The following is a 55347-nucleotide window of genomic DNA, read 5'->3' on the forward strand; positions in this document are numbered from 1 at the left end:
GGGGGGGGGCGCGTGGGGGCGGGGCACCACGGGGGGGCGAACGGGCGCGTCGCCGCCCCGACCCCGGCCCTTCTTGTCGGGGGCTCGGGGGAAGGGAAGGGGGTGGGGCGGAGGGTGGAGCAGGTCGGGCGGTGTCGATCAGCTCTTGATCGAGTAGCTGTCGCCGTAGACCTTCCAGTTCAGCGGGGGGTTGAGGTCGAGGTTGCCGGCCTTGAGGAAGACCCGCTGCTCGGTGTCGACCCGGCTGGTGTCGCTGTGCGCGTCCTCGTGCTTCATCGCGACCTTGCGGGCGTCGAGGAAGGCGTTGAGGTAGGTGGTCTCGTTGCCGCCCTGGGCCGGCGACTTGGCCTTCTTGAGCGCGTTCGCCCGGATCGAGCTGAAGCTGTCCCGGTCGCCACCGTCGCCGTGCATGACGATCGCGTCGTAGTAGATGAACTGGCCCAGTGCGCCCAGGCCGTCGGACTTGCCGCGGTTGACCGCCGGGTTGAAGTACACCCGGTCCCGCTCGTCGTTCTGGGCCGTGCGGAAGTCCGCGTCGGCGGCGGCGGTCGCCCACGCCTTTTCGAACGAACTGCCCAGACCCGCGTGCGAGTCGGTGCCGTTGACCTTGCGCAGCGCGGGCAGGTACTTGGCCAGCACGTTGCCCGGTTTGCGTGCGGTGTACAGCTCGACCAGGTCGAGCATGTCGCCGGTGCCGGAACAGAAGCCGATGATGCCGGCCGTGTATCCGCGCCCGTCGTCGATGTCCTCGATGTACTTGTACTGCGCCTTCCAGTCCAGGGAGGAGTTCTCCGCACTGGACACCAGTTGCATGGCGATGTCCTTCTTGTGCGGGTCGTCCAGCCCGATCCGGGCGGCGGCCTGCTGCGTGGCGCTGGTCGAACTCGACTGCGTGGCGCTCGTCGCCGCATGGGCCAGCGGCCCGGGTGCGGCGATCAGCAGTCCGGTGGCCACAAGCAGGGTCAAGCGCTTGCGGGATCGTCCGAGGTGAGATTTCACGTGCGTCTCCGTTCCGGCTCTACGGCCACGTTCGGGGGGCTCCGTGTCCATCCATTGTTAGGAAAGTTTCCTAACTAGGAACGAGACACATTGAAGCACCGCCGAGTTCCGTCGCCAAGGGGGGATTGGGAAACATCTGGGGAAACTGAGGGACCGTCTTCCGGGTTGGTCACAAAGCGGCTCGACGACCGATCAGGTTCGGAAGACGGCGTGCACCATCGGACCTTCCAACACCACGATCCGGCCCGAGCGGTCCCAGACGGTGACCCGACCCGCGTGCTCCCGGAAGCCGATCGTGTCCGAATCCGCGCCGGGGAAGGCGATGTTCGCACCGGGCCCGGGGTCCCGGCCCAGGTACAGGGTCGCCGTCTCGTCGCCCGCCAGGACCAGGTGGGCATCGCCGGAGACGAGCAACGCCTCGAACGTGGTCGGCACGATCCGGCCGCCGGCGGTGACCAGCCGGCGCGGCACTCCGGCAGGTTGTCCGGAGCGCTCGCGCAGGGTCCAACCCGGCATGTCCCGGCGCCACTTGGCCACATCCGTCAGCTGTCCGACGCCTTCGGCGGTCTGCGCGAGCGCCGCGATCGAGGTCGCGGAGCGGTTCACGCCCAGGAACGAGGCCGGTGTGGCCTCCTCGCGCCGGACGACCCGCGGTCGCGGGGTGAGCGTGTCGAACACGGTGATGACGCCCCGGTCCAGGGTCACCAGGTGGGCACCGTCGAAGGAGTCGGCGAACTCCCGTGCGGACAGCGTGGCCCAGTGCCGCAGCCGGCGGGTGACCGGATCCAGCCGGTGGATGTCGCAGGACGCCCCCTGATCCGCGATCAGCAGGGCGGCCGAGGCGTGGTCCGCCAGGACGATGCGATCCGCCGGCACGTCCCAGCGTGCCCGCCCGCGACCGTCGCGGCCGAGCAGCCGGGTGCCGGCGGCGCCGCAGGCGACCAGGACGGTGCCGTCCGGGAGCGCGGCGGCGTTGTGGACCGGCAGTCGACCCGGGAAGTGGCCGGCGTTCACCGCGAGCGGCTCGGTGCGCCGCCGAGTGGGCCGGGGTTCGACGGGCGGTCGCAGATCGGCCGCGACGAGTGGGTCGGCGCGGGCCCGAAGCGCGTCGAAGCGCCGACGGCCGCTTCCGGCCGGGACCGCGACGGACCCGACGGGTCGACCGGCGGCCCGCACCAGGGCACGGGCGGCCAGGGTGGCCGGTTCGCGATCCGCCCGCGCCGCCAGGCCGGCCACGGCCGCTCCCCGAGCCAACACGGCAGCCACCGGCAGCGGCGGCTCACGTGGATGCCAAACGGGCGCGGCCGGGCCGGCCACGATCGACCCGTCCACCGGCCCGACGCCGCCCGTCACGACTGCACGGCCGCGATCAACCGGGCGCGGATCGCGGCCAGTTCGACGTCCAGGTCGGGTGTGGCGAAGCCGGCGTCGATCTCGCGCAGCACCGCCTCCAACCGCGGCCGCCGGTCGCCGTCCCTGGGCTCCGGCCCGAAGCGGGCGAGCAGATCCCGTCCGGTCGCCGCGAGTCGCCGCGCCCGGGCCGCGCTGCCGTGCGAGTACTCCTCGGCCGCGTGGCACAGGCTGCCGCAGCCTGCGCGTCCGCCGTCGGCGCGATCAGTGGCAACGTCCACAGGTCGCCCGGCTCCGCGACCGCCCGCCCGCCCGTCCAGGACGGCTGCGGCGGCGACCAGGCGCTGCGAGCGCGCCCCGCGGCGATCGGTGATCGGCACCCCGGCCGCCCGCAGCCGGCGCACCGCCGTGGCCAACACGAGCCGCACCGACCCCAGTTCGCAGACGCGCGCGGCCTCGGCGAGGCGATCGACACCGGCCAACGCGTCCGGCGACCCCTGGACCGGCCCGGAGGCCGTGGGGGTGTCACCCTCCTCCAGCAGCTCCTCCAAGCGCGCGTCCGCGACCGGGTCGACGAACACCCGGGCCAGGAACCGGTCCGCGAAGGCGGCGAGCGAGGGGTCCTGCGGAACATGGTTGGCCGCGCCGACGCACACCCTCAAGGGCGCCGCCGGCACGGTGGCGCCCCGCCGGAACACCCGCTCGTTGAGCAGGCCGAGCAGGGTGTTCCGGATCGCGGTCGAGCCGAGGAAGACCTCGTCCAGGAAGGCGATCTCCGCCTCCGGCAACATCCCGGCCGTCTCGATCTCGACGACCCCCTCGCGCAGCCGACGCAGGTCGACCGGTCCGAAGATCTCGTTCGGTTCGGTGAATCGGCCCAGCAGGCACTCGAAGTAGCGTCCACCGAGCTGTTCGGCGATCAGGCGCACCGCCAACGACTTGGCCGTGCCCGGTGCCCCGACCACGAGCAGGTGTTCCCCCGCGACCGCGCACAGCGTCACCACCTCGGCGCCCACTTCGCGATCGACCAGGCCGACCCGCGCGGCCGCCAACGCGCCGCGCACCGCGAACGCAGCCTCCCGCACCCCGCCTTGCGCCTGCTCCTGCTCCTGCACCGACTCCGGAACGACACCCGGGAAGTCTATGCATCATGCAATGAACACACATTCGCATTCCGCCCCACGGCCGGATCCACCGCCCGGCCCACGGCCACGCGCGGCTGCCCGCCGGGCTCGACACCGCCGCGCCGACAACCCGTTGGGGTGGATGTCGGCCGGTATGCGAGGCGTTGCCGGCACCGATTCGGAGGGGTTCGAATCAGCCGGGTAACCGGTTGATTACGGACTGATTCGGAAACGATGGCAGCCAACCGGGCCGTCGCGTGGCAGCATCGTGGCATGGACGAGCATCCGCAGCCCGAAGTCGAGCCCGAATGGCTCGACCACGACGACTTCGAACGGCTCATGGCCGAGGTTCTCCCGACCCCGGACCCACAGTTGCCGCCGCTCTCCGACAAGCGGATCTACGAGCGCACCGGTGGGGACACCGGCTCATGAACCGCCCGATTCGTCGGGACCGACCCGATCACCCACGGCTCCCCCGGCACCCGTAGCGCCCATGGTGCCCGCAGCCCCCACCGCATCCACGGTGACCGGGAGTTCCCCGTAGCCCCGCAACACCAGTCGGTCGCGTCGGGTCGCGCCCGGGGCCAGGGTCAGCGCCGGGAAACGGTCGAGCAGACGCGGGAACGCCACCGTCGCCTCCAGTCGGGCCAGCATCGCGCCGACACAGAAGTGCAGCCCGGCCCCGAAGCTCAACGAGCCGCCCTCGGCCCGCCACGGGTCGAACCGCTGCGGATCGCGATATCGCGCGGGGTCCCGATTGGCGGCCCCGATCAGCACCAGTACCTCAGCGAAGCGCGGCACCGGCACGCCGTCGATCGAGAGATCGTCCCGAAGCGCGACCCGCGACGTCAACTGGACCGGCGAGTCGTAGCGCAGCACCTCCTCGACGAAATCGGCCACCGGCAACGTCCGGTCGACCAGCGCGCGGCGCACGTCGGGATGTTCACCCAGCAGCGCGAGGCCGTTGCCGAGCAGGTTCGTCGTGGTCTCGAAACCGGCCACGAGCAGCAGCACCAGGTTGGCCACGAGTTCGGCGTCGCCGATCGCCTGCTCCGGGTCCTCGTCGCGCAGTCGTACCAGCGCGCCGATCAGGTCGTCCTGCGGCCGGGCCCGGCGTTCGGCGACCAAGTCCGCGAAGTAGCCGCCGAGTTCCAGCGCGGCCCGATCCGCCGGGCCGGTATCGGTCGCCACCGACATGAACTCCAGGACACCCATCAGGTCGTGGGCCGGATCCCGAAAACGATACCGGTCCTCCTCCGGGACGCCGAGCAGTTCGCAGATCACCCCGACCGGCAGCGGGAAGGCGAACCGATCCATGAAGTCGACGGGGGCGCCCGCCCGGCCCGACTCGGCCATCTCGGCCAGGAGTCGGTCCACCGCCCGCGCGATGGCCGGTTCCAGCGCGGCGATTCGACGTGGGGTGAACACGGCCGCGATCGGCCCGCGCAGCCGGGTGTGCACCGGTGGATTGCTCTGCAGGATCGAGCGGCCGAACAGTTCCTGCGACGGGGCTTCCGACTCGCCGCCGAACATCGCCGCGCTCGCCTGGCGGTCCAGCACGCCGAAGCCTCGCTCGCGCAGCACCCGATCGGCCGCCGCATGGCCGGTGACCAGCACGAACGTGTCGTCCACCCGCACCACGGGGCCGAGCGCGTGGGCCTGTTCGTACAGCGGGTAGGGATCGACCCGGGTCTGTGGGGTGGTGAGCCGGTCGACGATCGCCGATGCATCCATGCGTTGCCCTCTCGTTCCCGGGCGGCGACCGACGCCGGCTGCCTGCCACCGGGTCAACCGCTCACGGGGGCAGCGGAGTTCCCGCCCCCGGTCGAGGACGTAGCCACCGGGGCACGGTCGTCGGGGACTCGGTCGTCGGGAGTTCGCTCGTCAGGGGCTCGCTCGTCGGGACCCCACCGGTGGATGGCGACCGCCGCCGTCACGGTCGCTGCGGTCAACGAGGCCCACAACACGCCCGGGCCCCAGGCCAGGAGCCCCATCAGCACCGCCGGGGACGCCGCCACGCCGATGCCGTGGCCGAGCTGGAATCGGGCCAGGGCCCGGCCCAGGCGGTGGGCGGGCGTGGTCGCCACGACGAGGGCGGTGGCGCTGCCGGTGTAGATGATCTCGCCGGCCGTGTAGAGCACCGACCGGGACGTCCCGGAGCCGGTCCCGATGGACCTGGTGCGCCGGCGTCTGGAGGCGCTGTCGCATCCGGTCCGGCTGCGCCTGGTGCGCACCCTCGCGCGTGGCCCGCACACCACCGGCGAACTGGCCTCGGCCTGGGAACCGACCGCGCCCGAGGTCTCCCGGCACCTGGTCGTACTGCGCCGGGCCGGGCTGTTGAAGACGCGGCGGCGCGGCCGGTACGTGCTCTACGACCTGGACGCCTCGGCGACCGCGGCGCTGGGCACGGATCTGATGGCGGCGATGTTGCGCCGAGGGCCGGCGAAGCGCGGATCGGGAGCGATCCGGGCTCGTCGCCTCGGCGGGGTGGGGACACGTTCCGTTCGAGGTCGTATCCCGACTCGATCCGAGTTCACCCGTCCGGAGCGGGGAGGTCGCCGGGCGGTGGGGACGGGTGGTCGGGTGACGGGACGCCGGCGGCGTCGGCGAGGGTGGCCTCGCGGCTGCTGCGCAGGGCTCCGTGCAGGGTGGCGTCCGGGCCCAGGAGGCCCTGCACGATGGTCGGTTCGAGGTGGGGGGCGAGCGCGCGGCGGCCCGCGAGGGTGGCTTCGATGCCGGGCCTGAGCCACTCGGCCCAGGTCGCCAGGTAGCCGCCGAGAATCACCTCGCCCGGGTCCACCAGCCCCGAGATGGCCAGTACGGCGGCGCCCACCGAGCGGCCCGCGACCGCGAGCGCCTCGGTCGCCCGCGGCTCGCCGGCGCGCAGTCGGCGGTCGAGTTCGGTCAGGGCGGCGTCGACGCCGGCCCGTGCGACGACGTCGACGAGGCCGGCGGCGGCGGTCAGCGGCTCGGGCCCGACGTACATGGCCAGGCATCCGCGCGCGCCGCACGGGCACCGGGGGCCGTCGAACGCGAGCGGGATGTGGCCGACTTCGCCGGCCATGCCATGCGTACCGGTGTGGATCCGGCCGTCGACCACCAGGCCGCCGCCGACGCCGGTGTCGGCCTTGATGTACGCGACCGCGTCGGGGAGTTCGCCGTTCGGCTCGGCACGGGCGTGGTATTCGGCCAGGGCCGCGACGTTCGCGTCGTTGACCACGTCCAGCGGGCAGGCGAGATCGGGCAGATGTGCCCGTACCAGCGCGCGCAGGTCGGTCCGCGACCAGCCGAAGTCGATCGCGGCGACGACGGTATGCCCGGGCCCGGTCACCGGCCCCGCCATCGCGATCACCACCCGGGCCAGATGCGCATCGCGCCGCGCCCGCAGCACGGCCTCGGCCCGCGCGATCTCGCCCGCCAGCACCGCGGCCAACGGCTCGGGGTCGCCGAACGGCGCGTGATGCGGCACGGACGCGCGATGCGCCACCGTGCCGGCCAGATCCGCGGCCATCACCTCGACCCGCTCCAGCGTCACCTGGAGCGCGATCGCCAGCACCCGCCCCGGCACCAGGCGCAACAACCGCCGCGGCCGACCCCGCCCGCCGGAGGAGGCCGAGCCGACCTCGGCCACCAGGCCGCGCCCGATCAGGTCGGCGGCCAACGCGGTGACCGACGCGGGCACCAGACCGGTCGCCGCCGCGACCTCGGTGCGCGCGCACGGGCCGTGCGCGGCGATCTCGCGCAGCACGAGGGCCAGGTTGTGGCGGCGTACCGCGGCGGTGTCGGTGGGGGTGTTCACGGCTCGATTCTCCCCCAGGGGTGCGAGGGCGGCGGCATAATTTTTTCAACTCTTGTAATATTTATCGGACGAGGTCGATACCCACCCCCTGGAACCTCCCCGGTCCAGTCGGCTCCGTTTCCGGTTCGCACAAAGGATTACCCCGTGTCCCAGCAGCCGCTCGTCACCACCACCCTGGGCCCCGTACAGGGCTTCTGGCAGGGTGCGTCCGCCCGCTTCCTCGGCATTCCCTATGCCAAGCCCCCCGTCGGCGACCTGCGCTTCGCCGCGCCCGAGGCGCCCGAGGCGTGGATAGAGCCGCTGGCCGCCACCGCGTACGGCCCCACCGCACAGCGCCGCGCGTTCGGCGACGGGCCGACGATCATCCCGGAGCCGTCCATCCCCGGCGACGACGTACTCGGGGTAAACGTGTTCACCCCGAATCCGAGCGCGGACGCCGCGCTGCCGGTGCTGGTCTGGATCCACGGCGGCGGCTTCGTGGCCGGCTCCGCCGCCAGCCCGTGGTACGACGGGGCCGCGTTCAACCGGGACGGCGTGGTCCTGGTCTCGCTCGGCTACCGCCTGGGCATCGAGGGCTTCCTGCACCTGGAGGGCGCCCCCGACAACCGGGGCGTGCTGGACTGGATCGCCGCGCTGCGCTGGGTCCGGGACAACATCGCGGCCTTCGGCGGCGATCCGGCCAAGGTCACCATCGCCGGCCAGTCGGCGGGCGGCGGCGCGGTGCAGACGCTGATGGCCACGCCGTCCGCGTACGAACTCTTCCGGGCCGGCATTTCGGTCTCCGGCGCGGTGATGGAACCGCAGAGCCGCGCGGCCGGCCTCGCCGTCGCCGAACTCTTCACCGCCCGCACCGGCCTGCCCGCGACGGCCGCCGCGCTGCGCGACCTCTCGCACGACGACCTACAGGACCTCCAGGACCTGCTCACCGCGCCCGAGGAGGGCTCCGCCGCACTGCCCGGCCTGCTGCTGGCGCCGTTCACCGACGGCGAGTTGATCCCCGAGGACGTGCACGTCGCGTTCCGGGACGGCTCGGCCACACCCGCGCCGATGATGCTCGGCGCCACCCATCACGAGTTCAACGCCGCCGCCGAATTCGGCATGTCGGACGCCCCGGTCGAGGCCGCCGTCGCCATGCTCGACTCGCTCGGCCTGCCCCCCGAGGGCATCACGGCCTACCTCGCCCTGCACGAGGGCGCGACCCCCGCCCAGGTGATCGGCCAGGCGCTCACCGACACCCTGTTCCGCGCCACCGCCGTCGCCATCGCCGAGGCCCGCGCGAGCCAGGACCGGCCGACCTGGTTGTACGCCTTCGAATGGCTCTCCTCCGCACCGATGTTCGGCGGCCACGCCTTCCACTGCCTCGACCTGCCCTTCGCCTTCGACCTGCTGGCCGCCGAGGGCGCGGAGAACGCAACCGGCCCCGACGCACCCCAAGCCCTGGCCGACGCGATGCACGGCGCCTGGGTCGCCTTCGTCCGCGACCTCGACCCGGGCCCCCGGTGGCCCCGCTACACCCGGGACAACCGCAACACGATGACCTGGGACACCACCCCCCGAGTCAGCCCCGACCCCCTGTCCCCCGAACGCCACATCTGGACCACCCGCCGGACCCCGACCACCTGAGCCGAACCACGCACCGCCGAGCCTCGCCCGCCGCGCCGAGATCCGCCCACGCCCTGGTCGCGAGCCGGTCGCGGTAGGCGAGGTGGTGCATGTCGCGAGTCGGGAGAGGCCGGGGGATGCCGTTTGCGAAAGCGTCGCGGGCGGCGGGTTCGCTCACCTCTCGGACGCGGACCCGGTGGCCGCCTCGGGCTCGACTCGACTCGACTCGACCCGGCGCGGCTCGGCGAGGTCCTGCTCGCGGTCACAACACCGACACCGACGGCACCACCCGACCCACGCCGGCCTCGCAGTCCCATGCCCACGGTCCGCGTTCGGGCGGGCTGCGAGGCGGGTCAGGCTGCCGCGACCCGTCGTTCGAAGAGTTCGTCGGTCTCGGTCAGGGTCAGCAGGCGGGCCACCGCCGGCGGGACGTCGTGCAGGAGCAGCGTCGAGCCCAGGCCGTACGCCCGCAGCCGGGCCCGCAACAGCGCGCTCAGGCCGGCGCAGTCGCAGAATCGCACCGCACCCAGGTCCAGGCGGATCACGCCGGACCGTTGGTCGAGGCAGCGGTCCAGGGCGAATTCGAGTTCGGGTACCGCGTCCACGTCGATTTCCCCGGACACGGTGATCACGGCTGACGAGGCGGCCAGGACGGTGGTGACGGTGAAGCTCGGGCACGAGTACATCGGAGCCCTTCCTGACGCTGCGAAGGCGTGCGGATCCCCGGACGTCGGAACCCGGGGAGCGCCCCGTGCGCGGACGGCCCGGCGCGCACGAGGGCAACCGGAACCAGCGGAACACCGTTCGCAGGCACGAAGGTTCCACCCCCATTCACCTCCGTTGCGAGCCCCCTGTCAACGCCCGGGACGACGGATCGCCCCGACGACCGCAGGCATCGGGCGGCACGGGCCGCACGACATCGGTTGACGTCCACTCGCGTTTGGTTGTACAAACATAATGATTGTACAACAGTAACGATTGAGGTGGTACGTGGCGCTCACCGAGACCAGCCGACGCGAAAAGCTCGTCGTCCTGTCGACCTGTTGCCTGAGCCTGTTCATCGTCGGACTCGACAACACCATCCTGAACGTGGCCCTGCCCGCCATCCGCAGCGATCTGGACGCCTCGGTGTCGCAGCTCCAATGGACCATCGACGCCTACACGTTGGTGCTGGCCGCACTGCTCATGGCGGCCGGGTCCACGGCCGATCGCATCGGTCGGCGTCGGGTCTTCCAGACCGGACTCGTGTTGTTCGCCGCAGGCTCGCTGTTGTGCGGCCTGGCGCCGGGGCTGGAGTGGTTGATCGCGTTCCGGGTGGTCCAGGCCGTCGGCGGATCGATGCTCAACCCGGTCGCGATGTCGATCATCACCAACACCTTCACCGAACCCCGCGAACGCGCCCGGGCGATCGGCGCGTGGAGCGCGGTGATCGGCGTCGCGATGGCGCTCGGGCCGATCGTGGGCGGCGCGTTGGTCGACGCGGCCGGTTGGCGGTCGGTGTTCTGGATCAATCTGCCGGTCGCACTGGTCGCCATCGTGCTCACCGCGTTGTACGTGCCCGAGTCCAAGGCCGCGCGGCCCAGGCGGGCGGATCCGGTCTCCCAGGTACTCGTCTTCGTGTTCCTGTTGTCGCTGACCTACACGATCATCGAGGGCCGCGCGGCCGGGTGGTCCTCGCCGCTGATCGTCACGCTGTTCATCGTCGCCGCGGGGAGCCTGGCGGGGCTGTTGTACTGGTCGCCGCGGCGCGCGGAACCCTTGCTCGATCTGCGCTTCTTCCGCAGCGTGCCGTTCACGGGCGCGACCGTGATCGCGGTGTGCACGTTCGCGTCGATGTCCGGATTCCTCTTCCTGAACACGCTCTATCTCCAGGACGCGCGCGGCTACTCGCCGACCGAGGCGGGCCTGCTCACGCTGCCGATGGCGCTCCTGACCATCGTGTTCGCGCCGATCTCCGGTCGGTTGGTGGCCCGGGTGGGTCCACGTGTACCGCTGGTGGTGGCCGGCCTCGCCATGGCGGCGAGCGCGGCGTTGCTCGTCGGGCTTACCGAGCACACCTCCACAGTGCGGTTGGTCGCCGCGTACTGCGTGTTCGGCGTCGGCTTCGGGCTGGTCAACGCGCCGATCACGAACACCGCCGTGTCCGGCATGCCACGTGCCCAGGCGGGCGTGGCCGCGGCGATCGCGTCGACGAGTCGCCAGGTCGGCCAGTCCTTCGGGGTCGCGGTGGTCGGCACCACGGTGACCTCCGTCGCCTCCGCGCCCGGCGGCGCCGGTCTCGCCGCCGCGACGCACACCGGATGGTGGATCGTGCTGGGCTGCGCCGGCGCCGTCGCGCTCCTCGGTATGCTCACCACGGGTCGCCGAGCCCTGCGCACGGCCGAGCGCACAGGGGCGGAACTGATGCCCGCGGCGGTGCCCGTCGGGGCGCCCGAGACGACGGACGTGAGGCCATGACCGGTTCCCCCGCACACGACGCGGCGAGCGACGCCCCCTCGGATGCCGCGGGACGGGTCTGGAAGGGCATGCACACCCTGGTCCTGGAACGCCACGACCGCCGCCGCGCGGTCACCGAGGCGACCGGGCTGAGCTTCGTCCGGGTCAAGGCGCTGCGCCGGATCGCCGCCGGCCCGATGTCCATGCGCGAACTGGCCACCCGGCTGGCCACCGACAAGCCGTACACGACGTTGGTCGTCGACGACCTCGAACGCCGCGGCCTGATCGAACGCACCGTGCACCCCACCGACCGCAGACAGCGCATGGTGGCGGTGACCCCGCAGGGCGAACGCATCGCGCAGATCGCCCGCGGCATCCTGGACGACCCCCCGGATTTCCTCCGCGACCTGCCCCCGGCGGACCTGGCCGTGCTGGACCGGCTGATCACCGCTCTCGTCGACGCGGACCACCTGACGAAGAAGACGGCCGACCCGGCGACGTAGGGCCCTCGGCCGGTACGTGAGCCCGCACACCCTGCAGGTCGAACAGGATGAGCAACTCCACCGCGCCGCCGTCCGCGCTGCCCAGCCAATGCGGCAACGAGGTGTCGAATTCGGCGACTTCGTCGGCCTGCACCGTCGTGTCACGCTCTCCGACCACCAGTCGCAGAGTGCCGTTGAGAACGTACAGCCACTCGAAGCCCTCGTGGGTCTGCGGTGTCGGTTCGAGGGGCTTCGGCACCGCGGGAATGATCATCTTGAAGGCTTGTGTTCCACCCGGCCGCCGGGACAGGGGTACGAACGTCATCCCGAACCGCCGGATCGGCTTCAGGTGGACCCGGGAATCGCCGGCGCGCGGCGCCCCCACGAGATCGTCCAGCGGGACGTCGTAGGCGTGGGACAGATGCAGCAACAACTCCAGGGTCGCCCGTCGCCGACCGCTCTCCAGGCGGGACAGGGTGCTTTCGGACACTCCGGTGGTCGCGGACAGTTCGGCGAGGGTGATGCCGCGCGCCCGCCGCACGGCACGCAACCTCGGGCCGACCGCGTCGAGCACGTTCTCCATTGCCTGATCCATGGGACCAGCTTGCCGAAACGGCAAGGATCCTCGCCACTCGGTGACCCGTCGGCCGACAGTGGCGGCATGGAGAATCCCGTACCCACCGCCGCCCGCCGCAAGGACACCCCGCCGCCGCGCACGGCGAACAACGAAGCCGACGTCCTGCGCGGATTCCTCGACTACCTGCGTACCTCGATCGTCACGAAGATCGACGGAGCCCCCGAGCCGGCGGTCCGCACGGCGGCGGTGCCCTCGGGCACGAGCCTGCTCGGCCTGCTCGACCATCTGGTCGCGGTGGAGAGCGTGACGTTCCTCGGGGCACGGGTCACCGACTGGCAGGCGACGTTCCGGCCGGCCCCGCAGGACGGTGTCGCCGACGTCGTCGCCCGCTACCGGGCAACCGTGGAGCGCGCGAACGAGGTTCTCGACGCCTGCACCGATCTCGGCGCGCCACTGCCCCGGCCGGGTCGTTCGGGCCGGTCGCCGAGCGTGCGCTGGGCACTCACCCACCTGATCGAGGAGACCGGTCGGCACGCGGGTCACGCGGACATCATCCGCGAACTGGTCGACGGGACGACCGGGCGCTGAGCACGCGGGAGGGCTCGGCAGGCAGGATGGGATGCCATGACAACAAAGATCGAACCCGTTTCCGCCCTGCTCGTCGTCGACGTACAGGTGGCCTTCGTCACCGGCGCCGGTGCGGTACCGGCGGCCGAACGCGTGGTGGAACGGGTCGCCGCGTTGATCGGCCGGGCCCGGGCGGGCGGGGCGCTCGTGGTGCACCTCCAGAACGACGGGCCGGTCGGCGCGGACGACGAAATCGGCACGCCCGGCTGGGAGTTGCGGTTGCCGGTGGAGGCCGGTCCGAATGAGGTGGTGATCCGCAAGACCGAGGACGACGGCTTCGACGGTACGCCGCTGGGCGACCTGCTGACCCGGGCCGGCGTGACGGGGGTGGCCGTCTGCGGGGTGATGTCCGAGATGTGTGTGGGCGCGACCGCGCGGGCGGCGCTGGAGCGTGGTTATCGGGTGGTGCTGCCGCACGACGCGCACGCGACGTACGACATCCCGGCCGCGCCCGGCATCAGCGAGGCGGTACCGGCGCCGATGGTCTCCCGGGTGGCCGAATGGGCGCTGGGCGACGAGGTCGAGATCGTCGCGCACGCCGAGGAGGTGACCTTCACCGACGCGAAACCCGTCGCCGGGTCGGTCGAGGACGCCCGAGACTCGGCATAGCGCACCCCGCACGGCGCTGCGCTGCGCGAGCGGCGGAGGCGACGGCGGTGCCTGCACCGCCTCCGCTCCGGGCTATTCGGCTTGGGCGATCACCGCGTCCGCCCCGGAAGGGCGATCGTGTGCGTGGCGGCGACCCGTCGCGCCGACTCCCCGTCGAACGCGGTCGCCAGGAGGTCGAGCCGGATCCGGTCGCGGGCCTGCTCGAACGGCGGCACCCGGGCCGACGGACCGGCGGCACGGGCCGGTTCGGCACCACGATCGCGCAGCCGCGACTCGGCCGGTTCCGCCTGCCCGACCGACGGCGACTCGCGTAGTGCACGGGAGAGTTCGGCCGTCTCGTTGCGCGCGAACCCGTCCTCGTCGTAGCCCGGCACGCCCGGCACCGGTTGCCCGGCCGACCGGGCCGCCGCCCGGCGCGCGTTCTCGGCGTCGAAGCGGGCCCGGAAGCCCGCCTCGGTCGGGTCGGCCGACACGCCGGCCTGCTGCGCCCAGTGCCGCAGTACCGAATCCGTGCTCGCCGCGCGCAACGCCCGTTCGGTCGGCACCTCGTGCGGCGTCCGGCCCGCGATCGGCGTCCGCCAGTAGTCGACGCGCGTCCCGGTGATCGGCGACTCGGCGAGCACCTCGGCCCGCAGCCGCACCGCAGCCCGGCGCAACTCGCTTGCTGTGAGCGGTACTTCATCCACCATCGCAACCACGGCGGTCGGATCGACGGCCACCGATCGCGCAGCCGGACCGTCGCCGGGGGCGGCATCCCGCTTCCGGATGGTAGCTGCGTCCGGACAGCCCGAAGCCGCCGGTGCTCGGGTTGGCGTCGTCGCCGACTCCGACCTTGTTGTACGCGGCGGCGATCGAGGGATATCGCGGCACCGGTACCGCCGGGCCGTTGTACGCATGTTGTGGGCCGCAGTGGCCTCGAGCGCCGGCCGGGCTGGTTGGATCCGGCCGAACTCGTGCGTCCGGTCGCCGTGCGTTGGCCTCAAGCGCCGGCCGGGCTGGAGGGATTCGGCCGACCCCGAGCGTGGCGCGCTCCGAGATGGCCTCGGGCGCCGGCCGAGCTGAAGAGATTCGGCCGACCCCGAGCGTGGCGCGCCCCGAGATGGCCTCGGGCGCCGGCCGAGCGGGGGTGGCTCGGCCGGCGGCGGGGAGTCAGGCGGAGTGGGTGAGGGTGGCGGCCTCGACGGCGTGGGTGAAGGGGAGGCCCCGGGTGTAGCGGTCGAGTTCGTCGAGGGCGTGGGCGACCATGCGACGCAGTTCGCCGCCCAGGGAGCCGGCGATGTGCGGGGTCAGGAGGACGTTGGGCAGGTCGTACAGGGGTGAGGCGGGCGGGAGGACATCGGGTTCGGTGACGTCGATGACCGCGTCGAGGCGGCCGGTGACCAGTTCCTCGGTGAGTGCGTCCTGGTCCACGAGGGAGCCTCGGGCGGTGTTGATCAGCGTCGCACCGTCGCGCATCAGCGCCAGCCGGCGGCGGTCCAGCAGGTGTCGGGTGGACTCCAGTTCGGGGGCGTGCACGCTGACCACGTCCGAGCGCCGGACCAGTTCGTCCAGGTCCACCCCACGCGCGCCCAGTGCCTCGGCCTGATCGGGAGTCACATACGGGTCGTGCAGCAGCAGTTCGAAGTCGAACGGGCGCAACAGTTCGAGCACGCGCCGGCCGATCCGGGAGGCGCCGACGATGCCGATGGTGCGCCGGTAGTTGCCGAACCCCGGGAAGCGCGCGTCCCAGTCCACCAGGCGCCGTTCCGCGCGGTAGGCGTCCCGGATCCGCAACACCCGCTTGTTGGCGAACAGCACGGCGGCGACGGTGTACTCGGCCACCGGCAGCGCGTTGGCCGCCGCGCCGGAGGAGACGATCAGACCGCGCTCCCACGCGGCGTCGGTCAGGTGGTGCTTGACCGAACCCGCCGCGTGCACGACCGCGCGCAATCGTGGTGCCCGAGCCAGCACCGCGGCGTCCAGCGGGGCGCTGCCCCAGCAGGTGAACAGCACTTCCGCCTCGGCGAGCGCGGCGGCGGCCGCGGGGTTGTCGAAGTCGCCCGCGATCAGGTCGAGATCGACCTCGGCCAGCGCGCTCAGCCGCTCGCGCGCCTCGGCGTCGAGGATGCGACCGGCCACCGAGGGGTCCATCGCGAGCAGGAGTCGGGGCCGGTGTCGTACCGGCACGGACGCGCCGGCGGCGGGCTCGAATCGGGTGGTGCCGTTGCTCACTTGACGCTCCCCGCGGACAGGCCCGCACGCCAGTGGCGCTGGAGCGAGACGAAGGCGACGACCAGCGGTACCACGGCCATCAACGATCCGGTGATGACCAGCGGATAGAACTCGGGGTAGGCGTGCGCGTTGGTGTTCCACGAGTACAGACCCAGGCTGACCGGGTACAACTTCTGGTCGGAGAGCATCACCAGGGGCAGGAAGAAGTTGTTCCAGATCGCGGTGAACTGGAACAGGAAGATGGTCACGAAGCCCGGCATCATCATCGGCATGGCGACCGAGAAGAAGGTGCGAATCTCGCCGGCGCCGTCCATCCGGGCGGCTTCGAGCACCTCGCCGGGGATGTAGCCGGCGCTGAACACCCGGGCCAGGTAGACCCCGAACGGGTTGACGATGACCGGGATGAACACCGCCCAGAAGGTGTTGACCAGACCCACCTTGGACGCCAGCAGGTACAGCGGCAGCGCGACGGCGGTGGTGGGCACGAGCACGCCCAGCAGCACGCCGCCGAACAACTTCTCCTTCCCGGGGAAGTCGAACTTGTCGAAGGCGTATCCGGCCAGCACGCTGATGAACGAGCCGAGTGCCGCACCGACGCCGGCGTAGAGCAGGCTGTTGAGGTACCAGCGCCAGTAGACGCCGTCGCCCTCGGTGCTGACGGCCTTGACGTTCTCGGTGAAGTGGAAGCCCTCGAACGCGAAGCCGTCGCCGCCGAACAGGCCGCCCATGTCCTTGGTCGCGGCGATCAGCAACCAGGCCAGCGGCAACATCATGTAGAGCGTGACCAACACCAGGGCGCCGTTGACGGCGACCTTGCCCATCAGCGCCTCGGTGGCGCGGCCCTTGGGGCGCGGCCGACGGGCGGGCTTGGCCGCGGGGGTACGGCTCGGTGCGGGCGCGGGGGCCGCGGCCCCGTCCGGCTGCTGCACGGTGGTGCTCATGCGGTCCTCCGTCCGGACGACAGGCGGGTGACGCCGAACGACAGCGCCGCGGCGAATACCGCGAGCAGCACCGAGGCGGCCGCCGCGAGGCCGAAGTCGTTGGCGCGGAAGGCGGCCGAGTAGGCGTACATGTTGGGTGTCCAGGAGCTGCCGACGGCCGGGTTGGCGTCGCTGAGGATGGACGGCTCGGTGAACAGTTGCAGCGAGCCGATGATGGTGAACAACATCGTCATCGCGACGGCGGCGCGGATCATCGGGATCTTCACCGAGACCGCGATGCGCACCGGCCCGGCGCCGTCGACGGTGGCCGCCTCGACCACCTCGCGCGGGATCGCCTGGAGCGCGGCGTAGAAGATGATCATGTTGTAGCCGATCCACTCCCACGTGGCGATGTTGACGATCGAGAACAGCGCGGTGTCCGAGGCCAGGAAGTCCCAGTGCAGTCCGCCGGATTCGAGCAGTTCCACGACCGGGCTCAGGCCCGGGGTGTAGAGGTAGACCCAGATCAACGCGGCGATGATGCCCGGGACCGCGTGCGGCAGGAACAGCGCGAGCTGGAAGAACCGGCGGGCCCGGGCCAGCGCCGAGTCCAACAGCAGGGCCAGGGCCAGGGCGGTGCCGACCATCACCGGGATGTAAAGGAGGCAGTAGAGCCCGATCGCGACGAAACCGTCGCGGAACTTCTCGTCGCCGAGCGCGTCGGCGTAGTTGCCGAAGCCGCTGAACACCCGTCTGGTGCCGCCGAAACCCAGGCCCGAGGTCTTCTCGGTGAACAGGCTGAGCCAGATCGCGTAACCGATCGGCACGACCATGGTGGCGATGAACAGGACGTAGAACGGGGTCAGGAACAGCGCGGCGGTGGTCTTCCGGCGCCGGCGTCCGGCGCGCAGGGATGTGTTCATGGAACTGCTTCCTCGTGGCGGTCCCCCGGTGCGGGACGGCGCGCGGCGCACCGGGGGCCTGCGGATCACGGGTCGGGCCGACGGGCCGGCCGCGCAGGGGCGAGCGGTCAGCTCTTGACCGAGATGCCGCGCTTCTTCAGGTCCTCGACGGTGGTGCGCTGGGCCTCCTCCAGGGCGCCGACGATGCTGCCGCCGCTGGAGAGCTTGCCGAACTGGTCCTTGAGGATGGTGTTGGTCTGGGTCATCGACGGTCCCCAGGTCCAGTTGGCGCCGATCTTCCCGGTCGCCTCGGTGAACAGCGGGTAGATGTCCTGCTTGCCGAAGTAGCCGGTGTCGAAGTACTGCGCCGCGGTGGGCACCAGTTCGGTGGCGGCCGGGTACGCGCTGGAGGTGCCGCTGGCGATCCGCGCGGAGATGCCCTCCTTGGTGGTGGTCATCCACTCGATGAAGGTGAGCGCGGCCTTGCCCTTCTTGCTGTCCTTGCTCACCGCGAAGGTCGAGCCGCCGAGCATGCCGTTGGACGGGGTGCCCCAGTCCGGCAGCGGCGCGACCGCCCACTTGCCGGCCAGGTCGGGCTGGCTGCTCTTGAGCACGCCCGCGCTCCACGAGGCGCCGACGATGCCGACGGTGCCGCCGCTCTTGAGGTCGGCGTTCCACTGCTGGCTGAACGAGGGCTGCACGCGCACCAGGTCGTCGGAGACCAGCTTGTTCCAGTACTCGCCGACCTTGCGCGAGTTCGGGTCGGTCAGCGAGACCTTCCACGCGTCGCCCTCGGTGCCGAACCAGGCGCCGCCGGCCTGCCAGGTCAGCCCGGCCATGGTGCTGGGGTCGTCCGGGTAGAAGGTGCCGATCCGGGCGTTCGGGTCGGCCTTCTTGACCTGCTCGGCGGCGGCCCGGTACTCGTCCCAGGTCTTGGGGACCGGGATGTTGTGGTCGGTGAAGAAGTCCTTGCGGTAGTACAGCGCCATCGGCGCGGCGTCCAGCGGCACCGCCCAGGTCTTGCCGCCGAGCTCGGTCAGCTTGTTGACCGACGCGGGGAACTTCGACTTGAGACCGGACACCTTCGACGTGAGGTCCTGCACGGCCCCCTGGCTGACGAAGTCCGGCAGTTGCGGGTACTCGATGGTCAGCACGTCGGGCGCGTTGCCGGCCTTGACCGCGTTGGCCATCTTCGCGTAGCCGCCGGCGTTGCCGGACGGGATCTGCTCGTACTTGACCTGGATGTCGGGGTGCGACTTGTTGAACGCGTCCACGACTTCCTGGGTGCCCTTGGTCCAGGACCAGAAGGTGAGTTCCTGCTTCTGGCCAGGGCCGCCGCCGGACGCGGCGGGGGCGGCCCCGGCGTCCTTCTTCTTGTCGCCGCCGCCGCCACAACCGGTGACGAGGCTCAGGGCGGTGACTATGCCGACGAGAGCCGTGCCGAGTCTGATGGATGTGCGCTGCATGGACGCTCCTGGGTCGAACGTGTATCGAAGGCGATAGCGAGCATCATTCGGTCAGGAGCGAACAGCGTCAAGAGCAAATGAACAATCGATGAAAAACGAAACTCGCTATGATCGTTCGATCACAGAGTGGCTTGGTTGCTTTCGTTTGTTCGAGTCGACCCGATCGGGTGGTTCGACTCGGTCGGATCCTCCATCGCCGCCGGCTCGGTGGTGGCCCGCAGCCGCAGCCTGGGCACCAGCGAGATGTGCCGCGGCGCGCGCCCGTCGTCCCCGTCGGCCAGCCGCGCGGCGAGCAACTCGACCGCGATCCGGCCGACCTCGTGCTTGGCCGGCGCGATCGCGCTCAGCGGCGGATCGGCCAGTGCGGCCACCTCGTCGTCGTAGGCGATCAGCGCCAGGTCACCGGGCACCTCCAGGCCCGCCGCGCGCAGCCGGGACACCAGGAGCAGGGCGTCCTGGTCGTTGTGCACGAGCGCGGCGGTGGCCGCCCCCGAACGGGCCGCCTCGATCACCCGGGTGACCGCCCGGTCGAAGCCGTCCGCGTCCTCGCCCGGATGCGGCGTCTCCACCCCGGCCGGATCCGGCGGGGTCAGCCCCAGCGCGGCCATCGCGGCGGTGTAGCCGGCGTGTACGGCCGGCGTGGTCGGACTGCCCAGCCGGGCCACGAGCAGGATGCGCTCGTGGCCCAGTGCGCCCAGTCGGCGGACCGCCTGCGCCGCGCCGAGCGCGTGGTCGGAGGCCACCCGGTCCAGGTGTTCGAGCCCCGAGCCGATCTCGGCCCGGCGCTCCACCAGGACGACGGGCACCGGGAGTTCGCCCATCCACGCGTCCTCGCCGCCCGGTCCCGGCGCGCGCGAGGGGGTCAGCAGCAACCCGTCCACGCCGCCGCGCAGGAGTTGGTCCACCTGGTCCCGGTCCTCGCTGGGCAGATAGCGCGAGATACCGAGCACCAGCCGGCCGCCGATCGCCTCGACCGCGTCCCGGGCGCCGCGCACCACCTCCGGGAAGTAGTAGGTGGCGGACGGGACGAGCATGCCCACGGTCGGGCCGTCGTGGCCGTTCGCGACCGGCCGGCCGGGCTCGGCCGCGGCCGGGCGCGCGTGCGGCAGGGTGGCCCCGCCGTGCACCCGGGCCAGCAGGCCGCTCGCCACCAGGGCGGTCACGTCGCGCCGCACGGTGACCAGGGACACGCCCAGTTCCTCGGCGATCTCGACCACCTTGACGCTGCCCTGCTCGCGGGCCGTCCTGAGAATGAGTTCCTGCCGCTGTTCCGCCAACACCGTGGACGTCGTCCTTCCGATCAGCGCACGCCCGGACCGGGCCGTGCCCCCCTGCGCCCGGCTGCTGTCCGGCCACCGGCTCAGCCTAGGGCATCGCCATTCGATTTTGATTGAAAAGGATCGTTCGATCAAACCGACTCTTGACCTGATCGATCGACCCCGCCTAGCGTGTCGACGCCCGGGCGCGTCCAGTCGAGGAGATCCGTGAACACACCGCACCCCTTCGTGCTGCCGCCGGAGGACCGCGTGCTGAGCCCGTACACCGGCTGGACCCGCGCGCACTGGGAGGCGGTGGCCGACGGTCTGCTCGCCGCGGTGCGCCCGTACCGCTCGCCGGGCGGCGCGCTGATCACCCTGCCCGGGCGCACCAGTTGGTCCGGCGAGCGCTCGGACGGCCTGGAGGGCTACGCCCGGACGTTCCTGCTCGCGGCGCTGCGCGCGGCCGGCACCGCCGCCTCCGGCCGGCCCGTCCCGGCGGACCTGCTGGAGCCGTCCGCGGACGGGCTGCGCACCGGAACGGCCGCGCCGGGTACGGCGGATCCGCAGTCCTGGCCGGCCGTGGTCGATCGTGGCCAGGCGATGGTCGAGGCCGCGTCGGTGGCCCTGGCGCTGCACCTGACGAAGGATCAGTTGTGGGACCGGCTCGACGAGGGCACCCGGGAGCGGGCGGCCGACTGGCTGGCCGGGGCGCTGCGGCACGAACCGGTGGACAACAACTGGTGGCTCTTCCCGGTCGCGGTGGGCACCTTCCTGGAGGCGGCCGACCGGCACACCGAGCAGGCCCGGGCCGCGATCGATCGGGGTCTGGCCCGGATCGAGCAGTGGTACGTCGGCGACGGGTGGTACACCGACGGCGCCGGGCGCTACTTCGACCACTACAACGGCTGGGCCATGCACCTGTATCCGCTGTTGTGCGCGGCGGTCGCGGGCGCGCCGGCCGATCCGGTCCGGCGCGAGCGGCTGCGCGAGTTCCTGATCGGCTACGGCCGGCTCTTCGACCGCACCGGCGCGCCGCTGCACCAGGGGCGATCGCTCACCTACCGGTTCGCGGCGGCGGCCCCGCTGTGGCTGGGCGCGCTCGTCGACGCCACGCCGTACCCGCCGGGCACCACCCGCCGCCTGGCCAGTGGCGTGTTGCGACACTTCCTGGACCGGGGCGCGGCCCGCGACGGCCTGCTCTCGCTGGGCTGGTACGGCCCGGACGCCGCGACCGTGCAGCCCTACTCGGGTTCGGCGTCGCCGTACTGGGCGGCCAAGGGCTTCGTCGGCCTGCTGTTGCCCGAGCGGCACGAGGTGTGGACCGCGTACGAGAGCGCCGGGCCGGCCGAGCACGCGGACCCGGAGCCGGTACTCGGCCTGCCGGGGCCGGGGCTGCTCGTACACTCCGGGCACGGGGTGGCCCGGTTGGTCAACCACGGCGCCGACCACCAGCCGGTCGGGCCGACCGCCGCGCTCGACGCCGACGATCCGCTGTACGCGCGGCTCGCCTATTCGACGATGACCGGCCCCACCCGCGGCGGCGATCCGGCGGACAACCACATCGGGCTGGTACTGGCCGGCCGGGTCACCGAGCGTGGCCGGATCGAGCCGCTGGGCGCGGGTCCCGGGTGGGCGGCCTCGGCGCACTCGCCCACGCTCGACGGGCAGCCGGTCCCGGGCACCCGGATCGTGTCGGTCAGCGTGGTGCGCGGCCCGTACGAGGTGCGCGTGCACCTCGTACGGGCGCCGGCGGGCACCGCGGTGCGGGAGAGCGGATGGGCGCCGGCGCCGGCGGCGGGCGAGGAACTGCGCTCCTCGGCCGCGGGTCTCGACGCGTGGGTCCGCACCACGTCGGTGCACGGCACACTCACCGGCGCACACGGGTGGGAGCGGGCGGCCGTCGGCTCGGCACCGCACGGGACCGCGTTCGGCGAGCGGGCCGAACTGGCCGTGCTGGAGGGCACGGTGGCGGCCGAGCCGCTGGTGTCCGTGCTGGCGCTGACCTGGGCGGATGCGACGCCCACCCCGGCGCCGCAGGTGAGCGCGACGGCGTCGGGGGTGGACGTGCGGTGGGCCGACGGCGGCCTGAGCCGGATCCGGTACGAGGCGACGGAGCGCTGCTCGGTCACCCACGAGGCCGGCCGACCGCACGCGCCGACCGGGGTCTAGTCGGCCAGTCGGCGCACCATCAGCGTGTTGTCCGTGCGGGTGGTCGGGCGGCCCTCGGGGTCGTTCTGGATCCGCTCGTGCTCCTCGTTGCGCAGCACCGCCCACTGCGCCACCGGGAGTTCGAGCGCGGCGAGGACCTCGGCGGGGGTCGGCAGGACCACGCCGGGGTGCTTGTCCTTCTCCCACGGCGCGACCCCCGAATGGCCGACGATCAGGAGCACGCCGCCGGGCGCGACCCGGGTGGCCGCGGTGCGCAGGATCGCGTCGCGGTCCAATTCGCCGTGCGAGTGCAGGAAGTGCGCCGAGACCAGGTCGAAGCTGCCGGCCGGGAAGGTCGCGCCCAAGTCGTGCCACTGCCAGTCGATCAGGTCGGCGACCTGCTCCTCCTTCGCGTGCTCGGCGGCCCGCTCCAGCGCGATCCGGGAGACGTCGATGGCCGTCACCCGCCAGCCGCGCTTGGCGAGCCAGATCGCGTCGCCGCCCTCGCCGCAGCCCACGTCCAAAGCGCGGCCGGGCGGCAGGTCCGAGGTCTCCCGGACCAGGGTGACGTTGGGCTTGCCGCTCCAGATCCGGGTGCTCTCCGCGTAGCGGGCGTCCCAGATCTCCGCCGCCGAGGGCTGTTCGGTGTGCTCGGCGTGCCGGTCGTCGGTCATCGTGGGGTCCTCCGTGGCGATGGCGGGTGCGCGCCGGCCGGGCCGGCCGGGCCGGGCGACGTGTGGTTCGGCGCCCGATCGACATGGTCCGCCCGGCCCGCTCCGGTTGACAAACCTTGTTGCCGAGTCGGCAAATAGTGCCCATGAACGATGGCGAACTCACCTCCGTCCTGACCGCCGTCGGCCCGCGACTGCGAGCCCTGCGCCAGGAGCGGGGCACCACGCTGACCGAGTTGAGCGCGACGACCGGGATCTCCGCGAGCACGTTGTCCCGGCTGGAGTCCGGGCAGCGCAAGCCCACCCTGGAACTGCTGCTGCCGCTGGCGAAGGCGTTCGGCGTGCAACTGGACGAGTTGGTGGACGCGCCGGAGACCGGCGATCCGCGGGTGCACGCGCGCCCGATCCAGCGCTACGGAATGACCATCATTCCGTTGACCCGGTACAGCGGCGGACTGCACGCGTTCAAACAGATCCTGCCGCCCGGACTCGGCGGGACCGAGCCGGAGTTGCAGACGCACGAGGGCTACGAGTGGATGTACATCCTGTCCGGTCGGCTGCGGTTGTTCCTGGGCGCGCACGACCTCGTGCTCGGCGCGGGCGAGGCCGCCGAGTTCGACACCCGTACCCCGCACGCCTTCATCTGCGCGGGGCCGGAGCCGGTGGAGTTCCTCAGCCTGTACGGCAAGCAGGGCGAGCGCATGCACGTACGGGCCCGGCCCGGCGGCGGGTGACGTGCGGTCCGCGCGTGCCGGTGGGCCGCCGCGGCACGGCGGCCCACCGGCCCTTCCCGTCCTGCCCGGCGTGGGATGGGCGGGACGGGTCGATCGGAAGGGACGCCGATCGACGGGAGAGATCGATCGGCGGCCGGGGTCGATCAGCGGGAGCGGCCGATCAGAAGGTGACGTCGGTGCACTGGTAGAAGGCGTTGCCGGTGTCCGCGATGTCCCACACCGCGAAGATCACCGCCTTGCCGCTACGACCGGCCGGGAGCGTGCCGGTGTGCGAGACGGTCGAGCCCGGCTGCACTCCGCCGTAGGGGACGGACAGGAACGGGGTGCTCTCCAACTGCCCCCGGGTGATCGCCTGACCGGGACTCCAGCTCGCCTTGGTGATGAAGTAGCGGAACGTCGTGGTGGCGTGCCGCGCGGTGAGCTTCCAGGTGAACGTCTTGCTCGACCCCGAGGTCACCGGGGTGCTCGGCCACGCGCCGCCACGCGGGTCGTCGAGTTCGGCGAATCGACTGTTGCCGCCCGCGCAGAGCGCGCCGTCGGCCGGTCCGCGCGCCGGGAAGCCCTTGGGGCCCTCGACGCTCTGCGGCTCCCACTGGATCTCACCACAGTTGGCGACAGTGCCCTGAGCGCAGTAGGCGGCCCGGCTGGGCGGGCTGGTGACCCAGCCGTGCGCGCCCGCCGTACCGGCCATCATCAGGGGAAACGAGACGGCGGGGATGGTCAGCGCCGTCAGGATGGTCCTTTTACGCATGGAACTCTCCTAGGGGACGAGTGAATGCGAAGGACGTTCGAACGGTCCGGGTCCGCGTCGTACGTCTTGTTTCACCGGTTGTTCACATCCGTAGTGCGTTCTTCAAGTTAAGTGGTCCAGACCACTCGGTCAATGGTCGGAACCACGTCTACGGAGGTGAAGTCCCTTTCCGGACAGGGATGTTGTTGATCTTGCCGGTTTTTGCCGACGGCTCCGAGAACGAGCCGCAGCTCAGGCGTGCTCGGCTTCGGAGTCGAACTCCGGTGCCAGTACTTCCAGTTCGGCCATCGCACCGACGGTGATCTCGCGGGTCAGCCGCTCCGCGCCGGCCGCGTCGCCCTCGCGGACCGCCTCGGCGACGCGTACGTGCAGGGTGACCGCGCTCGGATCCGGGTCCGGAAACATCACGTGGTGGCGGGTGCGGCCGGTCAGCACCTCGGCCACCACGTCGCCCAGGCGGGCGAACATCTCGTTGCCCGACGCGGCCAGGATCACCCGGTGGAAGGCGATGTCGTGCACGAGGTATGCCGTCAACTGCCGCCCGCGCGAGGTGGAGACCATGCCCAGCGCGTGCTCGGTCAGCGCGGCGCACTGGGCCGGGGTCGCGGACTCGGCGGCCAGCGCCGCCGCCGCGGGTTCGATCGCCGAGCGCAGCGCGGTCAACGAGCGGAGCTGGCGCGGACGATCGGCGCCGGCCAGGCGCCAGCGGATCACGTACGGGTCGAAGACGTTCCACTGCTCGGGTGGGCGCACGGTGACCCCGACCCGGCGGCGCGACTCGACGAGTTGCATCGACTCCAGCACCCGTACCGCCTCGCGGACCACGGTGCGCGAGACCTCGAACCGATGTTCCAGCTCGTCGGTGCGCAAAACCGTGCCGGCGGGGTAGGCGCCGGCCGCGATGGCCGGCCCGAGGGACTCCAGCACCTTCATATGCAAGCCCCGGCCCTCGTTCTCCATGGCGTCAGCCTACTGGGCGGGGTGCGACGGACGCCCTGGATTATGTATGACTTAATTGCTTCAAGAGCTTGATTAAGTAGTACCTATGCGTTTGGGTATGGGACGGCGCCCGAACACGAGCCGGGCAAGGACAGCGAGGTATCGATGAACGCCCCCCAGGTCGTGGTGGTCATGGGTGTGTCCGGCACGGGCAAGTCCACGGTCGGCCGACTGCTGGCCGCCGAACTGCGGGTGCCCTACGCGGACGCGGACGACTTCCACCCGCCCGCCAACATCGCCAAGATGTCGGCCGGGATCCCGTTGGACGACGTGGACCGCGCGCCGTGGCTGGACTCCATCGGCGAGTGGCTCGCCGCACACGCGCGCTCCGGCGGCGTGGTCGGCTGCTCCGCGCTCAAACGCGCCTACCGCGACCGACTGCGCCGGGTGGCGCCCGAGGTGGTCACCCTCCACCTGGTCGGCGACCGCGCGCTGATCGCCGCGCGGCTGCACGAGCGGACCGGCCACTTCATGCCGGAGACGCTGCTCGACTCGCAGTTCGCCGATCTGCAGGCGCTGGAGCCGGACGAGCGGGGCCTCGCGCTCGACGTCGCGCCCGGCCCCGACGCCATCACCGAGCAGGCCGTCGCCGCGTTGCGCGGCCTCGAAACGAACCAGGGAATTTCGTGAGCACCATCGACCTGCGGGCGTTGGCGGCGGGGGCGCCGGCCGAACCGATCACCTCCGCCGGACACGCCCAACTGGGCCTCGCGGTCCTGGTCGGCATCGGCGTGATCGTGCTGCTCATCGGCCGGTTCAAGCTGCACGCCTTCCTCGCGCTGACCATCGGGTCGCTGGTGCTCGGCGCGGTCGCGGCGGCACCGCTGGACAAGGCGATCGCCAGTTTCACCTCCGGTCTGGGCTCCACCGTCGCGGGTGTGGGTGTACTGATCGCGCTCGGCGCGATCCTGGGCAAGTTGCTGGCCGACTCCGGCGGCGCCGACCAGATCGTGGACACCATCCTGGCCAAGGCGAGCGATCGCACCATGCCCTGGGCGATGGCGCTGATCGCGGGCATCATCGGCCTGCCGCTGTTCTTCGAGGTCGGCGTGGTGCTGCTGATCCCGGTCGTGCTCCTGGTGGCCAAGCGCGGCAACCACTCGCTGATGCGGGTGGGCATCCCGGCGCTGGCCGGCCTGTCCGTGATGCACGGCCTGGTCCCGCCGCATCCCGGACCGCTCGCGGCCATCGACGCGATCGACGCCGACCTGGGCGTGGTGCTCGCGCTGGGCGTGCTCGTGGCGATCCCGACGCTGGCCATCGCCGGTCCGCTGTTCGGCCGGTACGCGGCGCGCTGGGTGGATATCGAGCCGCCGCAGGACCTGGTCCCGGAACGCCCCTCGGTGGACCCGGGGCGGCGGCCGAGCTTCGCCGTCACGGTGGGCACGGTGCTGCTCCCGGTGGTGCTGATGCTCGGCAAGGCGCTGGTCGACATCGTCGTCGACGACCCCGCGAACCGGGTCCAGCGGGTCGCCGACGTGGCCGGCTCGCCGCTGATCGCGCTGCTCTCGGCGGTGATCGTGGCGATGTTCACGCTCGGCCGGGCCGCCGGATTCACCAAGGACCGGTTGTCCGGCACGGTGGAGAAGGCGCTGCTGCCGATCGCCGGCATCCTGCTGATCGTCGGCGCGGGCGGCGGCTTCAAGCAAACCCTGGTCGACGTGGGCGTCGGCCGGATGATCCTGGACATATCCCAGGACTGGGCCGTCTCGCCGCTGCTGCTGGCGTGGTTGATCGCGGTGGCGATCCGGCTGGCCACCGGCTCGGCGACGGTGGCCACCATTTCGGCCGCGGGCCTGGTGGCGCCCCTGGCCGCGGACATGAGCAGCACCCACACCGCCCTGCTCGTGCTGGCCGTGGGCGCGGGCTCGCTGTTCTTCAGCCACCTCAACGACGCGGGATTCTGGCTGGTCAAGGAATACTTCGGGATGAGCGTGGGCCAGACCGTGAAGACCTGGTCGCTGATGGAAACCATCATCTCGGTGGTCGGGGGCGGCTTCGTGCTCCTGCTGTCCCTGGTGTTGTAGGCCCCCTTCCCCGGGACCGCGGTGGTGGCGGGCACGCGGGGCGCGGGGGGTGTCGGGTCCGTCGATATCGGTGGGGCAGGCTCTAAGCTGCCGGCATGCCGGGTCCCAAGGATGCTGCCCATGACCAGGACCGAGTGCGCGCCGCCGCGTTCCGACTCGTGTCGGCCAAGGGTGGTGGTGCGGTCGAACCCGAGGAGGTGGCCGCGGCCCTGGAGTGCCCGCCGGCGGAGCTCGACCTCGCCGATGCCGACGACGTGTTGCTCGCCGCCGTGCACTGGTCCCATCGCCGGATCGCCCGCCGCTTCTTCGACCTCACCGCCGGCCGCTTCGGCCTGGACGCGCTGCGCGCCGGCCTGGCCGACCTGCTGCCCCTGGACGAGGAACGCCACCGGGAGACCGTGCTCGAAGCGGCCGTGTGGCATCGCAGCCTGGTCGCCCCGAAGGTCGCCGAAAGCAATCGCCGCGAACGCGAGGACCTGAGCGTGATCGTCCGCGGTGTCCTGCGCGACGCCCGGGACAACGGCGAACTGATCGACGACGTCGACGTGGACCGGACCACGGCCGAGTTGCTGGCCATGATCGACGGCCTGAGCCTGCACGTCCTGCTCTACCCCGAGCGGCTGAACGCCACCGCCGCGACCCGCACGCTCGACGCGGAACTCGACCGGATCACCCGCTCCGACCGGACACCCGGGACCCGTTGACCCACCCCGCTCCCCCGCCGACTCGGGAAAATGACATGAATCCGGCGGGCCCGGTGGGCTAGCTTCCCCGCATGGTCACTCCGGAGAAGCTGCTCATCGAGCGGCTGGCCCCGGCGTTCGCACGGGTCGCGGGCATGCCCGCCGATCCCGTGCTGCGTCGCGGCCGGCACGCGGACTTCCAGTGCGACGGGGCCCTGGCCCTGGGCCGACGCCTGGGCCGCGACGCGCGTGAGATCGCGGCCGAGGTGCTCCGGTACGCCGAGCTGGACGACCTGTGTTCGGCGGTGCGGATCAACGGACCCGGCTTCGTCGAGCTCACCCTCGCGCCGACCGCCCTCGGCCGGCTGCTCGCCGCGATCGCGGCCGACCAACGCTTGGGCGTGCCGCGTACCGCCCGGCCCGAGACGATCGTCGTCGACTACTCGGGCCCGAACACCGCCAAGGAGATGCACGTCGGCCACCTGCGCTCGACGATCATCGGCGACGCGGCCGTGCGGGTGCTGGAATGGCAGGGCCACACCGTGCTGCGCCGCAACCATCTCGGCGACTGGGGCACGCCGTTCGGCATGCTGATCGAACACCTCCTGGACGTCGGTGAGTCCGAGGCCGCGCACGAACTCTCGGTCGGCGATCTGACCGGATTCTACCAGGCCGCGCGGCGGGCGTTCGACGCGGACGAGGCGTTCCGGGTCCGGTCCCGCGAGCGGGTGGTCGCGTTGCAGGCGGGCGATCCGACCACGCTGCGGTTGTGGCGGATCCTGGTGACCGAATCGAAGAAGTACTTCATGGCCGTCTATGCCCGCCTCGGTGTGCGGCTCACCGCGGACGACTTCTGCGGGGAGAGCAGCTACAACGACCGACTGCCGCCGCTGGTCGAGGAGTTGGCCGAGCTGGGGTTGCTCCGGGAGAGCGCCGGCGCGCAGTGCGTCTTCCCGGCGGGGTTCGTCAATCGCGACGGCGAACCGCTGCCGCTGATCGTGCGCAAGGGCGACGGCGGCTTCGGGTACGCCGCCACCGATCTGGCCACCCTGCGGCATCGGTTGCGGGACCTGGCGGCGGACCGGCTGTTGTATGTGGTGGGCACACCGCAGAGCGGGCATCTGGAGATGGTCTTCGCGACGGCGCGGGACGCGGGCTGGCATGGTGCGCGGGCGCGGGATGCGGACCGGGACGATGCGACCCCCGCGCGGGCCGTGGGCCGGGGCGCCGCAGGCCCGCGGGTCGAGCACGTCGACTTCGGCTACGTCCTGGGCTCCGACGGGAAGATCCTGCGCACCCGGGCCGGGGCCTCGATCAAGCTGATGGACCTGCTCGACGAGGCGGTGACCCGGGCCGCCGCCACGATCGCCGAGAAGAACCCGGACCTGGACCCGGACGAACGGGCGGCGGTGGCCCGGGCGGTCGGCATCGGTGCGGTGAAGTACGCGGATCTGTCCGGGGATCGGCGCAAGGACTATCGCTTCGACTACGACCGGATGTTGTCCTTCGACGGCAACACCGCGCCGTATCTTCAATACGCGCATGCCCGGACCCGTTCGATCCTGCGGAAGGCCGGTGGCGAGGCACCTTCGGCGGCCGGGCCCCTGGTGATCCGGGAGCCGGCCGAACGGGCGCTGGCCCTAAGGCTCCTGGCCTTCCCGGACGTGGTCGAGGAGGTCGGCGAGTCGTCGGACTTCCACCGCCTCGCCCACCACCTGTTCGCCTTGGCCACCACGTTCACCGGGTTCTTCGAGGAGTGTCCGGTGTTGCGCTCGGAGGGCGAGGTCCGACGCTCGCGGTTGATCCTGTGCGACCTGACCGCCCGCACCCTGGCGCGCGGCCTGGACCTGCTGGGCATCGCGACGCCCGAGCGCATGTAGGCCCGTCCGGCGGAACGACCGCGCCCACGCCCGCATGCTCGGCGGACGCGGGTGCGGTCGTGGCGGGGCCGGCCGAACGGGGTCGACGTGGGGAGCGTCGACCCCGCCCGGCCGGAAGGCACCGAGCGGCGGATCAGCCGCGGCGCCGCCGAACCGTGACCAGCACGCCGCCCACGCCGGCGACGCCCAGCAGGCCCACCCCGGCGAGCGCGGTCGGTCCGACGCCGAACGGGTCGTCGGCCGGGCGTGCGGTGCCCGAACCGGTGTCGTTCGGCCCGAAGCCGCCGGCCAGGCCCTTGGCGTCGTAGCCGGAGCCGGGCAACTTGTCCGCGTAGGCCCGGTGTACCCGGTCGTGGTAGGCCGAGACACTCGTCCCGCCGGCGCCGACCACACGCTTCGCGTCGGCGTTCAGCGGCAACACCCGGTCGCCGCTCTGCACGAACCAGGCGTTGATCTGCGGCTCGCGAAAGACGATGCCACCGGACGACAGGCTCGCGCCCGCCGCGGCGTATCGGGCCTCGTCGTCACCATCCGCGATGTTGACCACCTGCCGGCCGGCCGGGGTGTCGGCCGTCCACACCGACGCCCGGCGACCGTCCGCGGCCACCACCGTGGCGGCCAGGAACTCCTGCCGGGCGATCGGCACCGGCCGAGCCCCCGGCCGGGCCGCGACGAACTCCGGGGCCAGCGTGTACACGGCGACCACGTCGCCCTCGATCCGGGGCGCCGCGTCCGCCGCGGCGAGCGCGCCGTCGCGGGCGAAGAACCTGGACAACGTGTCGAGCGTGCCGGGCGCCGCGATCACGTCGCGCGCGCTGCCCATGCTGATCGCGTCCGGCGCCGGCGGCGCGGGTACGGGCGCGGCGTGCGCGGCCTGCGGGGTGAGCGTCAGGGTGAGCGCCGCCGCGAGGGTGCCCGCCGCGAACAGGCGCTTGATGCCGCCTCCGGTCATGGCGTCACGCTCCGATCCGGTAGAGCGAGTGGGTCCAGGAGAACTCGTTGTTGTTCACGTACCAGTTGTGCGAGGCCCAGTTGTAGCGGGTGCTGCTCGGCCACGGGTCGCCCCAGTAGACCCAGCTCTGCGCGGTGTCGTAGCCGTAGATCACGTGCATGTGCCCGCCGCCGGAGGACCACTGGATCCGGGTCTCGATCGGCCGGTCCGCGTTGATCTCGGTCTGCACCGTGCTGTATTGCAGCCAACCGGTCACGTAGGAACCGGAGTTGATCCCGGCCCAGCGCAACCCGCTCTGCACGTTGCCCAGCGTGGCCTGGGAATTGGGACACTCGGTGCTCTGCGAACGGCCGAATGCCGCGTTGCAGAACTGGTTCTGGCTGTAGTTGCGCCCGTACCAGGTCGCGATGGTGTTGCCCGAGCCCGCCCAGCACCAGTTGCTCTTCTGCTGGGCCTGCATGGTGATGTTCAGCCTCTTGGCGGCGAGCGCGAGCGGTTGCGCCTGCTCCGTCGAGGTCGGTGCCGAGGCGAGCGGCGCGGAGTTGCCCGCGGTCGAGGCGGAAGCGGCGGAGGGCACCGCGAGCAGCGCCGAGAGCAGGGCGACCACCGCGAGGGTCAGGGCCGAGGTTCGACGGCCGGATATGCGGCCCGTGCGTGGGGACGTTCGAGTCATGGCGTTCCTTCCGTGCTGGAGGGACGGGGTGGGGCGTGGTGCGCGTCCGGACGCTGCAAGGTGGAGCATCGGGTGTTGTCGCGGTGTGTTCAAGACGCTTCAATGCGGGGTGAAGCGGTGGTGTGAACGCCTGGACCGGCGTGTGAACGAGGCGTGACCGGTCCGCTGGAACACCTCGGTCGCGAGCGCCGATCCCGACCGGTCCGCGGTGAACGTTCACAAGGGAGGCGAGCGATGTCGCGGACCGATACCCGGGGCGAGCCGGTCGAGGCGGAGTTGGCGCGGGCCCTGCGCGCGGGTCCGTTCCATCTGGCCTTGCGCGCGGCGCTGGCCGCCCGCGGCCTGGCCCTGCACCGGGTGCAGCACCGGCTGGCCCAGCGGGGCGTGCAGGTCGGGGTGACCAGCCTCAGCTACTGGCAACAGGGGGCGCGCCGGCCGCAGCGCGCCGAATCGTTGCGCGCGGTACGGGCGTTGGAGGAGGTGCTCGACCTGCCGCCGCACGCACTGACCAGGTTGTTGGAACCGGAGGTCACCCCGCGCCCCGCGTCGCGCTCCTACCGGGTGGTGATGGAACAGCCCGGCACGCTGGGCCGGTTGTTGACCGACCTGGAGTCACCGGCGGACGGCGGCCTGCACACGGTGTGTCAGCTCGAACAGGTCCGGGTCGGGGCCCGCCGCGAACTCCTGGACCGCGCTTCGCAACACGTGGTCCGCGCGCATCGCGACGGGGTGGACCGCTACCTCGCCATCCACATCGGCGACCGAGGCTGCACACCCGAGCAGGTCCGGGTTCGGGCGACGGAGAACTGCCGGGTGGGGCGGGTGCGTTGGAATCGTGACGCGGCGGTGCTGGTGGCCGAATTGTTGTTCGACGCACGGTTGCGGTCCGGCGACACCTACGTCTTCGGCTACGGCTTCGAGGACGGCACCGGCGGGCCCAGTGACGAGTATGTCCGCGGCTTCACCTTCCCGTGCGGGCAATACGTGCTCCAGGTGCGCTTCGATCCCGCCGCCCTGCCGGTCCACTGCCGACGCTTCACCCGAAGCACGGCGGGCGCCCCCCGCACCGACCGGCGCGACCTGACCCTCAACGGCAGCCACTGCGTGGTCCACCTGGCCGAACAGGACGTCGGCCCCGGGCTCGTGGGCATCGGCTGGGACTGGGCCTGACCGCCGGGGAGTTCGGCCGCACGGGTGCCCGGTCGGCCGAATCGCGGGTCACCCGTTGGGCGCAGCACCGGGAGCGCCGGGGGGCTCGATGGCGTTGGATGGGCCGGGGATTCGGCACGAACGCCGGGCCCCCCGCCCATCGAGCAGCGGACGGCCACCGGGTCCACCCGGCGGGTCCGACGAGGAGCCGGCCGTGTCACACGCCCGCAGCACCCGAGGCCGGACGTTCCCCGACGTCGGGCACTTCACCTCGGTGCTGCCGGGCCTGGCCTGCTATCCACTGGTACGCGACCGCATGGGCCGCTGGGACCCGATGGTCACGGTGCGCGAGCTGCGTACTCGAGGGAAGGAGCGGCACGCGTGAGCGACGCCGTCGAGCGACCCGTCCTGCGGGCCGCAGGTTCACACCTGTATCCGGGCAGCCTGGTGCGGGTGCACGCGCCGGGGACCACCGATCCGCACCGGGTCGGGACGACGCCGGGCGACCTGCTGTTCGCGGACGGCTCGCGGACGACGGCCCAGGTGCTGGTCGACACGGACGAGCACGTGACGTTGTGGGTGGCCGAATACGGCACCGAACGCGGCACCACCATCTCCGAACGAGTGTGGTCGGTCCACCGGTCGCCCGACGGCTCGGGCGACGTACTGCTGCGGATCGGCGCCCGACTGCCGTAGGGCGGGTCGTCGATCCCCGGCCGAGCAGCCCGCCGGCCGGATCCGTTCGCGCGGATCGCGCGGCACGAACGCGAAGCGGACCCGGCCGGCGGCCGAGCGGCCTCAGGCCGCGGTGACGATCCCGGTCGTCCGAGCCCCGTCGTCGCGCGTGAGTGCTCCCGCGAGCAGCAGCAGACACAGTGGCAACCACAACACCCACGCTGCCCACCCGGAGCCGTCCACCACCGACAGCACGCTCACCACGATGTGCGCGACGATCGCGCACCCGATGCCCCACGGCGCGCTGCCGCGCACCTCCAACCGGCGACCGAGCGACCTCCACACCCACGCGGCCTGCACCAGGGCACCCGCGACCACGGTCCACATCAGGACGCGCGTCGGCAGGACCTCGCGCTCGCTCGGCGGCGCGGTACCGTCCTCCGGGCCCAGGCCGAAAATCATCGCGTCGCCCAGGAACAGCACGAACCCGAAGGCCCAGACGGCTTCGATGACGACGACGATCATCGCCGTACCCACGACCACCGTTCGTAATGTCTTCACGCGGCGCATTATCGTGCAGCGCCGTTGAGAGGTGTGGGCCGTGGCGTCCGGGGTTTCGGGGGCTCGGGGGTCGGCCCGTAGCATGTGGCGCGGGCCGGTGCCGCGATGGTGATCGTTCTTGGCGGCGGGCCGACGACTGCGACTCGATGGCGACAGCGATTCGACCGGAACAAGGAGCGTTCGTGCGAGAGATCGCCGTGTTCAGCGGAAGCGCACATCCTCAACTGGCCGCCCAGGTTTGTGCGCACCTGGGTGTCCCGCTCAGTCCGACCCGGGTGAACAGATTCGCGAACGACTGCCTGGAGGTGCAACTTCAGGCCAACTGCCGCGAACACGACGTCTTCCTGATCCAGCCACTGGTCGCGCCGGTCCAGGAGAACCTGGTCGAGTTGTTGCTGATGTGCGACGCCGCGCGCGGCGCCTCGGCGGGCCGGATCACCGTGGTGATGCCGCACTACGCCTACGCCCGCTCGGACAAGAAGGACGCGCCGCGCATCTCGATCGGCGGCCGGTTGGTCGCCGACCTGATGGTCGCCTCGGGTGCGAGCCGGGTGCTGGCGATGACGCTGCACTCGCCGCAGGTGCACGGGTTCTTCTCGGTTCCGGTCGACCACCTGCACGCGCTGCGCGAGCTGGCCGACCACTTCCGGCGCTACGACCTGTCCAACACCACCGTGGTCTCGCCCGACCTGGGCAACGCCAAGGAGGCCGCCGCCTTCGCCCGGATGCTCGGCGCCCAGGTCGCCGCCGGCGCCAAGCAGCGCTTCGCCGACGACCGGGTGGCGATCAGCGCGGTGATCGGCGAGGTCGCCGGGCGGGACGTGATCGTCCTGGACGACGAGATCGCCAAGGGCAGCACCGTACTGGAACTGCTGGATCGGCTGCGCGAGTTGGGTGCCCGCTCGATCCGCGTCGCGTGTACGCACGGCCTGTTCGCGGCCGGTGCGCTCAAGCGCCTGTCCGACCAGCCCGATGTGCTGGAGATCGTCTGCACCAACACGGTCCCGATCCCCGCCGGTGAACACACCGACAAGCTCCGGGTCCTGTCCATCGCACCGGCCCTCGCCGAGGCCGTCCGCCGCATCCACAACGGCGAAAGCGTCAGCGCCCTGTTCGACATGTGAGCGATGCGCACCCGCCCCGGTCCGTTCTTCCGCGTCGAAGTCGAGCGCCGCGCCGTCCGGGCCGTCCGGCCGTCGCTTGCGCCCGGAGCCGGCGCGGACGGTCGACGCTCGGCGCGTCGGCCGTCCGCGGCGTCGCCGGACCGGATGGCGAAGTTCCACCGGGTGCGCGCGGTCACCGGACTCGGGCCGGTCAGCGGGTGGCGAGTGCCTCGCCGTCCGCGGGTGTCCCGACGGCCGTCGTCGAGTCGCCCGCGCCGTCGCGTTGCCGGCGCAGGGCCAATGTGACGAGCAGGCCGCCGATCATGCCCGCGGCGGTGAGCAGGACCACCAGGAGCTCGCCGTCGGCGGTGGCGGTGCGCAGGGCGTCACCGGTCCTGCCGCCGGTGCCGACGTCGGCAATCGCGGTGAACACGGCGAGGCCGATCGCGTTGCCGAGATTGAGCGCGGTGGAGGCGATCCCGTTGGCGACGCCCTGCTCCTGCGCCGAGGTGCCGGTGGCGGCGGCGATCCACATCGCGGTCCACACGATGCCCTGACCGATGCCGGAGACCACCAGCCCGGGTACGAGCAGGCCGTAGCCGGCGTCGGCATCGAACCCCGCAGCGAGCCCGGCCGTGCCCACCGCGCCGATCACGAAGCCGATCAGCAACGTGCGGCGGGTGCCGATCCCGGTGGCCGACCGCTCGCCGAGTTGGGTGCCGGCGGCGATCGCGACCGAGGGAATCAGGAACGCGAGTCCGGTCTCCAACGCGCTGTAGCCGTGCACGCTTTGCATCAACACGGTGAGGAAGTACGGCAACACGCCGAAGGTGGCCATGTAGATGAACGTGATGCTCATCCCGACGGTGAGACTGCGGTTGCGGAACAGCCGGAAGGGCATCAACGGGTCGGCCGTGCGCGCCTCGACGACGGCGAACAGCCCGAGCAGCAGGGCGGCGAGCACGAACGCGCCGACCACCGGCGGGCTGCCCCAACCCAGTTCCGGCCCCTCGACCAGCGCGGCCACCAGCAGGGTGGAGCCCGCCGTCACACTGCACGCACCGGGGAGGTCGAACCGACGCCGCGCCCCTCGGGCCGGATCGCGCGGGATCACGAACAGCGCGGCCGACGCGGCCAGTCCGGCAAGCGGGACGTTGACGAAGAACACGGCCGGCCAGCCGAAGTTCTCGGTCAGTACGCCGCCGAGCAGTGCACCGATGGTCAGCCCACTGGCTCCGGCGCCGCCCCAGACCGCGAGCGCCCGATTGCGCTTGGGTCCCTCCTCGAAGAGCGTGTTGATCAGCGACAGGGTGGCCGGCAGCAACAGCGCGCCGCCGATGCCCTGCACGGCGCGCGCGGCGATGATCGTGCCCGAGTCGGCGGCCAGGCCGCCCGCCAGCGAGGACAGCGCGTAGACGAGCAGGGCGACGACGAAGGTCCGCCGGCGCCCGAGCAGGTCCGCCGCCCGGCCGCCGACGAGCAGAAAGCCGCCCGCGAAGACGACGTATGCGCTGACCACCAGTTGCTGGGTCTGACCGGGGAAGCCCAGGTCCGCGCCGATCTCGGGAAGTGCGACGAAGACGATGTTCAGGTCGAGGGCGTAGATCAGTTGTGCCAGAGCCAACAGCGCCAGCGTCCAGCCGAGGTGTCGTCCGGCGGTGCCGGAGGTCGCCCCCGGCGACGCCGGTGCGGATGAAGTGGACATGCGAGTACGCCCCTTCGCGGGTCACGTGATCGGGTCTCGGTCGTGGTTCCGGCGACCGACGGGCAGGGACGCCCGGCCGATCGCGACCGTACGAATGATTGCGTACAGTCGGACAGTCCGGCAAGACCGATCCCCTCGACCGGGACCGTTTCAGGGCGCGTCAAGACGGTATTCGCGCAGGTGAAGTGGCCCGCGCCAAGCGATTGTTCGAATGTCGCTGTACAGTGGGAGAATGAGCTTTCGCCACCCGGACCGTGATCGGATCCGGATCGAGAACGTGCTTTCGGCGCTCGGCAATCCGCTCCGCCTGGGCGCCGTACGGGTGCTCGACGCCGGCGGCGAGCACAACTGCGGCAGCGTGCTGGCCGTGCTGGGCGTGACCTCGAAGTCGACCATGACGCACCACTGGCGCGTACTCCGGGACAGCGGCGTCATCTGGCAACACCCGTCCGGCCGGGAGAACCTGCTCTCGCTGCGCCGCGACGACCTGGACGCGCGCTATCCCGGCCTGCTCGACGCCATCCTGTCCGGCGCCCGAACCGACGGCCCGGAACCGATCGCGGGACAAGCGATCGCGCCGTAACCGCCGTCGGGCGGGCCGCCCACCGGAACGGGTGGCCGACCCGGCCCGACACCGGAGCGGGCTTCGGCACGGATCGCCCACCCGAACCGACGTCGGACCGGGTCGGCCACCGGAACCGACCGGGAGGCCGGCGGCGGGTATGCCACCTCCGATTCCGCGCAGCCGAGCCGGATCGGCTCCGCGGTCTCGGGGCCGGAGGGGGACTTGCGGGTGGCGGCGCGTTCCCGGCGGCCACCCGCAGTCCCCTGCCCATCGCCCGGCGGCGCCGGCAACAACGACACCCGGGCCTCCGCGCGTGCCCTCGCGGAGCTCGCGCGGTGGCCCGCGGCCGTCGCCGCGCTGGTGCCGGTCCCGTACAACTGGCCACCGACCGGTTCGTGGCGCTGGCCGACGCCTGGCGCGGCGGCGACGTCGCGCGGGCCCGGGAGCTGGGCCACGCGCCCGCCCGCGCTCACGGCCGCACCGGGTTCGGCGGCGGGGGTCAGCCGATGGTTGCCCCACTGTTCGCGAAGTCGGTCCGGTCCAGGGGGAGTTGGTCCAGGGCAAGGAGGGCGGCGCCGACGATGCCCGCCTCGGTGCCGAGACTGGCGGGCACGATCGGGGGCACCTTTCGGTGTTCCCGGGCGACGACGAAACGTTCGAAGCCGGCCCGGGTGGGACGGAACAGGTGCTCCCCCGTGGCTCCCAGGCTTCCCCCGATGACGACGATCTCGGGGTCGAAGATGTTGACGAGCGAGGCGATGCCGGTGCCGAGCCAGAAGCCGAGCCGGTCGAACAGGGCCCGCGCCGTGGGGTCGCCCTGTTCGGCGGCGGCGAAGACCGTCTCGCCGGTCACCCGGTCGGGGCCGGTGGCGTAGCCCGCCAGCGCACCCTCGGGGTCGGCGGCGACGGCTTCGCGGGCCATCCGTCCGAGTGCCGTTCCCGAAGCCTGGGCCTCCAGGCAACCGGTCGCCCCACAGCCGCAGACGTCGCCGCCTGCCGGGTTGACGATGATGTGACCGACCTCGGAGCCGATGCCGGTGTGTCCGCGATAGAGGGCCCCGTCGAGAATCAGCCCGCCACCGATGCCGGTGCCCACGGTGAGGACGACCACGTTGTCGTGCCCGGCACCGCGGCCGAGGCGCGCTTCGGCCCACGCCGCGGCGTTGGCGTCGTTCTCCACGACGACCGGAAGGCCGGTGCGTTCGATCAGCAGGGCCCGCAACGGGAGTTCCTGGTAGTCGTTGTTCGGCGCCCAGCGCAGCAGTCCGGCGGGCCACTCGACCATTCCCGCGGCGCCCACCCCGACCGCTTCGATCGCCGGGTACTCGGCCCGAAGTCGGGTGATGAGGTCCAGCAGGGCCAGGGGCGTCCCGTCCCGCCCGGGGGGTGTGGGGATGCGCAGGTGCCGCAGGATCTCCCCCGACCGGGTCACGACACCGCCGGCGATCTTGGTGCCGCCGATGTCGAGGCCGATCGCGAGACCGGGAGTGGGCGGTACCGCGCTCTGCACGGGAACCGAAAGGGTGTGTTCAGACATGGGCGCAGGCTCCGACCGGTGATGTTGGGGTGGTGCGGGAAGGGGTGGACGCGCCGGGCCGGACCCGCGTGTCGACGCGGCGCCCGACGCCGTGCGCGTTCTACGGTTCGAGTCGGGACGCATTCGCGCCCGGACCCGGACCGCTCCGGGGGATCCGGCCGCGCTTGGGCCCGATCCGGGGAATCCCGAGCCGGGCTTGGGCCCGATCCGGTGGATCCCGGCAGGTCTAGGCCCGGTTCGGCCCGACGTTCACGGCGCCCACGATGACGTCGCGGATGATCATGGTTGCCGCGCCGCGGGGGCCGTTCCAGTGTTCCCGGTCCTGAATGACCAGGAAGGCATCCGGCGGTGGGCCGGAGAACACGGTGTACTCGTCGACGGCGCGGAGCATCGCCTCGTGATAATCGTCGCTGTACAGCACGAGCCGGTGTGCGTCCGACTCCGACGCGGTGACGGCGTCGCCGGTGAAGATGATCTTCGCCGGGTCGGAACAGGTGATCATCGAGGCCAGTCCACGCCCGAGGGCGGTGCCGGCCTCGGCGAAGGCCCTGCGGGCGCGGGAGTCGTTGTCGGCGGCGCGTGCTCTGGCCTCGGCCAGGTCCGCGGCCTCCGCGGCCTGCACGATCGCCGACGCCGTGGCCATGGCCTCCACGCACCCCCGATTTCCGCACCGACACGGCTCACCACCCGGGACGGCGACTATGTGGCCGAGTTCGCCGGCCTTGCCGGTCGCCCCCCGATGGGGCTCGCCGTCGCGGAATTCGGATGCGCCGACCCCGTCCCTGGTGACGAGCACCGTGAGGAACGAGTCGTCGTTGCGGGCGGCACCGAACCATCTCTGGGCCGTGCCGAGGGCGTTCGCGTCGTTGTCGACGACGGTGTGCAGCCGGGTCGCCGCCCGCAGCAGTCGGCGCAGGGGCACCCGCGGGATGGCCCAGTGCTCCCCCCACTGGAGGTCGGGGGAACGGACCACCTCGCCGCTGCGACCGTCGATGTGGCCGCCCAGTTCGACACCCAGGCCCAGCAGTGGTGCCTGCGCGTCGTCCCGCAGTTCGCGCAGGTTCGCGGTCAGTTCGTCGACGAGGTCGCGCACGCCGTCGACCAGGACGTCGACGTCCATCGGCCCGCGAACCGGCGCCAGCGCGAGTTCCCGCGGTTCGCCGACCGGCTCGCCGCGCAGGTCGACGATCAGACCGGTCAGGCCGTCCCGGCGGATCTCCACCCCGGCGAGGTAGTGCCTGCCCGCGACGACGCGGACCGGGGCGGACCGCCCGACCCGCCTGGACCCGTCGGAGACGAGGGGCGTGCGGGTGATCAGGTTCTTCTCCTCCATCCGCTGCAACACCCCGGTCACCGTGCTGCCACCCAGACCCGTGATCTCGGCGATGTCCTTCGCCAACGGCCCGTCGACACGGACGATGGTGTCGAAGATGCGTTCCCAGTTGCGTTGTTGCGCCTGGAGTTGAAGGGATACCAGTTCACCGCGTCGCTTGCGCAGACTCGCTTGGCGGAGCATGACTTCGACGGGAATTCCCTGATCGCTGACGGGCACGGCCGACACATCCGTTCTCTCTCAGGCGGCAGTTGCCGCCGACACGTGGAACGCGCGCTGCATGGGAGTGGCGCCGAGCCGGTGACCGTGTTGTCCGGGCGGGGTGAGCAGGACCGCGACCGGCGACCTTCGCCGGTCGTCCCAGGCCAGGCTGAACTCGACGTGATCGCCCACCTCGAGCCCGTCGCGATCGCGGGGCAACAATCCGTTGTGGTGCTGCTTTCCACCGCCGGAGTACCAGACCTCGCCCCGCTTCTCCTTGTGCGGTAGCAGGTTGACGCGTCCGGTGTACCGGCGTGGCTGCAGGCTCCACGGCTCCAGGCGGTGGTGCAGGTGTTGCGCGTATTGCTCGTGGTGCCCATTGAGGTAGAGCACGACGTGGAAGGTGCAGGAAGGGAGGCCGAGCACCAGGGTGGAGGGTCTGGGCATCGGGACGAAGACATTGCTCCCGCTCGGGTTGGCCGCCGCGATCCAGAGCGCTTCGGGCTTTTCCCCGACGACGGCGTACAGCGCGGTGTAGTGGAGATCGTTGAATCCGGCCAGGAGTTCGAGATCCTTGCCGAAATCCGATCCCAACCGCAGGTCCGAGTCGTATTCGTCCGCGATCCCGCGAAACCTCTCGATGGCCTCGCGAGCCCTCGCCGCCGTACGTTCTCGGTCGCGTTCGTTCTTCCCCTTGCGCATCGGGGTCCCCTATTCCTGCGTCAATCCGGAGTTCGTGCCCGCGAACGGGCGGAGCCGATCGGATCGGGTGGGGTGGGGGGGGCGCCCCCCGCCCCCCCCCCCCCCGGCTACCGGGCCGGCCGCGGCCCCCCCCGGGCCCGCCCGCCCCCCCCCCCGGGGGTGCGGGCCCGGGCCGTGGGCGCACGACCCGCCCACCAGGAACCGCCCTCGGGAGGCACCGACATGCGCACCACGACCAACACCCGCATCCGCATCCGCATCCGCAGGATCGCCACGGCCCTCGGCACGGCCGCCGTCCTCGCGCTCACCCCCACCACCGCGTTCGCGGCGGCCACCGAAGCCCCCGCGAAGGCGGGCGCGGGCGGCACCGCCGTCAGCATCGGGAGCGGCGTCATCCTCGCGCTCGTCGTCGGCGCGTGGGCCCACCGCCGCCGCACCGTCGGCATCGCCCTGGTGGCGTTCGTCGCCGGGGTGATGCTCGCCGGATCCTCCATCGCGCTCACCGCGGCCCAGGCCGGAGACCAGGCCGTCACCGCCGGAGTCCAGGCCGTCAGCGGCGTCTTCGCCTGACCCCGACCGCTCCCCATGACCCCGGACCACGCACGCCCGGGGCCGTGGAGGACGGCCGAACGGCCGATCCGCACCCACCACCTCGGGAGACCCGCCGTGAGCAACGCGACCCCCATCACCGTCGTCGGGAACATCACCCGCGACCCCGAAATCCGGTTTACCCAGACCGGCGTGCCGGTGGCCCGCCTGTCCATCGCCGCCACCCCGCGCAGGTTCGACAAGGCCACGAACAAGTGGATCGACGGCGAGACCACGTTCTGGGCGTGCACCGCGTGGCGATCCCTGGCCGAGCACGCCGCCGAATCCCTGCGCAAGGGCGACCGCGTCATCGCGTCCGGCACCGTCACCACCCAGCGCTGGACCGACAAGGACACCAAGGAAGCCCGCGAGCGCATGGTCCTGGACCTGGACGACGTCGGTCCGTCGCTGCTGTGGGCCGACGCCACCGTCACCCGCACCGGCGCCCGCCGCGCCGCCCCGGCGAACCCCGACACCTGGGGCGACTTCGACGCCGCCAACCCGCAGACCCCGACGGACGACAGCCCGCCGTTCTGACCCACCAATCCCCGCGGCCACAAGCCCGACTCGCGCGGTACGGCCCAGCGATCGGACACCCACCACCCGCTTCCCGACGCGACAACGGGCCGGTCGCAGGCACGCGACCGGCCCGATCGAACCTCTCCGTGGAGGAACCCATGCGCCCGTCCCAGACCGCCTACATCCTGTTCGTCCGTCACTACGGCGGCGGACAGGCCGACCTGTTCCTGCTCGCGGACACCGACGCCGAGGCCCGCAAGGCGTGCGTTCGCTGGATGCGCGACAACCACTACACCGGCGAGGACTACACCGGCACCCTCCACCTGCGCGAGGACACCTGGGTCGGTCGCACACTCTCGGTCCCCGGAAAGGTCGTCGCCACCGGCATCAGGGCCTGACCCGGCCGCTCCCCATGACCCCGGACCGCGCGCCCGGGGTGGTGGAGGACGGCCGAAGGTCGCCCGCCCGCGCACCACCACACCCGCTCGGGAGGAACCCGTGACCGAGATCCCCGACTTCCGCGACCTGATCCAGGACGTCACCCCGCACATGGGCAAGGACGAAACCCTGCCCATGCTGTGTGGGATCAGGGTGGAGGCCGACGACCACCACCTCTACCTGGTCGCCACCGACCGCTACACCCTCGCCGTCACCCGCCGCGTCGCGCCCGGCATCGGCACCTGGACCACGTTCCTCGACCTCGACGACGTCAAGGCGATCACCGCGTTGGGACGCATCGCCCGCTTGCGCCGCATCGACCTCGAACACGACGGACGCCACCTGACGGCCCGCGTCGGCACCCATGCCCTGACCCTGGACACCAAGGACGTCGAAGGCGTCCCCTCGTGGCGCCCGCTCGTGCGCGAGGCACTCGCGGCCAAGCCGCAGGACGCACCGCAGATCGTTCTCAACGCGCGGATGCTCGCCCGCTGGGGCCACCACCTGCGCTGGGGCGCGGAACCGCTCCTGATGTGGGCCACCGGCCCGCGCACGCCCCTCGTCATCGTCCGAGGCGAGGACTTCGTGGGCCTGCACATGCCCGTCCGCGTATCCCTGCCCGACGAGGACGAACGGCCCCGCCGGGACGCGGCCCGTACCGCCTGGACCCAGGCACTGACCGCCGAACGACCGGCGCTCGCGGCCTGATCCCCGGCGCCGCTTCACCCATCGAATGCCCCGGGGCGACCGCCCGACTTGGCGGAAAGACGGTCGCCCCGGACCCCACCCGACCCCAAGAAGACCCGGAAGGGACCACCAGCATGACAAACCACCGGCGCGAGCGGGCCATCCGCATCGTGTCCTTCGGCTACGGCCACGGCACCGCCCCCGAGGCCGAGATCACGCTCGACCTGCGCCGCCGCTTCCGCAACCCGCACAGCAACCCGACAATGCGGCACCGGACCGGCCTTGACGAGGACGTGTACGCGCACGTCCTGAACACCCCCGGCGTGCGCAACCTGGCCGCCGTGACCGCGCTCGCGGCGCACGACCTGTCCCACGCCGTGCCCGACCCGATCACGATCGCCTGCGGGTGCGTGGGCGGCCGGCACCGCAGCGTCGGCATCGCCCGCCACATCGCGGACATTCTCGCCGACGGCTGCGCGCGGATCGAGATCGAACACCGCGACGTCCGCCGCCCACTCCTGGACCCCACCACCCACGACCGCGGCGACGCGCGGCCCGGGTGCCCCGACTGCAAGGGCACCGGGTGGGTCGAGTACCGAGCCCGGGACGGCGAGTTCGTGAGCCTCCGGTGCCGCGCCTGCGCCCCGGCGTCCCGCACGCTCACCCCGGCGGAGAACGCGGGCGGTGAGTGGTCGTGACGTTGACCATGACGGACCTGTTCTGCGGCGCCGGGGGCAGCTCGACCGGTGCCCTTCAGGTGCCCGGGGTGTCGGTGCGGATGGCCGCGAACCACTGGACGTTGGCGGTGGAGACGCACAACACCAACCACCCGACCACGGACCACGACTGCGCGGACATCTCGCAGGTGGACCCGCGCCGCTACCCCGCCACCGACATCCTGTGGGCGTCGCCCGAGTGCACGAACCACTCCATCGCCAAGGGCAACCGCCGCAAGCCAGCCCAGGTCTCACTGTTCGACGACGAAGCCCCGTTGCCCGACGAGGCGGCCACGCGGTCGCGGGCGACGATGTGGGACGTCGTCCGCTTCGCCGAACACCACCGCTACCGCGCGATCGTGGTCGAGAACGTGGTCGACGTGCGGGACTGGGAGCTGTTCGGCGCGTGGCGCACCGCACTCCAAGCCCTCGGGTACTGCGTGCACCAGGTGTTCATGAACTCGATGTTCGCCGCCGCGCTGGGGCCGGCCGCCCCGCAGTCCCGCGACCGCTGGTACGCCGTCGCCCACCACAAGCCGAGCCCATGCCCGGACCTGGACCGGTGGACCCGGCCGAGCGCGCGGTGCAACTCGTGCGACCGCGACGTGCGGGCGGTGCAGGCGTGGAAACGTCACGACCGCCCCGGCGGCCGGTACCGGGCACAGTACGTGTGGCGCTGCCCGACCGCGCGCTGCCACGTCGAGGTCCATCCGGAGGTGCGGCCCGCCGCCGACGCGATCGACTGGTCACTGCCCGCCCAGCGACTCGCCGACCGGGCACGGCCGTTGGCGGACAAGACGATGCGCCGAATCCGGGACGGCTTCGCCGCGTACGCCCGGCCGCTGCTCGTGCCCGCCGGAGGCACCTGGAACGACAGCGCGTACCCGGTGAGCGAGCCGGCCCGCACCCGCACCACCCGCGAGACCGAAGGACTCGCGGTGCCGCCGTACATGGTCGAACTCCGGGGCGGCGGCTCGAACCACCGGGCCGTGTCGGCGCCGTTGGCGACGGTGTGCGCGAACGGCAACCACCACGGCGTTGTCACCGCCCCCGACCTGCTCATGACCTACTACGGCAACGGCACCGCGCACCCCACCACGCAGCCCGTGCCGACGGTGACCACGCGGGATCGGGCGGCGCTGATTGAGGGCGGAGCCGTCACCGCGGTCGAGGACTGCCGGTTCCGCATGCTCTCCCCGGGCGAATACGCCGCCGCCATGGCCTTCCCCCACACCTACGTGTTGCTCGGCACCAAACGCGAACGCGTCCGCATGGCCGGCAACGCCGTCACCCCACCGTCGGCGCGGGACCTCGTCGCCGCCGTCGCCCACGCCCTGACCGGAGAGGAGAAGGCGGCGTGAGCGTGGAACGGCCGTTGCGGGTGCTGGTGACCGGGTCCCGATCGTGGGACGACCCGGCGCCCGTGCGCACCACCCTCGCTGCCCTCCTCGAACAAGCCCGCGCCGGGCTGGTCGTGGTGCACGGCGCGTGCCCGCGCGGTGCCGACGCGCATGCCGCCGCCTGGGCCCGCGACCACCGCGGGCGGGGCGTCACCGAAGAGCCCCACCCGGCGGATTGGCCTGCGCTGGGGCGTCGGGCCGGGATCGTTCGCAATCTCGCGATGGTCGCGCTGGGCGCCGATCGCTGTCTCGCGTTCGTCCGCGACGCCTCACCCGGCGCCACCCACTGCGCCAACGCCGCCGAGCAGGCCGGCATCCCCACCACCCGACACATCTTCGAACCCGCGTCCTCGCCCACCCGGAGGGACACCACGATGACCCGACCCAACCCCCTCAAGACCGCCGCCCTCGCAGCGGCCGAACGCGGTTGGCACGTCTTCCCGTTGGCCCGGGGCGCCAAGCGGCCGGCCATCGCGCGTTGGGAGGAGCGCGCCACCACCGACCCCGACCGCATCGCCCGCTTCTGGGACCACGCCCCCTACAACATCGGACTGGCCACCGGCCCGTCCGGACTGGTCGTCATCGACCTCGACATGCCCAAACACGCCCACGACGACCCGCCCCCGGCGTGGAACGAGCGCGGTGTGACCGACGGTGCGGACGTGCTCGCGCTCCTGGCGGCCGACGCCGAACAGCCCTACCCGGACGACACGTTCACCGTGGCCACCCCCACCGGCGGACGGCACCTCTACCACCGGGCGCCGGACGGCGCTCGGCTGCGTAACACCGCGGGAAGGCTCGGCTGGAAGGTCGACACCCGCGCCCACGGCGGCTACGTCGTCGCCCCCGGAAGCGTCGTGGACGACCGGCTCTACCGCGTCCTCACCGACCGCGAGCCCGCCGAATTCCCCGCGTGGCTGCTCGGCATGCTGCGACCCGAGCCCGCTCGGCGCCGGATCCCGGTGATGCCCCACACGCCGGTCGGCGCGAGCGCCTACGCGAGCGCGGCCCTGCGCAACGAGGTGGCCCTGGTGGCTGGCACTCAAGAGGGCACACGCAACGCGGCATTGGTTCGGGCGGCGCGTGCCCTGGGGCGCTTCGTCGCCTCCGGCGACCTCGACCGCCGCAGGGTGGAGAACGACCTCACGGCCGCGGCGTCGTGCGCCGGGCTCACCGAGAACGAAAGCCGCCCCGCGATCACCAGCGCACTGAACTGGTCGATCGCCCACAACAGCGGGGAGGCCGCATGACCAGCTCCTTCAACACCGACCCCACCCCCGCCGACGCGCCCGAGGACGGCGCGCTTCTCCTGGACGAAGTCGAGGCGTTCCACCGCCGGTTCAACGTGTTCCCCTCCGAGGCGGCGTACGTCGCCGTGGCCCTGTGGGACGCGCACGCGCACCTGCTCGACTGCTTCGACTCCACCCCGCGCATGGCGTTCCTGTCGCCCGAACCGGGCAGCGGCAAGAGCCGGGCTCTGGAGATCGTGGAGACCCTGGTGCCCAATCCGATGGTCGCGGTCAACGCGTCCGCGCCCGCGCTCTTCCGCGCCGTCTCGGCCGGGGAGAGTTCGCCCACCATCCTGTTCGACGAGATCGACACCATCTTCGGCGCCAAAGCCGGGGACAACGAGGAACTTCGCGGCTGGATCAACGCCGGACACCGCCGCTCTGGCGTCACCTACCGGTGCGTCGGGGACGGATCGAACCAGACCGTGGTGGCATTCCCCTCGTACTGCGGGGTCGCCGTCGCCGGGCTCGGCTCCCTGCCGGACACGATCCTGACCCGCTCGATCATCATCCGCATGCGCCGCCGCGCACCGAACGAACGAGTGGAAGCCTTCCGCGCCCGCCTGCACACCCCCCAGGGCAACGCCCTGCGAGACCGCCTCGCGAAGTGGGCGAACGGCGCCCGCGAACGCATCGCGGGCGCCTGGCCCGAGTTGCCCAAAGGGGTGACCGACCGCCCGGCGGACGTGTGGGAGCCGCTGCTTGCCATCGCCGACGCCGTCGGCGGCCACTGGCCCCTGCGCGCCCGCGACGCCTGCGCGGAACTCGTGGAGGCGTCCCGGGCCACCGACAAGGGCTCCCTCGGGATTCGGCTGCTGACCGACCTGCGTGACGTGGTGTTCAACGGCGCCGACCGCGTCCCCACCGTCGCGATCATCGCCGAACTCGTCGCCGTTGACGACGCCCCCTGGGGCGACGTCAACGGCCGCCCCCTCGAATCCCGTTCGCTCGCCAAATGGCTGCGCGAGTACGTCACCGCCGACAACACGCCCATCGTCGCCCGCAACATCCGCACCGCGTCCGGCACGGTCGTCAAGGGCTACTACGCCACCGACCTCCACGACGCGTGGACCCGGTACTGCCCCCCACCCCCCGAAAAGTCCGCTACATCCGCTACATGATCTTCAAAACACCGTCTGACCTGCGGAAACGATGTAGCGGATAACCCGAAATCATCCGCTACATCTCCGCTACACATCCGCTACACCCACATCCAACCGGGCGGGTGTAGCGGATGTTGCCGCTACATCACGCGCGTCCGCTACAGAAAGCAGGGCTCTGACCTGCGCTGTAGCGGATGTAGCGGATGTAGCGGACTTCCAGGGGTGGGGGCGGACGGCCTTGCGGCCTCCCGCTCCCGCCCCTCTCGTTCTCTCGTCTCGGAGGAACCGTGTCTTCCGTTCGAACCGTGATCGAACCCAAGTGGTACAGCGTTGACGAAGTCGCCCTCATGCTCGGCTTCGGCAAGTCCAAGACCAAGAACCTCATCGCCACCGGTCGCCTGAAGTCCGTGAAGGACGGGCGCAACCGGAAGATCATCGCGCGCTGGGTGGACGAGTACGTGCAGTCCCGCATCGCGGAAGTCGAGGGTGCCGACAAGTGACCGCAAAGCGCCACAACGGCGAAGGCTCCATCTACCCCTACCGGAACGGCTACGCCGCCTACGTCTGGGTCACCAAGCCCGACGGCACTCGCGACCGCAAGTACGCCTACGGCAAGACCCGCGAGGCAACGCACGAGAAGTGGCTCGCGCTGCACGCCGCTGCCAAGGCCGGCCCCGTCGCCACGACATCCCCCACCCTGGGCCAGTACCTCGCGTACTGGCTCAAGGAGGTCGTGGAGCCGCACCTGCGGCCCACGGCCGCCGCCACCTACGAATCCCATGTCCGCATCCACATCGCCCCTCACCTGGGCGCCAAGGCCCGCCACAAGCTCACGGTTCGGGACGTCCAGACCTGGGTGAATCGCCTCGCGGAGTTGTGCCAGTGCTGCGAGCAGGGCAAGGACGCCGCCCGGCCGCCGGAAAAGCAACGGTGCTGTGCACTCGGCAAGGCCCGCTGCTGCGAACAAACCCTCTCCGCTCGCTCGATCCGAGACATCAGGGACGTGTTGCGGTCGGCACTCGGCAACGCGGTTCGCGAGGAGGTCTTGTCCAAGAACGTGGCCGCGCTCACCCGGGTGAGCGGCGCCAAGCGCAGCAAGCGCAAGGCCAAGCCGTGGACGGCCGAGGAGGCGAAGCGGTTCCTGGAGTCTGCGCGTGACGACAAGGACCCGCTGTTCGCCGCCTACGTGCTCATCCTCGTATTGGGCATGCGTAAGGGCGAGGTGTTGGGCCTGACGTGGGACGTGGTCGACCTGGACGTCGGGGAACTGGACGTTCAACGGCAGCTTCAGCGTGTCGGGCGACAGCTTCTCCACACCGATACGGCCAAGACCGAGGCGTCCGAAGTGCCGCTCCCGCTCCCGGACATCTGCGCGACGGCTCTACGTATCCGGCGGAAGCAACAGGACGAAGACCAGGCCGCCGCAGGCGAGGTGTGGGAGGACCGGAACTTCGTCTTCTCCACGCGCCACGGCACGCCGTACGAGCCGAGGAACTTCAACCGAAGCTTCGACGCACGGTGCGAGAAGGCGAAGGTCCGACGCATCACGGTGCACAACACGCGGGACACGTGCGGCACCCTGCTCGTGGCGCTCGACGTCCACCCGCGCGTGGTGATGCGGATCCTCCGCCACACGAAGATCGCGGTCACGATGGAGATCTACGCCCAGGCCCCGGACAAGCAGACCCGCGAGGCTCTACGGAGCCTGGGCGAGTGGCTCGACTGACCTTCTCGAAGGGTCTTCCGAACCACCCGTTGCGGTACTTCGCTGCTGGCAGCACGACAAAGCCCCGGATCATTTTCATGATCCGGGGCTGTGACCTGGGTGGGCGATACTGGGATCGAACCAGTGACCTCTTCGGTGTGAACGAAGCGCTCTCCCGCTGAGCTAATCGCCCGGGCGCAGGGAGAACATTACCGCATGTGTGGGGGCGGTTGTGCGCACCCCCGGGTGTGGGCGGTGGGGTGGTCAGAAGGGGAGGGCCAGGCCGTATTTCCACAGGTACAGGGCCACCGCGGCGCCGATCAGGATGAGGCCGATCGCGAGCATGATCATGTTGCGCCGGCGGGTCTTGGGGTCGAGGGCGCGGTTGGCGGCCTTGGTGACCTTGTCCTTGGTCCACAGGAGGGTGCGCTGGGCCCAGACGAATTCGGTGCCCAGGACGGCCAGGCCGAGGAAGATGACCGCCCAGCCGGGACCGGGCAGCGGAAGCATGATGATGCCGCCGACGATGATCGCGAAGCCGATCACGGCGACGCCGATCTGCCAGGTCATGTGCAACGGCTTGGAGCGCTTGATGAAGGCGGGTGCGCGGGAGCCGAATGGTTTCGCCTGCTTGCCGGCCGGGCCGCTCGGGGCGCCCTGGTCGAGGGTGGGCTCTCTTGTGGCGTGCGCGCTGTTGTCCGCGGCCCCCGTGTCCATCCCTGGTCTTCCTCTCTCGTCGTACCGGCCGTCGTTCACCGGGCACCTCCGTGTGGCCTGTGGTCGGAGCCGACCATGCCTCGGCCTTGCTTGACAACGCTACAAGGGGGCACAGGGTTCCATGCGGGCCCGGCGGTGCCGTGTGGTCCCGGCCCGGGCATGACGGTATGAACTGAACGCCTGTTCCCTTCCGGAAATCATGCGGGCGAACGTTACACCTCCGCATCGCTCTTAAGGAGTACCCAGACGCCCGTATATCGGGCAGAGACGTTTACAAGAGGTCCGCAGGTGGGATGTTGCGAACGCCGACGTGCGAATCCCCGAGCGCACACTGAGCGAAAGGCCATGGCGCTTATGAACACCACGGTCAGCTGTGAGCTGCACCTGCGCCTCGTCGTCTCGAGCGAGTCCTCATTGCCAGTCCCTGCGGGGCTGCGATACGACTCGTCGGACCCGTACGCCGTGCATGCGACCTTCCACACGGGTGCCGATGAGACGGTCGACTGGGTCTTCGCCCGCGACCTTCTCGCCGACGGGCTGCGTCAGCCCTCCGGCACCGGCGACGTTCGTGTGTGGCCCTCCCGGAGCCACGGACAGAGCATCGTCTGCATCGCCCTCAGTTCGCCCGAGGGTGAAGCCCTGCTCGAAGCGCCCGCGCGGGCGCTGGAGTCGTTCCTGAAGCGTACGAACGCTGCCGTCACCCCCGGCAACGAGCATCGCTTCTTCGATCTCGACCGGGAACTGTCGCAGATTCTCGCCGAGAACTGAGCTCCCGGAACCGCGGGCACGCCCCTGTCCGCAGCGCCGGGTACGTACGTCAGCACTCCGCCGCACCCACCGTCCACACGGTGGGGGCGGCGGAGTGCTTTTCGGCCCCGGGCGCCACACCCGCCCCGTGCGCGTCGCGACCGCCGGACGAGTGAATCGAACACGCCGCGCGATCGGTCGATCCGAATATGTACACGATCCGCACATGCCGCAAAGAAAGCGCACAGTCGAACACATTTTCCGGCATGGGAATGCGTTCACATTCACCATCCCGCCGCGTGCCCTGTTGTACACAGCGCGTGTTTACGCCGCCTCTCGGTAACCACCGGCAACCGGCGGTAATCCGCAAATCGGGATTCCCCGACTTCAGATCCCGCGCTTGCGCAGCAGTTCCTCGATCTCCGCGAACTCGTCGTCCACCGCACCGCGCGCGGCGCGACGGGAGCGGGGCGCCGGGGCCGGCTTCGGCTGCTTCGGTTGCCGTTGCTGCCGACTCTGCGGCAGCTCGCCACCCGCGTCGGATCCGCCCAGCAGCGCGGACAGATCCGCGGAGGTCGAGGTCGCCGTACCGGTCGGCTCCGGGTGCTTGCGGCCGATCATGCGGGTGATCATCAGCAACATCACGGCGAACGCGAGGATCGCCACGCCGCCCCATGCCTTGATCCCGAAGGCCAGGTCGGTCGCCCAGTCGGCGGCGGCACTGCCCACCCGGCGGCCCAGCGTGGCCAGGCCGGTCAGGTACAGCCCGATCGGGAACAGCGCCGCGGCGATCCACCGGGTCGCGTTCAGGAAACGTCGTTGGCGTGCCTTCTGTACCGCGATGACCAGGCCGAGACCCGTCAGCGCCATGCACAGGGCGCCGGTCACCACATCTGCGCCGGACATGCGCTCGGCCTCCTCCTCGTACGAAGCATTCGAAACCTGCAGGACGTTCGAAGCATCGGTGTCGGTCTTGTCGGACCTGGTACTTCCTCCACCCCCATCGTCGTCTCCTCCGCCTCCGGACGCCACGATCGGCGGTCGGATCAGTACTCGGGGAGGACACCGACCGATGCATCTCCTCCCCGTGGAGTACACCCAGGATCAGGGATGTACCCGACCCTCACAGGATGGGTTTCCCCCAATAACGCGTGCGCGGCGCGAATCCCGCCGCCGTACAGACCTTCGCGTGGGTGTCGTCGAGGAGTTCGATGGCCACCTCGTGCAGGCCCTGCGCCGCCGTCACGTGGCCGGCCGCGCGGAGCAGGGTCGCCGCGTCCGCCGGGGTCGGCGCGGTCAGCGCCAGGATCACGCCGTCAACGACCCACACCACCGCCCCCTCGCCCAGCGTGTACGGCGCGGGCGCGGTGCGGTCGGGCAGCCGGGCCCGGGCCCGGCTCTCCGCGGCGGCGTCGGCCCAGCCCGCCGCACGCAGATCCGCCGCGTACCGGTGCAGTTCCCCCACGCACCACGCGTCGCGTTCGTCGGCGTCCATCATTCGTACGCCGGGCGGCATGCCGGTGGTGCGCACGGGGGCCGCGAGGCGGCTGCTGTCGGAGGTGTACCCCAGGGCCCGGACGAGGCCGGTCGCCGCCCGGTTGCCCTCGGGGACGGCCGCCGCCATCCGGGTGCAGCGCAGGCCGCGCATGATCTCCTCGGCGGCGAGCATCGCCACGCAGGCATGGCCGCGGCGGCGGCGCGACGGCAACACCTGGATGTGCAGGATCCAGCCGATGCCGGGACCCCACGGGCCCAGCGGAGTCAGATGCACGCCGCCGACGGATCGGCCGTTGGCGCAGATCGAGTACACGCCGTCCCGGCCCGGTCCGGCCGGTCGCACAGTGGTGGTCATCGGGTGGCCCCCGCCTTCCCGGGCGCAATGCCCCGTTACCGGCAGTGCTGCCCGCGCGTGGCCCCGGCCAATCGGGCCCGGGCCACGCGTGATCAAGCCGCCGCGAACGAGGTCCCCGCGGCGTCGGCGCGCCGGGACCGCCGGTACGTCGGGATCACGGGTCGATGTCCTCGGCGGAGCGCGCCGCGAAGATCTCCTTGGCCTTGCGGGTGAGCGGGCCGGGGGCGGTCGGAGTGTGCCCGTCGATCCGATGCACGGCCTGGATGTCACGCAGCGACGAGGTCAGGAACAGCTCCTCGGCTTCGGCGAGCGCGGCCAGGGGCAGGTCGACCTCCTCGGCGCCGACCCATTCCAGCACCAGCGCGCGGGTGATCCCGGCCAGGCAGCCGGCCGACAGCGGCGGGGTGAGCAACCGGCCGTCGAGTACGGCGAACACGTTCGAGCCGGTGCCCTCGCACAGATTGCCGGCCGTGTTCGCGAACAGCGCCTCGCTCGCGCCGCGTTCGGCGGCATAGCCGAGCATCACCACATTGTCGGCGTAGCTCGTGGTCTTGAGCCCGGTGGTCGGCGCGTGCTGGTTCCGGGTCCACGGGACGGTGACCACGGCCGTGCTCTCGCTTCGGGGCTTGGCCGCGCCGAGGGCCACCACCAGCGTCGGCGCGGCGTTGCCGCGCTCGGAGCCCAGCGGCGAGCGACCGCCCGTGTAGGTGATTCGCAGTCGGCCGACGCCGGGCAGCGGGTTGGCCGCCAGCACCTCGGCGCACGCGTGGCGGATCGCGTCGAGGTCGGGGGCGGGAAGCCCGAGACCACGCGCGGAACGGGCCAACCGATCCAGGTGTCGGGTCGTGGCGAAAGCCCGCCCGTCGGCCGCCCGCATCGTCTCGAAGACGCCGTCGCCGACGGTCAGACCGTGGTCGTCCACCCGAATCACCGCTTGCTCGTCGTCGACGAGGCGATCGTTCAGCCAGATTCTGCTCATGCGCCCTCCGAGGCATGCGATGCGTTGTCCGGGATCTCCGGGACAACCGAGTGCTGCGCGTCCTGCCCGACATGCTCGGGTCCGGGTCCCGACGCATAGTCCCGCCCCGCCACCGCGAGCAGACGGTGGGCCTTGAGTTCGGTCTCCTCCCACTCGCGCTGCGGGTCGGAGTCGTAGGTGATGCCCGCGCCGGTGCCGAAGCACAGCCTGCCGTCGCGGATGAAGAAGCTGCGTATGCCCACCGCGAGCGAGCCCTCGCGGCGGTCCGCGTCGACCCAGCCGATCGCACCGCAGTACGGGCCGCGCGGGACGGGTTCGAGTTCGTCGATGATCCGCAGCGCGCTGCTCTTGGGCGCTCCGCTGACCGAGCCGGGCGGGAAGGTCGCGGCGAACAGTTCGGGCCAGCCCACGCCCGGCGCCAGGGTGCCGGCGACGGTGGAGACCAGGTGGACCAGCCCGGGGTGCTTCTCGACCACGCACAGGTCGGGCACGGTGACCGAGCCGATCGCGCTCGCCCGACCGAGGTCGTTGCGGACCAGGTCCACGATCATCACGTTCTCGGCGTGGTCCTTGGGCAGCAGGTCGGCCTCGGTGCGGCCGGTGCCCTTGATCGGGCCGGACCAGACCCGGTCGCCGGCGCGCTGCAGGTAGAGCTCGGGCGACGCGCACGCGACGTGGACGTCGTGCGCGGGCAGCCGGATCACCCCCGCGTACGGGGCGGGGTTGCCGTGGGCGAGGCGGCCGGCCAGGCCGAGGATGTCGGCGTCCTCGGGCAGCGGTGCGCTGAGCAGGCGGCACAGGTTGACCTGGTACACGTCGCCGGCGGCGATGTGTTCGCGGATCCGGCGCACCCCGGCGCGGTAGGCGTCGGCGCCGAGCGAGTCGGTCCAGGCGTGGGTGGGCGGTCCGGTCCACGGCGCGGCGGGCAGCGGGGCCGGGCGCACCTGGTCGAAGCGTGCGCACAACAGGTCGCCTTCGAAGTCGGCGACGACGGCCCAGAACCCGTGCGAGTCCAGGGCGGCCGGGTCACGGGTGACGTCACGCAGGCCGGTGGCCAAGCGCCCGCCGAGATGGGCGAGAGGAGGTGGCTGACTCACTGGTTCGTTCCGGGGTCGCGACCGCGGCACCTGTGGCGGATCGGCGCGCGGATCAGATCGTCCATTGTAGAAGGGCGTCCCGACGTCCCGAGCGGCCC

General features: G+C 71.7%; 57 protein-coding genes, 1 tRNA gene and 1 pseudogene. 29 read left to right on the forward strand and 30 right to left on the reverse strand.

All coding sequences use genetic code 11. The features are described from left to right. Positions 1-138: 138 nt before the first annotated feature. From ACFXMF_RS12185 to ACFXMF_RS12195, 3 genes are all read right to left on the reverse strand, one after another. A complete protein-coding gene (locus ACFXMF_RS12185) occupies positions 139-954 on the reverse strand; it encodes a chitosanase (RefSeq protein ID WP_379992857.1) in 816 nt (271 codons plus the stop codon). A gap of 237 nt (positions 955-1191) precedes the next feature. Then, on the reverse strand, positions 1192-2352 hold the full coding sequence (locus tag ACFXMF_RS12190) for a hypothetical protein (RefSeq protein WP_380017953.1): 1161 nt from the start codon (positions 2350-2352) through the stop codon (positions 1192-1194). Then, positions 2349-3464 (reverse strand): AAA family ATPase, encoded by a 1116-nt coding sequence (locus ACFXMF_RS12195; RefSeq protein WP_379990328.1) that lies wholly within the window; start codon positions 3462-3464, stop codon positions 2349-2351. Before ACFXMF_RS12195 ends, ACFXMF_RS12190 begins: the two co-directional genes overlap by 4 nt. Before the next feature lie 282 nt (positions 3465-3746). Here ACFXMF_RS12195 and ACFXMF_RS12200 point away from each other — a divergent pair, with 282 nt between their 5' ends. Continuing rightward, positions 3747-3905: a hypothetical protein gene (locus ACFXMF_RS12200; protein WP_360317126.1), complete on the forward strand. Its 159-nt coding sequence runs from the start codon at positions 3747-3749 to the stop codon at positions 3903-3905. Here the strand turns inward: ACFXMF_RS12200 and ACFXMF_RS12205 are convergent. Both ACFXMF_RS12205 and ACFXMF_RS12210 read right to left on the reverse strand, forming a co-directional pair. After that, complete coding sequence (locus ACFXMF_RS12205) at positions 3900-5207, reverse strand: cytochrome P450 (protein WP_379990329.1); 1308 nt, start codon at positions 5205-5207, stop codon at positions 3900-3902. The genes ACFXMF_RS12200 and ACFXMF_RS12205 overlap by 6 nt on opposite strands. 53 nt (positions 5208-5260) lie before the next feature. Continuing rightward, complete coding sequence (locus ACFXMF_RS12210; RefSeq protein ID WP_379990330.1) at positions 5261-5614, reverse strand: hypothetical protein; 354 nt, start codon at positions 5612-5614, stop codon at positions 5261-5263. Between the two features lie 13 nt (positions 5615-5627). Between ACFXMF_RS12210 and ACFXMF_RS12215 the strand changes: the two are divergent. Beyond that, a pseudogene (locus ACFXMF_RS12215) lies at positions 5628-5906 on the forward strand (ArsR/SmtB family transcription factor); the annotation flags it as partial. Between the two features lie 100 nt (positions 5907-6006). Here the strand turns inward: ACFXMF_RS12215 and ACFXMF_RS12220 are convergent. Beyond that, positions 6007-7272, reverse strand: coding sequence for an ROK family protein (locus tag ACFXMF_RS12220; protein WP_380017954.1), 1266 nt, complete (start codon positions 7270-7272; stop codon positions 6007-6009). A 144-nt stretch (positions 7273-7416) separates the two neighbouring features. Between ACFXMF_RS12220 and ACFXMF_RS12225 the strand changes: the two genes are divergently transcribed. Next, positions 7417-8895 carry a carboxylesterase/lipase family protein gene (locus tag ACFXMF_RS12225; RefSeq protein WP_379990332.1) on the forward strand — a complete coding sequence of 493 codons (1479 nt, stop codon included), beginning with the start codon at positions 7417-7419 and terminating at the stop codon, positions 8893-8895. 332 nt (positions 8896-9227) lie between these two features. Here the strand turns inward: ACFXMF_RS12225 and ACFXMF_RS12230 are convergent, their stop codons facing one another. Beyond that, positions 9228-9560 (reverse strand): STAS domain-containing protein, encoded by a 333-nt coding sequence (locus ACFXMF_RS12230; RefSeq protein ID WP_360317114.1) that lies wholly within the window; start codon positions 9558-9560, stop codon positions 9228-9230. A gap of 304 nt (positions 9561-9864) precedes the next feature. Here ACFXMF_RS12230 and ACFXMF_RS12235 point away from each other — a divergent pair, with 304 nt between their 5' ends. Together ACFXMF_RS12235 and ACFXMF_RS12240 are read left to right on the forward strand one after the other, a co-directional pair. Further along, positions 9865-11331, forward strand: coding sequence for an MFS transporter (locus ACFXMF_RS12235; RefSeq protein WP_360317111.1), 1467 nt, complete (start codon positions 9865-9867; stop codon positions 11329-11331). After that, positions 11328-11813 (forward strand): MarR family transcriptional regulator, encoded by a 486-nt coding sequence (locus ACFXMF_RS12240; RefSeq protein WP_360317109.1) that lies wholly within the window; start codon positions 11328-11330, stop codon positions 11811-11813. Before ACFXMF_RS12235 ends, ACFXMF_RS12240 begins: the two co-directional genes overlap by 4 nt. On the opposite strand, the gene ACFXMF_RS12245 is transcribed toward ACFXMF_RS12240, so the two are convergent. After that, on the reverse strand, positions 11755-12387 hold the full coding sequence (locus tag ACFXMF_RS12245) for a helix-turn-helix domain-containing protein (RefSeq protein WP_379990333.1): 633 nt from the start codon (positions 12385-12387) through the stop codon (positions 11755-11757). The genes ACFXMF_RS12240 and ACFXMF_RS12245 overlap by 59 nt on opposite strands. Positions 12388-12453: 66 nt before the next feature. On the opposite strand from ACFXMF_RS12245, the gene ACFXMF_RS12250 reads away from it, so the two are divergent. Continuing rightward, positions 12454-12957, forward strand: coding sequence for a DinB family protein (locus ACFXMF_RS12250; RefSeq protein ID WP_360317104.1), 504 nt, complete (start codon positions 12454-12456; stop codon positions 12955-12957). A gap of 36 nt (positions 12958-12993) precedes the next feature. Next, positions 12994-13605, forward strand: a complete 612-nt coding sequence (locus ACFXMF_RS12255) for an isochorismatase family protein (RefSeq protein ID WP_379990334.1) — start codon at positions 12994-12996, stop codon at positions 13603-13605. A gap of 89 nt (positions 13606-13694) precedes the next feature. Here the strand turns inward: ACFXMF_RS12255 and ACFXMF_RS12260 are convergent, their stop codons facing one another. The 6 genes from ACFXMF_RS12260 to ACFXMF_RS12285 form a co-directional block, all read right to left on the reverse strand. Further along, entirely contained in the window at positions 13695-14294 is a 600-nt protein-coding gene (locus ACFXMF_RS12260; protein WP_360317100.1) for a hypothetical protein, read from the reverse strand. Positions 14295-14754: 460 nt separating this feature from the next. Next, on the reverse strand, positions 14755-15735 hold the full coding sequence (locus ACFXMF_RS12265) for a hydroxyacid dehydrogenase (protein ID WP_360317184.1): 981 nt from the start codon (positions 15733-15735) through the stop codon (positions 14755-14757). A gap of 77 nt (positions 15736-15812) precedes the next feature. After that, the gene (locus ACFXMF_RS12270) at positions 15813-16757 is read right to left on the reverse strand and encodes a carbohydrate ABC transporter permease (protein ID WP_379990336.1); all 945 of its coding nucleotides are present in this window, start codon (positions 16755-16757) and stop codon (positions 15813-15815) included. After that, positions 16754-17659: a sugar ABC transporter permease gene (locus ACFXMF_RS12275; protein WP_360317097.1), complete on the reverse strand. Its 906-nt coding sequence runs from the start codon at positions 17657-17659 to the stop codon at positions 16754-16756. Before ACFXMF_RS12275 ends, ACFXMF_RS12270 begins: the two co-directional genes overlap by 4 nt. A 107-nt stretch (positions 17660-17766) precedes the next feature. Continuing rightward, the gene (locus ACFXMF_RS12280) at positions 17767-19104 is read right to left on the reverse strand and encodes a sugar ABC transporter substrate-binding protein (RefSeq protein WP_360317095.1); all 1338 of its coding nucleotides are present in this window, start codon (positions 19102-19104) and stop codon (positions 17767-17769) included. A gap of 119 nt (positions 19105-19223) precedes the next feature. Next, positions 19224-20384: a substrate-binding domain-containing protein gene (locus tag ACFXMF_RS12285; RefSeq protein WP_360317092.1), complete on the reverse strand. Its 1161-nt coding sequence runs from the start codon at positions 20382-20384 to the stop codon at positions 19224-19226. Positions 20385-20588: 204 nt separating this feature from the next. On the opposite strand from ACFXMF_RS12285, the gene ACFXMF_RS12290 reads away from it, so the two are divergent. Next, positions 20589-22532, forward strand: a complete 1944-nt coding sequence (locus ACFXMF_RS12290) for a DUF2264 domain-containing protein (RefSeq protein ID WP_379990337.1) — start codon at positions 20589-20591, stop codon at positions 22530-22532. On the opposite strand, the gene ACFXMF_RS12295 is transcribed toward ACFXMF_RS12290, so the two are convergent. Further along, the gene (locus tag ACFXMF_RS12295) at positions 22529-23185 is read right to left on the reverse strand and encodes a class I SAM-dependent methyltransferase (RefSeq protein WP_360317087.1); all 657 of its coding nucleotides are present in this window, start codon (positions 23183-23185) and stop codon (positions 22529-22531) included. The two genes, ACFXMF_RS12290 and ACFXMF_RS12295, sit on opposite strands and share 4 nt — an antisense overlap. Positions 23186-23328: 143 nt before the next feature. Here ACFXMF_RS12295 and ACFXMF_RS12300 point away from each other — a divergent pair, with 143 nt between their 5' ends. Next, on the forward strand, positions 23329-23916 hold the full coding sequence (locus ACFXMF_RS12300) for an XRE family transcriptional regulator (protein ID WP_360317085.1): 588 nt from the start codon (positions 23329-23331) through the stop codon (positions 23914-23916). Between the two features lie 160 nt (positions 23917-24076). On the opposite strand, the gene ACFXMF_RS12305 is transcribed toward ACFXMF_RS12300, so the two are convergent. Further along, positions 24077-24667 (reverse strand): lytic polysaccharide monooxygenase, encoded by a 591-nt coding sequence (locus ACFXMF_RS12305; RefSeq protein ID WP_360317083.1) that lies wholly within the window; start codon positions 24665-24667, stop codon positions 24077-24079. 231 nt (positions 24668-24898) lie between these two features. After that, complete coding sequence (locus tag ACFXMF_RS12310; RefSeq protein ID WP_360317080.1) at positions 24899-25627, reverse strand: FCD domain-containing protein; 729 nt, start codon at positions 25625-25627, stop codon at positions 24899-24901. Positions 25628-25771: 144 nt separating this feature from the next. Between ACFXMF_RS12310 and ACFXMF_RS12315 the strand changes: the two genes are divergently transcribed. The 4 genes from ACFXMF_RS12315 to ACFXMF_RS12330 all read left to right on the forward strand — a co-directional run bounded on the left by ACFXMF_RS12315 (position 25772) and on the right by ACFXMF_RS12330 (position 30256). Further along, on the forward strand, positions 25772-26296 hold the full coding sequence (locus ACFXMF_RS12315; protein WP_360317077.1) for a gluconokinase: 525 nt from the start codon (positions 25772-25774) through the stop codon (positions 26294-26296). Continuing rightward, entirely contained in the window at positions 26293-27693 is a 1401-nt protein-coding gene (locus ACFXMF_RS12320; RefSeq protein WP_360317074.1) for a gluconate:H+ symporter, read from the forward strand. Before ACFXMF_RS12315 ends, ACFXMF_RS12320 begins: the two co-directional genes overlap by 4 nt. A 95-nt stretch (positions 27694-27788) precedes the next feature. Further along, positions 27789-28397, forward strand: coding sequence for a TetR family transcriptional regulator C-terminal domain-containing protein (locus tag ACFXMF_RS12325; RefSeq protein WP_360317071.1), 609 nt, complete (start codon positions 27789-27791; stop codon positions 28395-28397). Between the two features lie 71 nt (positions 28398-28468). Beyond that, complete coding sequence (locus ACFXMF_RS12330) at positions 28469-30256, forward strand: arginine--tRNA ligase (protein ID WP_379991780.1); 1788 nt, start codon at positions 28469-28471, stop codon at positions 30254-30256. Between the two features lie 133 nt (positions 30257-30389). Here the strand turns inward: ACFXMF_RS12330 and ACFXMF_RS12335 are convergent, their stop codons facing one another. Beyond that, positions 30390-31208: a hypothetical protein gene (locus ACFXMF_RS12335; RefSeq protein ID WP_379991779.1), complete on the reverse strand. Its 819-nt coding sequence runs from the start codon at positions 31206-31208 to the stop codon at positions 30390-30392. 4 nt (positions 31209-31212) lie between these two features. Further along, positions 31213-31881, reverse strand: coding sequence for a papain-like cysteine protease family protein (locus tag ACFXMF_RS12340; RefSeq protein ID WP_360317062.1), 669 nt, complete (start codon positions 31879-31881; stop codon positions 31213-31215). Positions 31882-32115: 234 nt separating this feature from the next. Here ACFXMF_RS12340 and ACFXMF_RS12345 point away from each other — a divergent pair, with 234 nt between their 5' ends. The 3 genes from ACFXMF_RS12345 (at position 32116) to ACFXMF_RS12355 (ending at position 33726) form a co-directional block, all read left to right on the forward strand. Then, a complete protein-coding gene (locus ACFXMF_RS12345; RefSeq protein ID WP_360317059.1) occupies positions 32116-33051 on the forward strand; it encodes a hypothetical protein in 936 nt (311 codons plus the stop codon). A gap of 193 nt (positions 33052-33244) precedes the next feature. Next, a complete protein-coding gene (locus ACFXMF_RS12350; protein ID WP_360317057.1) occupies positions 33245-33415 on the forward strand; it encodes a rhomboid-like protein in 171 nt (56 codons plus the stop codon). Then, on the forward strand, positions 33412-33726 hold the full coding sequence (locus ACFXMF_RS12355) for a hypothetical protein (RefSeq protein ID WP_360317055.1): 315 nt from the start codon (positions 33412-33414) through the stop codon (positions 33724-33726). Before ACFXMF_RS12350 ends, ACFXMF_RS12355 begins: the two co-directional genes overlap by 4 nt. A gap of 102 nt (positions 33727-33828) precedes the next feature. On the opposite strand, the gene ACFXMF_RS12360 is transcribed toward ACFXMF_RS12355, so the two are convergent. Further along, positions 33829-34266: a hypothetical protein gene (locus ACFXMF_RS12360; RefSeq protein ID WP_379991778.1), complete on the reverse strand. Its 438-nt coding sequence runs from the start codon at positions 34264-34266 to the stop codon at positions 33829-33831. 182 nt (positions 34267-34448) lie between these two features. On the opposite strand from ACFXMF_RS12360, the gene ACFXMF_RS12365 reads away from it, so the two are divergent. Next, positions 34449-35390 (forward strand): ribose-phosphate pyrophosphokinase, encoded by a 942-nt coding sequence (locus ACFXMF_RS12365; RefSeq protein ID WP_360317050.1) that lies wholly within the window; start codon positions 34449-34451, stop codon positions 35388-35390. A 190-nt stretch (positions 35391-35580) separates the two neighbouring features. Here ACFXMF_RS12365 and ACFXMF_RS12370 read toward each other — a convergent pair whose 3' ends face one another. Further along, positions 35581-37074: an MFS transporter gene (locus tag ACFXMF_RS12370; RefSeq protein ID WP_379992849.1), complete on the reverse strand. Its 1494-nt coding sequence runs from the start codon at positions 37072-37074 to the stop codon at positions 35581-35583. Between the two features lie 232 nt (positions 37075-37306). Here ACFXMF_RS12370 and ACFXMF_RS12375 point away from each other — a divergent pair, with 232 nt between their 5' ends. Then, positions 37307-37657 carry a helix-turn-helix transcriptional regulator gene (locus ACFXMF_RS12375; protein WP_360317045.1) on the forward strand — a complete coding sequence of 117 codons (351 nt, stop codon included), beginning with the start codon at positions 37307-37309 and terminating at the stop codon, positions 37655-37657. A gap of 481 nt (positions 37658-38138) precedes the next feature. On the opposite strand, the gene ACFXMF_RS12380 is transcribed toward ACFXMF_RS12375, so the two are convergent. The 3 genes from ACFXMF_RS12380 to ACFXMF_RS12390 all read right to left on the reverse strand — a co-directional run bounded on the left by ACFXMF_RS12380 (position 38139) and on the right by ACFXMF_RS12390 (position 41412). Continuing rightward, positions 38139-39176: an ROK family protein gene (locus ACFXMF_RS12380; protein ID WP_360317042.1), complete on the reverse strand. Its 1038-nt coding sequence runs from the start codon at positions 39174-39176 to the stop codon at positions 38139-38141. Between the two features lie 226 nt (positions 39177-39402). Then, the gene (locus ACFXMF_RS12385; RefSeq protein ID WP_360317039.1) at positions 39403-40692 is read right to left on the reverse strand and encodes an ROK family transcriptional regulator; all 1290 of its coding nucleotides are present in this window, start codon (positions 40690-40692) and stop codon (positions 39403-39405) included. Positions 40693-40749: 57 nt separating this feature from the next. After that, positions 40750-41412, reverse strand: coding sequence for a hypothetical protein (locus ACFXMF_RS12390; protein WP_360317036.1), 663 nt, complete (start codon positions 41410-41412; stop codon positions 40750-40752). Positions 41413-41634: 222 nt separating this feature from the next. Here ACFXMF_RS12390 and ACFXMF_RS12395 point away from each other — a divergent pair, with 222 nt between their 5' ends. The 10 genes from ACFXMF_RS12395 to xerC all read left to right on the forward strand — a co-directional run bounded on the left by ACFXMF_RS12395 (position 41635) and on the right by xerC (position 49878). Then, entirely contained in the window at positions 41635-41982 is a 348-nt protein-coding gene (locus ACFXMF_RS12395) for a hypothetical protein (RefSeq protein ID WP_379990641.1), read from the forward strand. Between the two features lie 96 nt (positions 41983-42078). Beyond that, a complete protein-coding gene (ssb, locus tag ACFXMF_RS12400; RefSeq protein WP_379990640.1) occupies positions 42079-42537 on the forward strand; it encodes a single-stranded DNA-binding protein in 459 nt (152 codons plus the stop codon). Positions 42538-42677: 140 nt separating this feature from the next. Further along, positions 42678-42917: a hypothetical protein gene (locus tag ACFXMF_RS12405; RefSeq protein WP_379990638.1), complete on the forward strand. Its 240-nt coding sequence runs from the start codon at positions 42678-42680 to the stop codon at positions 42915-42917. Positions 42918-43017: 100 nt separating this feature from the next. Further along, positions 43018-43665, forward strand: a complete 648-nt coding sequence (locus tag ACFXMF_RS12410; RefSeq protein WP_379990637.1) for a hypothetical protein — start codon at positions 43018-43020, stop codon at positions 43663-43665. Positions 43666-43778: 113 nt separating this feature from the next. Next, a complete protein-coding gene (locus ACFXMF_RS12415) occupies positions 43779-44342 on the forward strand; it encodes a hypothetical protein (RefSeq protein WP_379990636.1) in 564 nt (187 codons plus the stop codon). Further along, complete coding sequence (locus ACFXMF_RS12420) at positions 44339-45721, forward strand: DNA cytosine methyltransferase (RefSeq protein WP_379990635.1); 1383 nt, start codon at positions 44339-44341, stop codon at positions 45719-45721. The genes ACFXMF_RS12415 and ACFXMF_RS12420 overlap by 4 nt, the downstream gene beginning before the upstream one ends. Continuing rightward, positions 45718-47010: a bifunctional DNA primase/polymerase gene (locus ACFXMF_RS12425; RefSeq protein ID WP_379990634.1), complete on the forward strand. Its 1293-nt coding sequence runs from the start codon at positions 45718-45720 to the stop codon at positions 47008-47010. The genes ACFXMF_RS12420 and ACFXMF_RS12425 overlap by 4 nt, the downstream gene beginning before the upstream one ends. Continuing rightward, positions 47007-48170: a DUF3631 domain-containing protein gene (locus tag ACFXMF_RS12430; RefSeq protein WP_379990633.1), complete on the forward strand. Its 1164-nt coding sequence runs from the start codon at positions 47007-47009 to the stop codon at positions 48168-48170. Before ACFXMF_RS12425 ends, ACFXMF_RS12430 begins: the two co-directional genes overlap by 4 nt. Before the next feature lie 287 nt (positions 48171-48457). Further along, positions 48458-48652, forward strand: a complete 195-nt coding sequence (locus ACFXMF_RS12435) for a helix-turn-helix domain-containing protein (RefSeq protein WP_379990632.1) — start codon at positions 48458-48460, stop codon at positions 48650-48652. Next, complete coding sequence (xerC, locus tag ACFXMF_RS12440) at positions 48649-49878, forward strand: tyrosine recombinase XerC (RefSeq protein WP_379990631.1); 1230 nt, start codon at positions 48649-48651, stop codon at positions 49876-49878. The genes ACFXMF_RS12435 and xerC overlap by 4 nt, the downstream gene beginning before the upstream one ends. A 100-nt stretch (positions 49879-49978) precedes the next feature. Here the strand turns inward: xerC and ACFXMF_RS12445 are convergent. After that, a tRNA-Val gene (locus ACFXMF_RS12445) sits at positions 49979-50050 on the reverse strand. 71 nt (positions 50051-50121) lie between these two features. Then, positions 50122-50574, reverse strand: a complete 453-nt coding sequence (locus ACFXMF_RS12450; RefSeq protein ID WP_360313835.1) for a TIGR02611 family protein — start codon at positions 50572-50574, stop codon at positions 50122-50124. Between the two features lie 354 nt (positions 50575-50928). On the opposite strand from ACFXMF_RS12450, the gene ACFXMF_RS12455 reads away from it, so the two are divergent. Beyond that, a complete protein-coding gene (locus tag ACFXMF_RS12455) occupies positions 50929-51342 on the forward strand; it encodes an SsgA family sporulation/cell division regulator (protein ID WP_161356292.1) in 414 nt (137 codons plus the stop codon). 366 nt (positions 51343-51708) lie between these two features. Here the strand turns inward: ACFXMF_RS12455 and ACFXMF_RS12460 are convergent, their stop codons facing one another. The 4 genes from ACFXMF_RS12460 to ACFXMF_RS12475 all read right to left on the reverse strand — a co-directional run bounded on the left by ACFXMF_RS12460 (position 51709) and on the right by ACFXMF_RS12475 (position 55249). After that, positions 51709-52227, reverse strand: coding sequence for a hypothetical protein (locus tag ACFXMF_RS12460; protein WP_379990629.1), 519 nt, complete (start codon positions 52225-52227; stop codon positions 51709-51711). 217 nt (positions 52228-52444) lie between these two features. Continuing rightward, complete coding sequence (locus ACFXMF_RS12465; protein WP_379990628.1) at positions 52445-53173, reverse strand: GNAT family N-acetyltransferase; 729 nt, start codon at positions 53171-53173, stop codon at positions 52445-52447. 154 nt (positions 53174-53327) lie between these two features. Continuing rightward, the gene (locus ACFXMF_RS12470; RefSeq protein ID WP_360313841.1) at positions 53328-54152 is read right to left on the reverse strand and encodes an aminodeoxychorismate lyase; all 825 of its coding nucleotides are present in this window, start codon (positions 54150-54152) and stop codon (positions 53328-53330) included. Continuing rightward, positions 54149-55249 carry a chorismate-binding protein gene (locus tag ACFXMF_RS12475; protein WP_360313843.1) on the reverse strand — a complete coding sequence of 367 codons (1101 nt, stop codon included), beginning with the start codon at positions 55247-55249 and terminating at the stop codon, positions 54149-54151. The genes ACFXMF_RS12470 and ACFXMF_RS12475 overlap by 4 nt, the downstream gene beginning before the upstream one ends. Positions 55250-55347 lie beyond the last annotated feature (98 nt).

The organism is Embleya sp. NPDC059213, assembly GCF_042754445.1.
Classification (GTDB): domain Bacteria; phylum Actinomycetota; class Actinomycetes; order Streptomycetales; family Streptomycetaceae; genus Embleya.

Bases quoted from the DNA above. Each gene is read 5' to 3' on its own strand.
- ACFXMF_RS12200 (WP_360317126.1), top strand. From the start codon at position 3,747: ATGGACGAGCATCCGCAGCCCGAAGTCGAGCCCGAATGGCTCGACCAC.
- ACFXMF_RS12205 (WP_379990329.1), bottom strand. From the start codon at position 5,207: ATGGATGCATCGGCGATCGTCGACCGGCTCACCACCCCACAGACCCGG.
- ACFXMF_RS12230 (WP_360317114.1), bottom strand. From the start codon at position 9,560: ATGTACTCGTGCCCGAGCTTCACCGTCACCACCGTCCTGGCCGCCTCG.
- ACFXMF_RS12240 (WP_360317109.1), top strand. From the start codon at position 11,328: ATGACCGGTTCCCCCGCACACGACGCGGCGAGCGACGCCCCCTCGGAT.
- ACFXMF_RS12245 (WP_379990333.1), bottom strand. From the start codon at position 12,387: ATGGATCAGGCAATGGAGAACGTGCTCGACGCGGTCGGCCCGAGGTTG.
- ACFXMF_RS12250 (WP_360317104.1), top strand. From the start codon at position 12,454: ATGGAGAATCCCGTACCCACCGCCGCCCGCCGCAAGGACACCCCGCCG.
- ACFXMF_RS12255 (WP_379990334.1), top strand. From the start codon at position 12,994: ATGACAACAAAGATCGAACCCGTTTCCGCCCTGCTCGTCGTCGACGTA.
- ACFXMF_RS12260 (WP_360317100.1), bottom strand. From the start codon at position 14,294: ATGGTGGATGAAGTACCGCTCACAGCAAGCGAGTTGCGCCGGGCTGCG.
- ACFXMF_RS12265 (WP_360317184.1), bottom strand. From the start codon at position 15,735: ATGGACCCCTCGGTGGCCGGTCGCATCCTCGACGCCGAGGCGCGCGAG.
- ACFXMF_RS12270 (WP_379990336.1), bottom strand. From the start codon at position 16,757: ATGAGCACCACCGTGCAGCAGCCGGACGGGGCCGCGGCCCCCGCGCCC.
- ACFXMF_RS12275 (WP_360317097.1), bottom strand. From the start codon at position 17,659: ATGAACACATCCCTGCGCGCCGGACGCCGGCGCCGGAAGACCACCGCC.
- ACFXMF_RS12280 (WP_360317095.1), bottom strand. From the start codon at position 19,104: ATGCAGCGCACATCCATCAGACTCGGCACGGCTCTCGTCGGCATAGTC.
- ACFXMF_RS12295 (WP_360317087.1), bottom strand. From the start codon at position 23,185: ATGACCGACGACCGGCACGCCGAGCACACCGAACAGCCCTCGGCGGCG.
- ACFXMF_RS12300 (WP_360317085.1), top strand. From the start codon at position 23,329: ATGAACGATGGCGAACTCACCTCCGTCCTGACCGCCGTCGGCCCGCGA.
- ACFXMF_RS12305 (WP_360317083.1), bottom strand. From the start codon at position 24,667: ATGCGTAAAAGGACCATCCTGACGGCGCTGACCATCCCCGCCGTCTCG.
- ACFXMF_RS12310 (WP_360317080.1), bottom strand. From the start codon at position 25,627: ATGGAGAACGAGGGCCGGGGCTTGCATATGAAGGTGCTGGAGTCCCTC.
- ACFXMF_RS12315 (WP_360317077.1), top strand. From the start codon at position 25,772: ATGAACGCCCCCCAGGTCGTGGTGGTCATGGGTGTGTCCGGCACGGGC.
- ACFXMF_RS12325 (WP_360317071.1), top strand. From the start codon at position 27,789: ATGCCGGGTCCCAAGGATGCTGCCCATGACCAGGACCGAGTGCGCGCC.
- ACFXMF_RS12330 (WP_379991780.1), top strand. From the start codon at position 28,469: ATGGTCACTCCGGAGAAGCTGCTCATCGAGCGGCTGGCCCCGGCGTTC.
- ACFXMF_RS12335 (WP_379991779.1), bottom strand. From the start codon at position 31,208: ATGACCGGAGGCGGCATCAAGCGCCTGTTCGCGGCGGGCACCCTCGCG.
- ACFXMF_RS12340 (WP_360317062.1), bottom strand. From the start codon at position 31,881: ATGACTCGAACGTCCCCACGCACGGGCCGCATATCCGGCCGTCGAACC.
- ACFXMF_RS12345 (WP_360317059.1), top strand. From the start codon at position 32,116: ATGTCGCGGACCGATACCCGGGGCGAGCCGGTCGAGGCGGAGTTGGCG.
- ACFXMF_RS12370 (WP_379992849.1), bottom strand. From the start codon at position 37,074: ATGTCCACTTCATCCGCACCGGCGTCGCCGGGGGCGACCTCCGGCACC.
- ACFXMF_RS12375 (WP_360317045.1), top strand. From the start codon at position 37,307: ATGAGCTTTCGCCACCCGGACCGTGATCGGATCCGGATCGAGAACGTG.
- ACFXMF_RS12380 (WP_360317042.1), bottom strand. From the start codon at position 39,176: ATGTCTGAACACACCCTTTCGGTTCCCGTGCAGAGCGCGGTACCGCCC.
- ACFXMF_RS12385 (WP_360317039.1), bottom strand. From the start codon at position 40,692: ATGCTCCGCCAAGCGAGTCTGCGCAAGCGACGCGGTGAACTGGTATCC.
- ACFXMF_RS12390 (WP_360317036.1), bottom strand. From the start codon at position 41,412: ATGCGCAAGGGGAAGAACGAACGCGACCGAGAACGTACGGCGGCGAGG.
- ACFXMF_RS12395 (WP_379990641.1), top strand. From the start codon at position 41,635: ATGCGCACCACGACCAACACCCGCATCCGCATCCGCATCCGCAGGATC.
- ACFXMF_RS12405 (WP_379990638.1), top strand. From the start codon at position 42,678: ATGCGCCCGTCCCAGACCGCCTACATCCTGTTCGTCCGTCACTACGGC.
- ACFXMF_RS12415 (WP_379990636.1), top strand. From the start codon at position 43,779: ATGACAAACCACCGGCGCGAGCGGGCCATCCGCATCGTGTCCTTCGGC.
- ACFXMF_RS12430 (WP_379990633.1), top strand. From the start codon at position 47,007: ATGACCAGCTCCTTCAACACCGACCCCACCCCCGCCGACGCGCCCGAG.
- ACFXMF_RS12450 (WP_360313835.1), bottom strand. From the start codon at position 50,574: ATGGACACGGGGGCCGCGGACAACAGCGCGCACGCCACAAGAGAGCCC.
- ACFXMF_RS12455 (WP_161356292.1), top strand. From the start codon at position 50,929: ATGAACACCACGGTCAGCTGTGAGCTGCACCTGCGCCTCGTCGTCTCG.
- ACFXMF_RS12460 (WP_379990629.1), bottom strand. From the start codon at position 52,227: ATGTCCGGCGCAGATGTGGTGACCGGCGCCCTGTGCATGGCGCTGACG.
- ACFXMF_RS12465 (WP_379990628.1), bottom strand. From the start codon at position 53,173: ATGACCACCACTGTGCGACCGGCCGGACCGGGCCGGGACGGCGTGTAC.
- ACFXMF_RS12470 (WP_360313841.1), bottom strand. From the start codon at position 54,152: ATGAGCAGAATCTGGCTGAACGATCGCCTCGTCGACGACGAGCAAGCG.